The sequence below is a fragment of the Yoonia sp. TsM2_T14_4 genome (assembly GCF_049602355.1).
In the GTDB taxonomy this organism is placed as follows: domain Bacteria; phylum Pseudomonadota; class Alphaproteobacteria; order Rhodobacterales; family Rhodobacteraceae; genus Yoonia; species Yoonia vestfoldensis_A.
This window is the reverse complement of the sequence record NZ_CP187137.1, coordinates 2754329-2811377: the sequence shown is the minus strand read 5'-3', so window position 1 is coordinate 2811377 and position 57049 is coordinate 2754329. Positions and strand designations below refer to the sequence as shown.

At 59.1% G+C, this 57049-nt stretch carries 54 protein-coding genes and 1 pseudogene (2 of these 55 cut by a window edge); 24 read left to right on the top strand and 31 right to left on the bottom strand.

The genetic code is table 11. The features are described from left to right. Positions 1–353: the 5' portion of an adenosylhomocysteinase gene (gene ahcY / locus ACPF9B_RS13955; protein ID WP_424178154.1), read on the bottom strand. The gene continues 1036 nt to the left of window position 1, outside the view; only the first 353 of its 1389 coding nucleotides appear in the window; its start codon is at positions 351–353; its stop codon lies off the left edge, out of view. Positions 354–463: 110 nt separating this feature from the next. Here ahcY and ACPF9B_RS13950 point away from each other — a divergent pair, with 110 nt between their 5' ends. From ACPF9B_RS13950 to ACPF9B_RS13910, 9 genes are all read left to right on the top strand, one after another. Further along, a complete protein-coding gene (locus ACPF9B_RS13950; protein ID WP_040482950.1) occupies positions 464–1060 on the top strand; it encodes an HD family hydrolase in 597 nt (198 codons plus the stop codon). Between the two features lie 87 nt (positions 1061–1147). Then, positions 1148–2830, top strand: a complete 1683-nt coding sequence (locus ACPF9B_RS13945; RefSeq protein ID WP_424178151.1) for a putative bifunctional diguanylate cyclase/phosphodiesterase — start codon at positions 1148–1150, stop codon at positions 2828–2830. A 55-nt stretch (positions 2831–2885) separates the two neighbouring features. Continuing rightward, a complete protein-coding gene (locus ACPF9B_RS13940) occupies positions 2886–3497 on the top strand; it encodes a ribonuclease D (protein ID WP_007206249.1) in 612 nt (203 codons plus the stop codon). Beyond that, positions 3497–4465, top strand: a complete 969-nt coding sequence (locus ACPF9B_RS13935; RefSeq protein WP_424178148.1) for a KpsF/GutQ family sugar-phosphate isomerase — start codon at positions 3497–3499, stop codon at positions 4463–4465. Before ACPF9B_RS13940 ends, ACPF9B_RS13935 begins: the two co-directional genes overlap by 1 nt. A gap of 2 nt (positions 4466–4467) precedes the next feature. Continuing rightward, positions 4468–5067, top strand: a complete 600-nt coding sequence (locus ACPF9B_RS13930) for a hypothetical protein (RefSeq protein ID WP_007206251.1) — start codon at positions 4468–4470, stop codon at positions 5065–5067. 28 nt (positions 5068–5095) lie between these two features. Continuing rightward, positions 5096–5584: a lipopolysaccharide transport periplasmic protein LptA gene (gene lptA, locus ACPF9B_RS13925; protein ID WP_424178145.1), complete on the top strand. Its 489-nt coding sequence runs from the start codon at positions 5096–5098 to the stop codon at positions 5582–5584. Continuing rightward, positions 5581–6342, top strand: coding sequence for an LPS export ABC transporter ATP-binding protein (lptB, locus tag ACPF9B_RS13920; RefSeq protein WP_040482951.1), 762 nt, complete (start codon positions 5581–5583; stop codon positions 6340–6342). Before lptA ends, lptB begins: the two co-directional genes overlap by 4 nt. A 238-nt stretch (positions 6343–6580) precedes the next feature. Continuing rightward, the gene (gene hpf / locus ACPF9B_RS13915) at positions 6581–7156 is read left to right on the top strand and encodes a ribosome hibernation-promoting factor, HPF/YfiA family (protein WP_007206254.1); all 576 of its coding nucleotides are present in this window, start codon (positions 6581–6583) and stop codon (positions 7154–7156) included. 27 nt (positions 7157–7183) lie between these two features. After that, entirely contained in the window at positions 7184–7648 is a 465-nt protein-coding gene (locus ACPF9B_RS13910; protein WP_424178142.1) for a PTS sugar transporter subunit IIA, read from the top strand. On the opposite strand, the gene ACPF9B_RS13905 is transcribed toward ACPF9B_RS13910, so the two are convergent. The 7 genes from ACPF9B_RS13905 to cysQ form a co-directional block, all read right to left on the bottom strand. After that, a complete protein-coding gene (locus ACPF9B_RS13905) occupies positions 7645–9069 on the bottom strand; it encodes a nodulation protein NodH (RefSeq protein WP_424178140.1) in 1425 nt (474 codons plus the stop codon). The two genes, ACPF9B_RS13910 and ACPF9B_RS13905, sit on opposite strands and share 4 nt — an antisense overlap. After that, entirely contained in the window at positions 9066–10760 is a 1695-nt protein-coding gene (locus ACPF9B_RS13900; protein WP_424178138.1) for a beta-1,6-N-acetylglucosaminyltransferase, read from the bottom strand. Before ACPF9B_RS13900 ends, ACPF9B_RS13905 begins: the two co-directional genes overlap by 4 nt. Continuing rightward, on the bottom strand, positions 10757–11707 hold the full coding sequence (locus tag ACPF9B_RS13895; RefSeq protein ID WP_424178136.1) for a glycosyltransferase family 2 protein: 951 nt from the start codon (positions 11705–11707) through the stop codon (positions 10757–10759). Before ACPF9B_RS13895 ends, ACPF9B_RS13900 begins: the two co-directional genes overlap by 4 nt. Positions 11708–11791: 84 nt before the next feature. Further along, on the bottom strand, positions 11792–12826 hold the full coding sequence (locus ACPF9B_RS13890) for a glycosyltransferase family 2 protein (protein WP_424178134.1): 1035 nt from the start codon (positions 12824–12826) through the stop codon (positions 11792–11794). A 17-nt stretch (positions 12827–12843) separates the two neighbouring features. Further along, positions 12844–13737 (bottom strand): UTP--glucose-1-phosphate uridylyltransferase GalU, encoded by an 894-nt coding sequence (gene galU / locus ACPF9B_RS13885; RefSeq protein ID WP_424178132.1) that lies wholly within the window; start codon positions 13735–13737, stop codon positions 12844–12846. Positions 13738–13827: 90 nt separating this feature from the next. Continuing rightward, entirely contained in the window at positions 13828–14628 is an 801-nt protein-coding gene (locus tag ACPF9B_RS13880; RefSeq protein ID WP_424180438.1) for a 3-deoxy-manno-octulosonate cytidylyltransferase, read from the bottom strand. Then, a complete protein-coding gene (gene cysQ / locus ACPF9B_RS13875; RefSeq protein ID WP_424178130.1) occupies positions 14628–15425 on the bottom strand; it encodes a 3'(2'),5'-bisphosphate nucleotidase CysQ in 798 nt (265 codons plus the stop codon). The genes ACPF9B_RS13880 and cysQ overlap by 1 nt, the downstream gene beginning before the upstream one ends. A 157-nt stretch (positions 15426–15582) precedes the next feature. On the opposite strand from cysQ, the gene ACPF9B_RS13870 reads away from it, so the two are divergent. Beyond that, on the top strand, positions 15583–16356 hold the full coding sequence (locus ACPF9B_RS13870; protein ID WP_424178128.1) for an ABC transporter permease: 774 nt from the start codon (positions 15583–15585) through the stop codon (positions 16354–16356). Positions 16357–16403: 47 nt separating this feature from the next. On the opposite strand, the gene ACPF9B_RS13865 is transcribed toward ACPF9B_RS13870, so the two are convergent. Both ACPF9B_RS13865 and ACPF9B_RS13860 read right to left on the bottom strand, forming a co-directional pair. Continuing rightward, positions 16404–17450, bottom strand: a complete 1047-nt coding sequence (locus ACPF9B_RS13865) for a hypothetical protein (protein ID WP_424178126.1) — start codon at positions 17448–17450, stop codon at positions 16404–16406. Between the two features lie 31 nt (positions 17451–17481). Continuing rightward, the gene (locus ACPF9B_RS13860; RefSeq protein WP_424178124.1) at positions 17482–19077 is read right to left on the bottom strand and encodes a phosphate ABC transporter substrate-binding/OmpA family protein; all 1596 of its coding nucleotides are present in this window, start codon (positions 19075–19077) and stop codon (positions 17482–17484) included. A gap of 350 nt (positions 19078–19427) precedes the next feature. Here ACPF9B_RS13860 and dnaK point away from each other — a divergent pair, with 350 nt between their 5' ends. From dnaK to radC, 3 genes are all read left to right on the top strand, one after another. After that, positions 19428–21332, top strand: a complete 1905-nt coding sequence (dnaK, locus tag ACPF9B_RS13855; protein ID WP_007206267.1) for a molecular chaperone DnaK — start codon at positions 19428–19430, stop codon at positions 21330–21332. 72 nt (positions 21333–21404) lie between these two features. Continuing rightward, positions 21405–22556 (top strand): molecular chaperone DnaJ, encoded by a 1152-nt coding sequence (dnaJ, locus tag ACPF9B_RS13850; RefSeq protein ID WP_424178121.1) that lies wholly within the window; start codon positions 21405–21407, stop codon positions 22554–22556. Positions 22557–22590: 34 nt separating this feature from the next. Continuing rightward, positions 22591–23328, top strand: a complete 738-nt coding sequence (gene radC, locus ACPF9B_RS13845) for a RadC family protein (protein ID WP_424178119.1) — start codon at positions 22591–22593, stop codon at positions 23326–23328. 36 nt (positions 23329–23364) lie between these two features. Here the strand turns inward: radC and secA are convergent, their stop codons facing one another. Further along, on the bottom strand, positions 23365–26055 hold the full coding sequence (gene secA, locus ACPF9B_RS13840) for a preprotein translocase subunit SecA (protein WP_424178117.1): 2691 nt from the start codon (positions 26053–26055) through the stop codon (positions 23365–23367). Positions 26056–26250: 195 nt separating this feature from the next. Between secA and ACPF9B_RS13835 the strand changes: the two genes are divergently transcribed. The 3 genes from ACPF9B_RS13835 to mutT are packed head-to-tail and all read left to right on the top strand — an operon-like array spanning position 26251 to position 28709. Then, the gene (locus ACPF9B_RS13835) at positions 26251–27093 is read left to right on the top strand and encodes a peptidylprolyl isomerase (protein ID WP_424178115.1); all 843 of its coding nucleotides are present in this window, start codon (positions 26251–26253) and stop codon (positions 27091–27093) included. 6 nt (positions 27094–27099) lie between these two features. After that, a complete protein-coding gene (gene argJ / locus ACPF9B_RS13830; protein ID WP_424178113.1) occupies positions 27100–28314 on the top strand; it encodes a bifunctional glutamate N-acetyltransferase/amino-acid acetyltransferase ArgJ in 1215 nt (404 codons plus the stop codon). Further along, positions 28311–28709, top strand: coding sequence for an 8-oxo-dGTP diphosphatase MutT (gene mutT, locus ACPF9B_RS13825; protein WP_424178111.1), 399 nt, complete (start codon positions 28311–28313; stop codon positions 28707–28709). Before argJ ends, mutT begins: the two co-directional genes overlap by 4 nt. Before the next feature lie 76 nt (positions 28710–28785). On the opposite strand, the gene infB is transcribed toward mutT, so the two are convergent. From infB to pip, 9 genes are all read right to left on the bottom strand, one after another. Continuing rightward, positions 28786–31278 (bottom strand): translation initiation factor IF-2, encoded by a 2493-nt coding sequence (infB, locus tag ACPF9B_RS13820; RefSeq protein WP_040482956.1) that lies wholly within the window; start codon positions 31276–31278, stop codon positions 28786–28788. Next, positions 31275–31907, bottom strand: coding sequence for an RNA-binding protein (locus ACPF9B_RS13815; RefSeq protein ID WP_007206276.1), 633 nt, complete (start codon positions 31905–31907; stop codon positions 31275–31277). Before ACPF9B_RS13815 ends, infB begins: the two co-directional genes overlap by 4 nt. Positions 31908–31928: 21 nt before the next feature. After that, the gene (nusA, locus tag ACPF9B_RS13810; RefSeq protein ID WP_007206277.1) at positions 31929–33530 is read right to left on the bottom strand and encodes a transcription termination factor NusA; all 1602 of its coding nucleotides are present in this window, start codon (positions 33528–33530) and stop codon (positions 31929–31931) included. Continuing rightward, positions 33530–34105, bottom strand: coding sequence for a ribosome maturation factor RimP (gene rimP / locus ACPF9B_RS13805; protein ID WP_424178108.1), 576 nt, complete (start codon positions 34103–34105; stop codon positions 33530–33532). The genes nusA and rimP overlap by 1 nt, the downstream gene beginning before the upstream one ends. A gap of 179 nt (positions 34106–34284) precedes the next feature. Continuing rightward, the gene (locus tag ACPF9B_RS13800) at positions 34285–35826 is read right to left on the bottom strand and encodes an ABC transporter substrate-binding protein (RefSeq protein ID WP_040482957.1); all 1542 of its coding nucleotides are present in this window, start codon (positions 35824–35826) and stop codon (positions 34285–34287) included. Positions 35827–35875: 49 nt separating this feature from the next. Next, positions 35876–37537 (bottom strand): ABC transporter ATP-binding protein, encoded by a 1662-nt coding sequence (locus tag ACPF9B_RS13795; protein WP_424178106.1) that lies wholly within the window; start codon positions 37535–37537, stop codon positions 35876–35878. A 1-nt stretch (position 37538) separates the two neighbouring features. Then, positions 37539–38735, bottom strand: coding sequence for an ABC transporter permease (locus tag ACPF9B_RS13790; RefSeq protein WP_424178104.1), 1197 nt, complete (start codon positions 38733–38735; stop codon positions 37539–37541). Then, positions 38732–39724 (bottom strand): ABC transporter permease, encoded by a 993-nt coding sequence (locus ACPF9B_RS13785; RefSeq protein ID WP_213395922.1) that lies wholly within the window; start codon positions 39722–39724, stop codon positions 38732–38734. Before ACPF9B_RS13785 ends, ACPF9B_RS13790 begins: the two co-directional genes overlap by 4 nt. 58 nt (positions 39725–39782) lie before the next feature. Next, on the bottom strand, positions 39783–40778 hold the full coding sequence (gene pip, locus ACPF9B_RS13780) for a prolyl aminopeptidase (protein WP_424178101.1): 996 nt from the start codon (positions 40776–40778) through the stop codon (positions 39783–39785). 64 nt (positions 40779–40842) lie between these two features. On the opposite strand from pip, the gene ubiG reads away from it, so the two are divergent. After that, positions 40843–41583, top strand: a complete 741-nt coding sequence (gene ubiG / locus ACPF9B_RS13775; RefSeq protein ID WP_424178099.1) for a bifunctional 2-polyprenyl-6-hydroxyphenol methylase/3-demethylubiquinol 3-O-methyltransferase UbiG — start codon at positions 40843–40845, stop codon at positions 41581–41583. Positions 41584–41628: 45 nt separating this feature from the next. On the opposite strand, the gene ACPF9B_RS13770 is transcribed toward ubiG, so the two are convergent. Genes ACPF9B_RS13770 through ACPF9B_RS13755 form a run of 4 tightly spaced genes read right to left on the bottom strand, consistent with a single transcriptional unit; the run spans position 41629 to position 43914 of the window. Then, positions 41629–42072, bottom strand: coding sequence for a MarR family winged helix-turn-helix transcriptional regulator (locus ACPF9B_RS13770; protein ID WP_424178097.1), 444 nt, complete (start codon positions 42070–42072; stop codon positions 41629–41631). After that, on the bottom strand, positions 42072–42902 hold the full coding sequence (locus tag ACPF9B_RS13765) for a carbon-nitrogen hydrolase family protein (RefSeq protein ID WP_424178095.1): 831 nt from the start codon (positions 42900–42902) through the stop codon (positions 42072–42074). Before ACPF9B_RS13765 ends, ACPF9B_RS13770 begins: the two co-directional genes overlap by 1 nt. Further along, positions 42899–43156, bottom strand: coding sequence for a glutaredoxin 3 (gene grxC, locus ACPF9B_RS13760; RefSeq protein ID WP_424178093.1), 258 nt, complete (start codon positions 43154–43156; stop codon positions 42899–42901). Before grxC ends, ACPF9B_RS13765 begins: the two co-directional genes overlap by 4 nt. A 32-nt stretch (positions 43157–43188) precedes the next feature. Further along, positions 43189–43914 (bottom strand): double zinc ribbon domain-containing protein, encoded by a 726-nt coding sequence (locus ACPF9B_RS13755; protein ID WP_424178091.1) that lies wholly within the window; start codon positions 43912–43914, stop codon positions 43189–43191. A gap of 10 nt (positions 43915–43924) precedes the next feature. Between ACPF9B_RS13755 and ACPF9B_RS13750 the strand changes: the two genes are divergently transcribed. The 4 genes from ACPF9B_RS13750 (at position 43925) to ACPF9B_RS13735 (ending at position 46798) form a co-directional block, all read left to right on the top strand. Further along, positions 43925–44761 carry an SAM-dependent methyltransferase gene (locus tag ACPF9B_RS13750; RefSeq protein WP_424178089.1) on the top strand — a complete coding sequence of 279 codons (837 nt, stop codon included), beginning with the start codon at positions 43925–43927 and terminating at the stop codon, positions 44759–44761. Between the two features lie 52 nt (positions 44762–44813). Continuing rightward, positions 44814–45902: a ferrochelatase gene (hemH, locus tag ACPF9B_RS13745; RefSeq protein ID WP_007206290.1), complete on the top strand. Its 1089-nt coding sequence runs from the start codon at positions 44814–44816 to the stop codon at positions 45900–45902. A 15-nt stretch (positions 45903–45917) separates the two neighbouring features. Continuing rightward, positions 45918–46193, top strand: a complete 276-nt coding sequence (locus ACPF9B_RS13740) for a DUF6522 family protein (protein ID WP_007206291.1) — start codon at positions 45918–45920, stop codon at positions 46191–46193. Positions 46194–46261: 68 nt separating this feature from the next. Continuing rightward, positions 46262–46798, top strand: a complete 537-nt coding sequence (locus tag ACPF9B_RS13735) for a CAP domain-containing protein (RefSeq protein ID WP_424178087.1) — start codon at positions 46262–46264, stop codon at positions 46796–46798. Between the two features lie 19 nt (positions 46799–46817). Here the strand turns inward: ACPF9B_RS13735 and ACPF9B_RS13730 are convergent, their stop codons facing one another. The 7 genes and pseudogenes from ACPF9B_RS13730 to ACPF9B_RS13700 form a co-directional block, all read right to left on the bottom strand. Further along, positions 46818–47300: a L,D-transpeptidase family protein gene (locus ACPF9B_RS13730; RefSeq protein WP_007206293.1), complete on the bottom strand. Its 483-nt coding sequence runs from the start codon at positions 47298–47300 to the stop codon at positions 46818–46820. A gap of 110 nt (positions 47301–47410) precedes the next feature. Beyond that, complete coding sequence (locus ACPF9B_RS13725) at positions 47411–48613, bottom strand: class I SAM-dependent RNA methyltransferase (RefSeq protein ID WP_424178084.1); 1203 nt, start codon at positions 48611–48613, stop codon at positions 47411–47413. Then, positions 48614–50446: an ABC transporter ATP-binding protein gene (locus tag ACPF9B_RS13720; protein WP_424178082.1), complete on the bottom strand. Its 1833-nt coding sequence runs from the start codon at positions 50444–50446 to the stop codon at positions 48614–48616. It abuts the gene before it with no gap. After that, positions 50443–52279, bottom strand: a pseudogene (locus ACPF9B_RS13715) (ABC transporter ATP-binding protein). Before ACPF9B_RS13715 ends, ACPF9B_RS13720 begins: the two are co-directional and overlap by 4 nt. Before the next feature lie 56 nt (positions 52280–52335). Continuing rightward, entirely contained in the window at positions 52336–53478 is a 1143-nt protein-coding gene (locus tag ACPF9B_RS13710; protein WP_424178080.1) for a CCA tRNA nucleotidyltransferase, read from the bottom strand. Then, entirely contained in the window at positions 53475–54059 is a 585-nt protein-coding gene (locus tag ACPF9B_RS13705; RefSeq protein ID WP_424178078.1) for a CoA pyrophosphatase, read from the bottom strand. Before ACPF9B_RS13705 ends, ACPF9B_RS13710 begins: the two co-directional genes overlap by 4 nt. Next, positions 54052–55044 (bottom strand): Hsp33 family molecular chaperone HslO, encoded by a 993-nt coding sequence (locus tag ACPF9B_RS13700; protein WP_007206299.1) that lies wholly within the window; start codon positions 55042–55044, stop codon positions 54052–54054. The genes ACPF9B_RS13705 and ACPF9B_RS13700 overlap by 8 nt, the downstream gene beginning before the upstream one ends. 76 nt (positions 55045–55120) lie before the next feature. On the opposite strand from ACPF9B_RS13700, the gene ACPF9B_RS13695 reads away from it, so the two are divergent. The 3 genes from ACPF9B_RS13695 to ACPF9B_RS13685 form a co-directional block, all read left to right on the top strand. Further along, positions 55121–55555 carry an NUDIX hydrolase gene (locus ACPF9B_RS13695; RefSeq protein WP_007206300.1) on the top strand — a complete coding sequence of 145 codons (435 nt, stop codon included), beginning with the start codon at positions 55121–55123 and terminating at the stop codon, positions 55553–55555. Between the two features lie 259 nt (positions 55556–55814). Beyond that, positions 55815–57032, top strand: a complete 1218-nt coding sequence (locus ACPF9B_RS13690; protein ID WP_007206301.1) for an argininosuccinate synthase — start codon at positions 55815–55817, stop codon at positions 57030–57032. Further along, positions 57029–57049, top strand: the 5' portion of a protein-coding gene (locus ACPF9B_RS13685) for an SCP2 sterol-binding domain-containing protein (protein ID WP_424178075.1). 267 nt of this gene lie beyond the right edge of the window; 21 of the gene's 288 nt are visible here — the first part of the coding sequence; its start codon is at positions 57029–57031; its stop codon lies off the right edge, out of view. Before ACPF9B_RS13690 ends, ACPF9B_RS13685 begins: the two co-directional genes overlap by 4 nt.

The window sequence follows — 57049 nt, the reverse complement described above, 5'->3', positions numbered from 1 at the left end:
AACTGAAAGGATTTATCCAGATAATCCCAATGCTCTTCCAGCGTCTGGCCCTTGATCGCAAACACCGGCGTGCCACCGGCGGCAATCGCCGCAGCAGCGTGATCCTGCGTGGAAAATATGTTGCAAGACGCCCAGCGCACATCAGCACCCAGCGCGTTCAGCGTTTCGATCAGCACGGCGGTCTGGATTGTCATGTGCAGCGATCCGACGATCCGCGCACCTGCAAGCGGCTTGGCCGCGCCATATTCTTCGCGCAGCGCCATCAGCCCCGGCATTTCGGTTTCTGCGATGTCCAGTTCCTTGCGGCCATAGGCGGCCAGTGCGATATCCTTGACGATGTAATCCTGTGACATGCGGTTTCTCTTTCAGCAAAATTGGGTTGACGGTCCATAGCATCGCGACTGGGTTGCCACAATCCAAAGTCGCGTATTATGCAGAACGCTCAATTTTCAATTAAGGCGCAATGACGATGAAGCAACCAAGAGCTTGGCAAAGGATGCTGTCGGGTCGCAGGCTGGACCTGCTTGACCCAACGCCAATGGATATCGAGATTGGCGACATCGCGCATGGCCTTGCCTTTGTTGCGCGCTGGAACGGGCAGACCAAGGGTGATTTCGCCTATACGGTGGCTGAACATTCGCTGTTGGTGACGGATATATTCATCAACCAAAACCCAAAAGCGCCGGTGCGCTGGCATCTGGCGGCATTGCTGCATGACGCGCCCGAATATGTGATCGGCGACATGATCAGCCCGGTCAAAGCAGCAGTCGGGCCAGGTTACGGCGCGCTGGACGATCGGTTGACCGCCGCAATCCACCAAAGGTTCGGTTTGCCTGCGCAATTGCCAGTGCAGATCAAGCGACAGATCAAGAAGGCCGATAAACTGTCCGCCTGGCTGGAAGCCGTGCAAATTGCCGGTTTCTCGCGCCCCGAGGCGGACAGGTTCTTTGGCAAGCAAGACGCGGCATTGTTGGATCGTTTCGCGATCCGCCTGCGTCCGCCCATGGCTGTGCGCGACGAGTACACCCGCCGCTGCCATGATCTGATAAAGGCGATGTGACCAAAAGGGCAGGCAGGCGCGCAACGCTCCCTTAATCAATCTGGATCAAGGTAATTCGACCAACCCTGCGGGATTCGTCGGATGATCATGATCAAACACCTATCGGACCGTCTGAACGCACAGCTTTTGCGGATCAGCCCCGAACAGCTTTGGGTGCGCTACATCTTTGCCGTGACGATAACGCTTGCCCTGCTGGTGACAATGCACAGCGTCAACCAGCAGATCATTGCGCACAGCGCCCCGATCTATGCGGCGGCCGAACTGGAACAATTGCAAAGAAACCAGCGGACGGTCCTCGGGGCGGCCTTGCTTGTGCTGCTTGCAGAGGCGGTGATCATCTTTTATCCCGCATATCTGGCCGTGCAGACCCAGATCCGCGCGCTGCGCGACCAGTCAATGCGCCTGCTCAGCTCCAAGGTGGCATTACAACAGACAAACGTGCGGCTGCTGTACTTGGCCAATCACGACACGCTGACGGGATTGCCGAACCGCGCCAATCTGATCGCCATACTGACAGAACGCATGACCCGCGGCGAAGCGGAAGAGCAGACATTCCTGTTTGTTGGACTGGACGGATTCAAATCCATCAACGATTCCGCTGGCCACGAAAGCGGCGATGACCTGCTGATCGCGGTCGGCCAGGCGCTGCGCACCTGCGTTGACGGCGACCAGATCGTTGCCCGCATCGGTGGCGACGAATTCGCAATAATGACCGATGAAGCCGCCGGACCAATGTTGCGCCGCGTTATGGCGGCGCTCTCTGATCCGTTCGATGTGAAGGGGCGGCGGTTGAAGGTCCAGGCAAGCATCGGTTTTTTAGTTCTTGACCATCACCGGACAGACCCGATGGCTGTACTTGCCGATGCAACCATGGCGCTTCAGGTCGCCAAGAACGAAGGTGGAAATCGGGCACAAGAATTCACCCCTGCGCTGCGCGAGGCCGCAAGACATGCGCAGCAGCTCCAGATGGAAATACCTGACGCGATCCGCAACGGTGAACTCGAACCCTGGTTTCAGCCACAGATCAGGCTGACTGACGGCGCGTTGCACGGTGTCGAAGTACTTGCCAGATGGCGACATCCAACACGTGGCTTGATGACGCCGGATAGGTTTCTGCCGGCAGTTGAACGGGCTGGCATGACCGTCGAAATGGATCTTGCCATCTGGCAGGCCGCAATGGTGCAGGCGATGAAATGGCAGACGATGAATATCTGGGATCCAGTGCTATCGTTGAATGCCGCACCTGCAACCATCGCTGATCCCTACCTGATCGAACGCTTTCTTCTTGTTTTGCGCAATTCAGGACTGCGCCCCGAACAAGTGATCGTCGAGGTGCTGGAAACCACGCTGATCGACGGCACAAGCGGCATGGCAGCAATGAACATCGACAGCCTGTCGGAATGCGGCATTGCGCTTGAACTGGACGATTTCGGCACCGGCTATGCGTCGCTTTGCCGTCTGACGCAATTGCCGCTTTCGGGGATCAAGCTGGACAAATCACTTGTCGCCCCGCTGCCGGATCACGGGGCAGACAGCGTCGTGCGCGCCATTCTTGCGCTGTCGGCGGAACTCGGCCTGCATGTCGTGGCCGAAGGGATTGAGGAAATTCACCAGGCACAGCATCTGCAGGATCGGGGATGCACAATTGGCCAAGGCTATGGTTTCGCCCGCCCTATGCCTGCGCTGGACTTTGAAATGTGGCTGACCCTGCATGCAAGTCAGCCTGTCACGATCTCTGACGACCGGTTGGTTCTGATCAACGAAGCTTGAGCATTCCAGACTTCCTGCGTATCTGGGACAGCGAAACCAGCGGATTGGAACGAAGATGGCGAATTTTCTTTATCACAACGATCTGCCTGATGGGCTGAACCTTGGGCCGGTTGTCGCGATCGATTGCGAAACGATGGGACTGAACCCGCACCGTGACCGGCTGTGCCTGATCCAGATGTCGGGCGGTGACGGCGATTGCCACCTTGTGCAGGTCAGCAAGGGCCAGGCCGGCGCGCCGAACCTTTGCGCGATGCTGACCGACCCCGCCGTGCTGAAGCTGTTTCATTTCGGCCGGTTCGACATTGCCGCGCTGCTGAATGCCTTTGGCGTCGTGACCGCCCCCGTCTATTGCACCAAGATCGCGTCCAAGCTGGTGCGCACCTATACCGATCGGCACGGGCTGAAGGTTCTGTTGCAGGATATGCTGGGGATCGACATTTCTAAGCACCAACAGCAAAGCGATTGGGGCGCACCCAAGCTGACACCCGCGCAACTGGATTACGCCGCGTCCGATGTGTTGTATCTGCACCAGTTAAAGGCGGCTTTCGATGTTCTGCTGCAACGCGAGGATCGGACCGCGGTCGCAAAGGCCTGTTTCGATTTCCTGCCAACACGCGCGGCGCTGGACCTGCACGGCTGGCCCGAAACCGATATATTCACGCATTGATGACCGATCCTGTCCCCTTTCTGGCGACCGCCCGCCGCGTGATCCTGCAAGAGGCGGATGCGCTAACGGCCCTGTCCGCCACCCTTGATGCAAACTTTGCGGATGCCGTCACCCTTTTGCTGAACGCCAAAGGCAGGGTCATCGTGTCGGGCATGGGCAAATCCGGCCATATCGCGCGCAAGATCGCCGCAACCTTTGCCAGCACCGGCACGCCCGCGCATTTCGTCCACCCCGCCGAAGCGAGCCATGGCGATCTGGGCATGATGACGCGGGGCGATGTCGTGTTGGTGCTGTCAAATTCGGGTGAAACACCCGAGCTGGCCGATCTGGTCGCCTATACCCGCCGCTTTGGCATTCCAATGATCGGCGTAGCCAGCCGCGCCGAAAGCACACTGATCCAGCAGGCCGATGTTGGGATCACCCTGCCGCAACTGGGCGAGGCGTGTGGCCGCGGGATCGTGCCAACGATATCCACCACGATGACGCTGGCACTGGGCGATGCGCTGGCCATCGCGCTGATGGAACACCGCGCCTTCACCCCCGAAAACTTCCGCGACTTCCACCCCGGCGGCAAGCTGGGCGCGCAATTGTCCAAGGTCGCCGACCTGATGCACCGCGATGACGCAATCCCGCTGGTGCGCGTGGACACGCCAATGTCGGATGTCCTGCTGGTGATCACCCAGAAAGGATTCGGCGTCGCGGCCGTGCTGGGCGATGATGACAGGCTGGTCGGTATCGTCACCGACGGCGACCTGCGGCGTCACATGCAGGGCCTGCTGGATCACACCGCGGGCGAGGTGATGACCGCAAACCCCACCACCGTTTCGCCTCATGCCCTTGCCGAAGAGGCTGTCAACATCATGAACAGCCGCAAGATCACCTGCCTGTTTGCGCTGGATCCCGCCAACCCCGGCAAGGTCACAGGCATTTTGCATATCCATGACTGCCTGCGGGCTGGTATTGTCTGACCATGGTTGGCGGCGACAATCTGTATTCGCAATGGGTCGGCTGGGCCAAGATCCTGCTACCGCTTTGCGGGCTGGCTTTGCTGTCGATGCTGTTTTTGTTTGCACGCGGGCCGAACGACGGCACCAAGATCCCGCTGGCGCAGGTCATCGACCTCGCTCGTGACGAAAAATTGTCCGCACCCGAATTTTCCGGCCTCACAGATACCGGCGCGGTCGTGGTGATTTCTGCACGCAGTGCACGGCCGCTGCCGGACCGACCTGACACCGCCACGATCGATACTCTGAGGATGCAGATGGACAACCCCGGGGGCAGCACGCTGTATGTGACAGGTGTGACCGGTGAAATTGACGGGCGCGCGCGCATAGCGCGGTTTTCGGGTCTTGTGCGGCTGCAAACCTCGACCGGCTATACGATGGAAACCGGTGGCCTGACTGTAACGCTGGACACAGGGACAGCCATATCGGACGGATCACTGGAAATCCGCGCACCAATGGGAAATCTGACCGCAGGGCAGGTGACATTCCAGTTCGATACCAGCAATACTGGTCACCAGATGCTATTCACCGACGGGGTCCGGCTGATATACACCCCGCAGGGATAGGCTGCCCGCAGCAAAGGATATTTTTATCGTGTTTCGATTTCTCGCCTTTTGCTTGATGCTGCTGGCGTTGGCATTCAGCACTGCCAGCGCACAAACGCAGATCAATCTGGGCGCTTTGGTTGTGGACCCCAGCGCCGCGATCGAGGTGACATCAGACGCTTTGTCAGTTGATCAAGACACAGGTATTGCCGTGTTCGAAGGTGACGTCCTGGTCATCCAGGGCGACCTGCGCCTGTCGGCCCAAAGAGTTGAAGTCGTCTATGGGAACGACACCGCTGAAATCGCGCGCCTGATCGCATCTGGCGGCGCACTGCTGGCAAACACGCAGGACGCTGCCGAGGCTGACACTGCGGATTACGACATCACGACCGGCCTGCTGACGCTGACGGGTGATGTGTTGGTGACCCAAGGCGGCAACGTGATCTCTGCGCAAAGTATGATTGTGAACGTGACTGATGGCACCGCGACAATGCAGGGCCGCGTGCGCACCATGCTGCAACAGAGCGCGAACGAATGACTCCACCCCCCAACTTGACCGTTAAGACAGGCGATGTCGGCTTGCAGGTGATCAGCCTGCGCAAAAGCTATCGTAAACGCCCAGTGATCCGCGACGTATCTATCACGCTGGGCCGGGGCGAGGTTGTGGCGCTGCTGGGGCCAAACGGGTCGGGCAAAACTACCTGTTTTTACGCCATCGCAGGGCTAGTCGCACCCGAAGGCGGCAAGGTCATCATCGACGGGCGCGATGTAACGACCTTGCCGATGTACCGGCGCGCGCAGCTTGGCATCGGTTATCTACCACAGGAAATGTCTATTTTTCGCGGGATGTCGGTCGAAGACAATATCATGTCCATCCTCGAAATTGCGGTCAAGGACAGGCACCAGCGGCGTGAACGGCTTGAAACGCTGCTGTCGGAATTTTCGATCGAACATCTGCGTCGCGCATCCGCCATGGCGCTGTCGGGGGGTGAACGGCGGCGTGTGGAAATTGCGCGTTGCCTGGCGGCAGGCCCGAAATATGTGCTGCTTGACGAACCTTTTGCAGGGGTCGATCCGATCGCCGTAGCCGAGATCCGGCATCTTGTCGCTGATCTGAAAAACAGAGGGATCGGCGTGCTGATCACCGATCACAATGTGCAAGAAACACTGCAGATCGTGGACCGCGCCTATATCTTGCATGATGGCAAGGTGTTGATGAGCGGGACAACCCAAGACGTGGTGCAAGATGAAAACGTGCGCCGCGTCTATCTGGGCAACAACTTTCGGGTGAACTGATTCTTTTGGTCACCCGGCGACAGGATCATTGACAAGACGTTCGGTTTTGCCGCCAAATATAGGGGATGACAGGCCATTGTTCATGCCCCGCAGACATGCTGACACAGCGGTCAGCCTGCTGGAAACAATTGTTTTTGCGCAATAGCTTAACATCAATCACTGACATTGCGCGAAGCGGTCAATGCACCCGTGGCAACACCACGGGCCGGCACCTGACCCCCAGACCCTAGGAGAAAAGATGCGGTATCAAATCAGCGGAAAACAAATCGATATTGGTGAAGCCCTGCAAACGCATGTCCGCACGGAAATGGACGCCATCCTGAGCAAATATGCCGGACGGCCCACCGAAGCCTATGTCGTCTTTTCCAAGTCTGGCCATGAATATGTCTGCGAAGCGGTCGTGCATCTGTCAACCGGACTGACCGCGCAAGCAACCGGAAAGGCGAATGAAATCTACGCCGCCTTCGACAGTAACGCCGAGAAAATGGACAAGCAATTGCGCCGCTACAAGCGCCGCCTGAAGGACCACCATGCCGGCCGTTCAACGCCGGTTGAACTTTCCGATGCCGGGTCCTATATCCTCGCTCCAAGTGACGAGTCCGAAGAAGCCGGCAACGATACCGTCAACGCGATGATCATCGCCGAAATGGAAACCAAGATTCCGTCGCTGTCCGTGGGCGAGGCCGTGATGCAGATGGAAATCGCGAATGCGCCAGTCCTGGTTTTCAGGAACGAAAAACATAGCGGCGTGAATGTCGTTTATCGAAGAGACGATGGCAACATCGGATGGATCGACCCGCGCGCTGCCGGTTGATCCAAGGCAGAACAAGAAAGACGCATCATGCAACTGAGCAAGATATTGCTATCGAACGCCGTCAAATCGATTGCATCCTGCACCAGCAAGAAGCGGCTTTTTCACGATATCGGCGAGATGGCGGAAACCTGTTACGGGTTGAAACCATCCGCCGTGATCGATGCATTGATCGAACGTGAAAACCTTGGTCCTACGGGTGTCGGCCATGGCGTGGCCCTGCCGCATGCGCGGCTTGCAGGCGTGGACGATGTCAAAGGTATTTTTCTGCGCCTTGAAAAGCCTCTGAACTTTGACGCTGTAGATCGCCAGCCCGTCGATCTGGTCTTTGCGCTGATCGCGCCGGAAAATGCGGGCGTTGACCATCTCAAGGCGCTAGCGCTGGTGTCGCGCACCTTTCGCGACGCATCAATCTGCGCCAAGCTGCGCGCCAACAGTGATCCGGTGACTTTGTTCACCATCCTGACATCGGTCGGGTCCAGCCAGGCCGCCTAGCGCCAATTGGTAAACCCGAAAGTTTCGTAATCGCGCGCATAGGCGGTGCGGGCGGTTGCCTCGATGACCGGATCATAGACTGCCTCCAGCCAATGCACATGCCGGTGCGCCACCAGCCGTGGCAAAGGCGCGTCCGGCCTACCGACCTGCGCTGCCAGCAGCGGCAGGGCGCGTGGTATATCATCCTCGTGCAAGATCACATCTGGCAGCGCGACCTGCGCCATCCCCTGCAATAGGGTCAACTGGCTGGCCCAAGCCGCATCGACCCTGACGCTGGTCTGACCCGCGAGATTGCTGCACAGGAATTCCAGAAACGCCAGAAAACCGGCCCGGTGCGCCGCCGGATCATAATCACTCGGATGGTCAAGATCGGGGCCACCTTCGGGAATCGGCAGCTTGTGGACCTTGCGCAAGGTGGCGCGCAGATGTGGATAATGCCCGTCACCGGTGGTCAGGATATGATCGCAGAACGCTACATGGGCGCGTGCAACCGGATGGCGCAGCACGGTGAACCGCCGAAACAGGGCATGTTCATTCTGCCATTGGCGCAGTGATTTTTGCGAAAAATCCGTGATAGGCGGCGCATCGTCCAGCGCAACAAACCAGTCAGCAACCGTATCCTGCGGCCCTGATCGCAGCGGCATATGGATCAGACCGGTCCGCGCCGCCGCCATATAGGTCGGGATCGCAGGCCCCTTGCGCGGTTCAAAATTCGGCGTCCGGCTCAGGTCAAACGGGTCGATGGCGCGCAGCGCGCTTTCCATTTCGGCCAAGTTGCTGACCTTATCGGCAAAGGGCGCTGGGTTTTGTTTCTTGAGCTTGCGATCAAGGTTGGTCAAACGCGCGGGCAGGCCCAAAAATGCGGCAAGCCCGTTCAAAACTGCGATATCCTGCAAATCATCGTAACCGATAAAAAACGCGGTCTGCCCCGTAGTCTGAAGCCGGTGCAGCAGGATCGTCTGGAAATCCTGTATCGCGCGCAGATGGCCCGTGAATTCATCAGCGTCAAATCTGATCCGCTGGGTTTTTGCGTGGGTCGCATTGGTCAGTTTCCACTGGCCCGTCGCCTGCGCGATCTTGAGGCTGACATAGGTATCCAGCGGATTGCGCGTCAGAACAATCTTGGCGCAGCGCGGATCGGCAAGGCAAATGTCCAGCACGCGGGGGTCGTGGTTGTGAAAGAACCGAAAACCGCACAGCCCATCCGCTGCCTTGATCGCATCCAGCAACCCCTGCGGATCGGCTTCGCGCTGGTCCAGCGAGATGCCGAACAACGCCTCTTGCATCGGATATCCGATGAAACTGGGATTAAACGCCTCGCCCAGACAGGACAGGCCATCAACGGCGTTAAGGTTCGATTCAAGGAAATTCGACCCGGTTCGCATATCCGCCAGAATGATAAAATAATCGAAATGTGTCATTTCTTGCCCATCACATAGGCTTTGCGCGGCTGTGATTGCAGGGATTTCACCTTGCCAACAGGGGCGAAATCGCCGGCAAGATATGGATGCATCCCCTGGTTCTTGAGGTCCTGAAGAAACACGGCGAAACCATCCAGATTGACCATCACCGGCGCTTGCGCAAGCGCCGTGGCGCGGTGTCCCGCCATGTCGTCGGTGATGGCCTGCAGCACATCGACAGGCGATCCAAGGAATTCCGCCAGCGTCATGATACGCCGCCGCGACCGCGCATCGGGCGACTGCAGGGCGCTGATAAAGCGGCTTTCGACCTGTTGTAGGCGCGCGGCCTCTGACCGCACGGCGCTTGCGGGCTTGCCTGAACAGAACAGCGACACCGCCCAACCACCGGTGACGACCCAGACGCTGGCGTGGGCATCCCGCGCCAGCATCCATTTGATCGCTTGGTTATCGGCAGGTCCAAACTGAAAGCATTGATGCCGGTCGCGGCCATTCCAGACCAGGTTGGTCAGAAACATCTTTGGGTTATAATCGCGCAGATGGGCATTGTCAGACAGACCACCGCGATAGACCGCAGCGCCACCCGCGAAATGCGCCTTGTCGGTGGCGAACAGATGGCCATGTGCGACAACCCCCGTTTGCGCCGTCACCCAACTGGTCAGGTCGGGAATAATGGCATCAAAGCCCTGCAAGACCGTGTACGGCGCAGCAGTGAACCCGTTTTCACGCTCCATGAATGGAAAGCGGCTTTGCATGTAAAGCCCGCGCCGCCCGCTGGTGCGCCGGTCAACGGCCTGCGCGAAAATGCGGTCGATCGTCCCCGTGTGCGGTTCAAGATCAGCCTGCGACCCTGACGGAAACCTGTGAAACAGCGCGTCGGCCTGCGGCCAGATCTTGCGCGCGACAAAACAACCAGACCGCGCCAAAAGTTCGGCATGATCATCGTAAAATATATGCGGCTTGCCCTGAAAATCGAACTTGGCCAAGGTCAGCGACCGGCTTTCGAGGCGGCGCGTATGCAGGCGGGCAAGAGTTTGGTAATAGCATTCGTCCGGAATCCAGACCTGCCGAAAATAGGTATCAAATGCGGCGCGGCGCGGATCATTCAGGATCGCGGTCAGCGTCTGGCGCGTCAGGCACCACCATTGCGACCCCAGATGCGGCGTGATCCCAGGCGGAATCCGTCGCCGCACACGCAGCAGCCGCTGCAATCGCACATAGCCGTCGAACAGGCGGCGCTGACGTTTCCATGAAAACGGAAACCGCAGGGTGAACCTTTCACGGTCCAACCCACCCACTGTCCATTGTACATCACCGGTCGTGACGCTTTCGATAAAATCGGTGTCCGGCCTTGCAGCAAGATATGTTTTCAATTCGTTCACCGGACGCAGCGGCAGGCAGGCCCCCGAGGCCAGATAGACATGCTGGATCTGCGGATATCGGTCCAACAACTGCCGCGATGCGGCCTGCGATGCGGCGATCAGCCCCCACATCCCCCATTCGCCGCGGTACCGGCGGCTAAAGCTGACATCGGCCAGATCGGCGACAGCAGTGACAAAGGCATCATGGGTTTCCTGCGCCACGTGCCTGTCCACATGCACCACCACCGGACAGCCGGCATCCGCCCAATGCCGGATCATCTGTTCGGCGCGGTCAAAGGCGGTGTGCACCAGCATGACAATACCCAGCGTCATGCCCAGTTCCCCTTGGACATCAGCCCCAGACCTTCCAGCTGGCGCCAGTTGATGTAACGCTCGCTCCATTCGCACCAGAAATCGGGGTCGGCACCCTGACGCGATTCATAGGATTTGTATTCGCGCCCGCTGGCATAATGTTCGGCGCGCACGGCCTCTTCGACGGCGCGAGTGCTGAATGTGTCGATGAATTTCGCATGCAGCAGGACACCCGACGTCTTTTCACCGCCATGCTGGTCATAGACAAGGTTCAGCCCGCGCGGCAGCATCATATGGGTCGAGCTGACATAGGCATAGGGGCGCTGCCATTTTACAAAGGGGATCTTGTTCAGCGCAGGGGCCTGTCGCGGTTTGTCCGCGAAAAACATGCGTGCGCGCGGGCCACCCTGTATCCACAGGTTGCGCAGCATGGTGTTGCGGGACATGACGTAATTGCCGGCATCGAACCAACAGGCAATCTTGAACGGGTCGTCGCCGCGCCGGTAAGGTTCGGCGCTGACCGGACCCTTGGGGTACATATCCAGCAACAGCGCCCCGAATGACCGGACCTCTGACGCATCGAGCCAGTCGGCCAGCGCGCGGATCGGGCGGCTGTCGCAGAACGGATAGACGAAAAATTCGTCCACATCGACCGTCAGCGCCCAATGATCAGACGCATATTTCCCCTGCAGATAGGTGAGCCAGTCGATCCCGTGGCGCGACGCGCCATAGCCCGCCTTGGCCTGCCACAGTGAAACATCAGGCTGGTCGGCCAAAAAATCGCGGCCACCATCATCACTGTCATTATCAACCATCAGGAAATGGTCGATGCCCAGATCGCGGTAATATTGCACGAAATAGGGCAGCCGCTGGTCTTCGTTACGGAAGGTGCAGAACAGCAGCACGTCGTCGGGCCTGATCGTGCCGGTACGATCCTGCACGGCCGTCAGGTCGCGTGCCTTGAGCATGGCCCGCAGCCTCCAGTGCTGGCGGTACCAGCGCAGCCGGTATGATGTCAGAAACCCCAAGCGGATACGGCCTTTGTTTGCTGTTCAAATGGCGTCATCTTGGTCCCAGTCACCTTGCGACATCAGGCCCAGCGCCGCCAGCTGCGCCCATCCGGTATAGCGCTGCGATTGCAGGCACCACAGGTCGGGTCCCTGGGCAAGCTGCTGATGATAGTCAGCATAAAGGCTGCTATTCTCAAAATGCTGACGGCGGGTCAGTTCCTCTTGCGATTTGGACATGATGTCGGGCAGGAACTTGGTGTGCAGCAAGACGCCCGTGACCCGTCGGTCATCCGCGCGGTCGAACACATGGTTCAACCGGCGCGGCAGCATCTGATGGGTCGAACTGACATAGACATGCCGCCAATGCCACCGCACCAGTGGCACCTTGCTCAGCGTGGGGGCGCGTTCCGGCCTTGCCGTGAAAAACACGCGGTCACGCACGCCGCCCTGTATCCACAGGTTCTGATAAACGGGGTGAATTTTTTCGCGGTAGTTGGCGGCATCAAACCATGCCAGCGCGTCCAAAGGGTCCATCGTCGCATCATGCCGCACCTCGGCGATGGGGCCTTTGGGATACATGTCCAACATGATCGCACCAAAGGACATGATCCCGCGCGCATCCAGATGGCGGGTCAGATCGCCCAGATCGCGGCTGTCTGCGTAAGGAAAGGTTAGCAATTCATCGGCATCAACCGTCAGGCACCAATGCCGGTGGCCGTGTTGCCATTGCAGCCAGCCCAGCCAGTCCATCCCGAACCGCGCAAGCCGGTAACTGTGCTGCGTCGACCAGAGCGATACATCTTTTTGTGCCGCAAGATAGGCGGCAGTGCCATCATCGCTGCCGTTATCGACGATCAGGAAATGACTGATACCCAGCTTTCGGTAGTGTTGCAGAAAGTGCGGCAAACGCGCCATTTCATTGCGCAGGGTCACAAAACACAAGATCATATCCGGCTTGATCAGAACCGTTCGGTCTTGCACCGGCGTGATCTGGCGCCGCTTACGCCAGATACGAAACAGAAAGCGGCGCCGTTTCCAGCGCATCCGATAGGCCATCCACAGGTCGCCAGCCGGCATTCAGGAAAACCTGCGGCCTATTGCGCAGCGTTGCGGGTGAACGGTATCTCTGCCAAAAAGGCAGCCAGCTCATCCCGAAGGTCATCGCGCGCCAGCGCAAACGCGACCGTGGCCTGCAAAAAACCTGCCTTGGAACCGCAATCAAAGCGTTGCCCGTCAAACCGATAACCGAACACATCGCGACCCGCGCTGATTTCCTGCGCGATCGCATCTGTCAGCTGGATTTCTCCACCAGCGCCGCGATCCACCTGTTCGAGGCTTTGCATCACCTCGGGGGCCAGAATATAGCGCCCGATCACCGCAAGGTTGGACGGCGCATCCCCCGCCGCGGGCTTTTCCACCAGACCCTTGACCTGCACGATCTGGCCGGACTGACCGGCGATATCCAGCATACCGTAAGATGATGTTTTTGCCGCCGATACCTCCATCGTGGCGACCATCGACCCGCCTGTTTCCTGATAAGCCTCGACCATCTGTTGCAGGCAGGGCTTTTCGGCGGCGATCACGTCATCGGGCAAAATTACGGCGAAAGGTTCATTCCCGATCAGCTTGCTGGCGCAAGACACGGCATGGCCCAGCCCCAGCGGTTTGTGCTGGCGGATGTAAGCGATAGCGCCACTGTCCATGTAGGTGCTGCGCAAGATCCGCAAAAGCTCGGTCTTGCCACCATCACGCAAGGAGTTTTCAAGATCAGGGGCGTGATCGAAATAATCCTCTAGCGCGGATTTCCCGCGTGACGTGACAAAAATGAAATCCTCGATCCCCGCAGCGCGCGCTTCGTCAATGGCATATTGGATCAGGGGTCGATCCACCAAAGTCATGATTTCCTTGGGAACAGATTTAGTAGCAGGCAAGAAACGTGTACCTAGCCCCGCAACAGGGAAAATGGCCTTGGTGATCTTACGTTTCATCTGAATGCCTTTGCTGATCCAATAGCGGACCCTGTCGCCCGATATCAGGGCTATAATATGTCAGAAATGCAACAATAGCGTGCCTGACGGCTAGGGCTGGCCCATTTGCTGCAACATTGTTTCTATTTTCAGAACATCCTCAGGGTTATTAAGTTCCCAGAATTCGCGCCCTTTAGCCGCGACTTCAACACAAAGCATCGGCACCCCGCGTTCCAGAAAACGCAGTTGTTCCAGCCCTTCGAGCTGTTCCAGCGGCCCTTGTTGCCAGCGGGCATAGGCGCGCAGTGCCGCCGGGCGATAGGCATAGACGCCTACATGGTGAAACACCGGCGTCGGGTCAGCCGGCCCATAGCTGCGACCGGTAAACGGGATCACCTCTTTCGAGAAATAAAGCGCGTTATGATCGGCCCCAAACACAGCTGTCGTGCCGCCTACCCGCCCTTCGCGGCGGTCCTGCAACAGCGCGTTCAGCATTTGCCCTTCGGTGCGCAGAACGGGTGTGGCCACATCAGCCTGCGGATGCGCGCGCAGCCCGGCGACCAGATCGCTGATGAACCATGCGGGTGTCAGCGGCGCGTCGCCTTGCAGATTGACGATGATGTCATAATCACCGCCAAGGGAATCCACCGCCTCGGCACAGCGTTCGGTGCCATTGGCGCAGGTGGTGGAGGTCATCACGACCTTTGCCCCGAACCCGCGCGCGGCATCGGCGATCCGCCCGTCATCGGTGGCTATCACAACGTCATCCACGCCATCGACGGCCATAGCAGCATCCCATGACCGACGGATCAAGCTTTTTGCGACACCCGTGGCACCCGTCAACGAAACCAGCGGTTTGCCCGGATAACGGGTCGACGCATAGCGCGCGGGAATGACGATCAGGACAGGCATCATGCGGATTCCAAAACCACGCCAGGGGCAGCGGCGATAAAGAAGGGATTATCAAACCCTGGTTTCCCATAGGTTAACGGCTGATGGTCGTCAAAGCGCACCACCAGACCGCCCGCCCCTGCCAACACCGCATGGCCTGCGGCGGTGTCCCATTCCATCGTCCGGCCAAGGCGGGGGTACAGATCGGCCTCGCCAGTCGCAACAAGGCAGAATTTCAAAGACGAGCCCGCGCTGGTCATGTCGCGGACCCGATATTTCGCGATATAATCATCCGTCGCCTGGTCGCGGTGCGATTTCGACGCGACAACCATCAGCGCCGCATTATCCGGTTCAGACACCAATATGGCGCGCAGGTTCCCCACCGCGTCTTTTGCAAAGGGTGCTGTTTCCTCGACCGACTGGCCGGTGGCATCGGTATAGAACAACCGGTCGCGCGCCGGAGCATAGACGATGCCGCGCATGGGTATGCCATCCACGACATACGCAATGTTGACGGTGAAATCGCCGCGGCGCTGCACGAATTCCTTGGTGCCGTCCAACGGGTCCACGATAAAGAATGTGGTCGCCTGCACCATGTGGGATGCGGCCTGTTCCTCGGTTACCAAGGCGACATCGGGAAAGGCCGCGCGCAACGCGGCGCTGATCACCGCATCGGCGGCCAGATCGGCGGCGGTGACGGGGCTGTCATCGCTTTTGGCGCGCACGTCAAAATCGGCGGCGGCATAGACCTGCATGATCGCATCGCCCGCTTCGAGCGCCGCGCGGCGCATCACGCTGGTCAGGAGTTCATAATCCATGGCTTGGCCTTGTGTTGAAGTGGCATTATCACTGTCTTATGGTTTGCGCTTAAGCAATCAGCAAGCTTGTCATGGGACAAGCATTCGATGGTTTCGGTAAAGGTTTCGCATGTTTCGCGCCCCCACGATAAAAACGCGTACCCGCACTATTTTTTCTATGGCAGAGGTGACGTATCATTCGACCGTCCGCAACCTGCGGTCCGGTCACCGCAGCGCTGTCATTGGTCTGGCGCTAACCACGCTGCAAAGCCTTGTGATGGTAGGGGTCTTCTTGCTGATGTTCACGCTTCTGGGGGTGCGCACCGCACAGATCCGGGGCGATTTCTTGTTGTTCCTCATGTCCGGCATTTTTCTTTACATGACACATACCAAGACCGTGGCGGCCGTTGCAGGCGGGGGCAATCCGCTGGGTGCGATGATGCTGCACGCCCCGATGAACACTGTGATTTCGATTGTCGCAGCGGCGGTATCTACCCTGTATCAGCAGGTTTTTGCGATCACGGTCATTTTGTCATTCTATCATATCGTAATTACGCCGATCACGATCCATGATCCGGTCGGTGCGTTGGGCATGCTGCTACTGGCGTGGTTTTTCGGGATCGCGGTTGGCATGGTGTTTCTGGCGCTCAATCCGTGGATTCCCGATTTTGCGGGACTGGTGCGTGCGCTTTACATCCGGATGAACATGATCGCCTCTGGCAAGATGTTCGTGGTCAACACGCTGCCGGCAATGACGGTGGCGCTGTTCGACTGGAACCCGCTGTTTCATATCATCGACCAGTCGCGCGGCCATGTTTTCCTGCATTATACGCCGCGTGTCACATCAGTCAGCTATCCGATCTATGTGTCATTGGCGCTGATCATGATCGGGTTGATGGGTGAATTCTACACACGCAGGAACGTGTCGGTCAGCTGGTACGCCGCGCGCTAGAATGTGGACCGACATGCGCCGACACCGGCGTATGTCGTTTACCATGCTTACTGATCAGCCACGATCAACGATTGCAGGCAGCTTGACCGCACCCGTGTCAGATCGGCGGGGGCCCGCCCACGGACCAGATTGGTCAATGATGTCACGGCGCGATCCGACGCAAGATAAATGTCCGCAGGCACGGCAGCTTCGGCCGGGCTTCTGACAGCCAACAGCGTTTCATAACCGCCGATAATCGCGAAGGTTTCGATCCGGCATTGGTAATCGGCGACCGTATCGGGACAGATATCGCACAGCCGGTTGACGACACCGACACGCGGATCGACCTCACCCAGCCGTGTCAGGCTTGCCTCCAGCGTTACAAGGTCGGCAGTCACGGGCAATCTGTTGCCGCGCCCGCGGATCACCTCGATCAATTCATTCAAACCGACGGAAAAGTTGCCGCTCAGCCCCAGCACGCGTTCCAGCCGTTTCAGCGCCAAAAGCCCCGGCACCTTTGCTGGCCTTTCGTCGTCAAGAAAGCGGTTCATACTGATCGTGCGGTTTTCGCTGGCAAAGTAGTCGGTCAGCCATGTCATGAAACCGACCTGCGCCAGTTCCGGATTTTCCGCCGGAAGCGACTGGATCCGGTCGAAATAGCCGTTGTTCAAGGTCCGCCACAGGACCCATTCCGCCGTGGACTTTTCATCCACCGCCTGCAAATTGGCAGCGGAATCGATCGGGTCAAGGTTCGCTTCGTACCAGAACAACGCATCGCCCAAAGCTGCGTTGTCGGTGCCTTGCAGCGTCAACAGCCAGTTTACAGTCGCGCCATCATCGTCGGCAAACCGCAACAGCGCGGCCCTTTCTTCACGGGTCAGACCAAGCAGAAAATCGGAATATCCAGCGGGGATCGTGTCACGGTCCACCTGGCCAAGTATCAACTGGGCCGTTGTGTCACCGTTGCGGGCATCAACGGCAAGAGCAGGCAAACCATTCGTGTCGTCACCGGACAGCCACACATTCACAGCATCCGAAAAGGCGGTTTGTTGTGCGGCCACAGGATGCATCGTTGCAACCAAGATGGCGCCAGCTGCGATCAAGTTCTTTGTCATCCTCAAGCTCCTGAAATATGTCTGGCCGGGTTCAGCGGGATTCGGTGACAACATCGCGCAACCAGACTTCGACGCGGCGATTGATGCGGCGACCATTGGCTGTTTCATTGCAGCTAAGCGGAGAGATTTCCCCAAAGCCCAGCGCACGCACAGGCAAATCATCCGACGCAAGCGACGGGGCGACGGCGAACAGCGCCTGACGGACTTCTTCGGCACGCTGCTGGCTAAGCGCAAGGTTGGATGCGCCATCACCGATGGCATCTGTGTAACCGATCAACAACAATTCCTTGTTGCTGATGTCGCTGGTCGCAATCAGGTTCGCAAGACGCAGGATGTCATCCTGCGCGCGTGCATCAAGCCGCGACGATCCCAACGCAAAGCGGAAGGTGATCGACGACCGGTCAGCGGCGGTCAGCAACTGGGTCATGTCACGCAGCTGTCGCAGGGTGACCTCGACGTCGTCTGTGAGAATCGACGCAAGATACCGTAACCCCTGTTCGGTGTTGGACTGGAAAGAGATGCCCAGATCGACATAGCCCGCATCGCGGACCACGGCCTGTGCCGCAGGCGTTTCAAGAAACTGCATCAAACGGGTCAATTGCGCAGGGGCCGTTTCATCGCCGGCATAGGCATAAAGACGGCGGCTTAGCGGGTATTCTTCGGTCTTGATCGTGAAGGGGGTCGCCTGCACCTGAATACCGCAGACACCGCGCACCGCCAGTATCTTGGTATCGCCCGCATCGGCAAGGCTGGTCACGCCGATCCCCAACGGGTCGGATGCAACAGCCTCGGCCAGCGCCGCATCGGTTTCAGTGCGCAGGATGGTGTCAGCCATGCGCAGACCAGCGGGTTCCATCACCAGTTCGTTGAACACGACCGCCGTGCCGCTGTCATTGCTACGGCCATAGACGTTGATCTGGGCGGATGGCCCACCCACATCGGCCCAATTGGTGACTTCGCCGGCAAATATGCGGGCAAGGTCGGATTCAGAAATGGCGCGGACAGGGTTCGACAGCGACGTGATCGCCACCAGCGCATCCAGCGCGAAAATGGTCTGCTGCGCGTCTGATGTCGGGTCGCCCTTTCGGGCGTCAGCAAAGGCATTCACCTCGTTGTTGGAAACGGCACGGGTCGATACGGCCAAAGCGGCGGTGTCGGCGATCACATCAGCGATCGCCTGCGTCGATCCGACAGAGGCCAGCGTGATGGTCGCGGTTTCCCTGTCGGCTTCGTCCAGCAGGCTGATCACCGTGGTGTCGCCGGATTGGTCGGTCACAGTCGCAGCACCACCCACTTCGGCACTAAATGCGGTGATCACATCGCCAAAGACCCCGTCGATCAGCCCCGCCGCACCCGCAATCGTAAAGCTTTCGGCAGTCGTGTCGATGTCGGGGCAGGCGTCACCTACGCAGCTGACCAAAAATGCGTCCACTTCCAACGCGCCAAACACCGTCCCCAGGACGTAGACCGAACCATCATAAGACAACAACTCGCCGCGCAATGTCAGTTCACCGTCAAGGCTGCTCAGCGTGACATCCTGCGCAGCGAGCGTTGTCGCCAGCGAAAGACTGACCCCGGCACCAAGCGCAAGCGTCGCAGGCCAGCGTAGAACAGATTGCTTGATCATGTGGTCGTACTCCTTGATGAACCCTGGCAAAGATTGGAACGTAGAAAACGCCTCAATTGAGCCTGAATTCGGTCGTTTCTGCGGCGACAAACTGTTTGTTTCCAAACAATGCATGATGGCCAGTGGCACGAAGACCTGTGTCAGGCATTGCCTGCATGCCTTGCTGACGGCCCAAAACTGCGGTTTTTACGCTTTTGCCGCGTCCACGGCTGTTGCAGGCCCCATATGACACACCTATATACACGCCAACGTTGGATCAGCGCGTGACGCTGTAAGACGCCTGAAACTGGCGCGGGTGCCGAAATGGGTTCGCGCTGCTCAAACCGCCTAAACGTAAAGGGATTTGAAAAATGGCCAAAGTAATTGGTATCGACCTTGGGACGACCAACTCCTGTATCGCGATCATGGACGGGTCAAAGCCCCGTGTGATCGAAAACGCCGAAGGCGCGCGCACGACGCCGTCAATCGTTGCGTTTACTGACGACGAACGCCTTGTCGGTCAGCCTGCAAAACGCCAGGCCGTGACCAACCCCGAAAACACGATTTTCGCCGTCAAGCGCCTGATCGGGCGTCGCTTTGACGATGCGGACCTTGCCAAAGACAAAAAGAACATGCCGTTCACCGTTGTTGATGGTGGCAATGGCGACGCTTGGGTGCAGGCGCGTGGCGACAAATATTCGCCCAGCCAGATTTCCGCGTTCATTCTGGGCAAGATGAAAGAAACCGCCGAAAGCTATTTGGGCGAAGAAGTGACGCAAGCCGTCATCACCGTGCCTGCCTATTTCAACGACGCCCAGCGTCAGGCCACCAAGGACGCCGGTAAAATTGCCGGGCTGGAAGTGCTGCGCATCATCAACGAACCGACAGCCGCGGCGCTGGCTTACGGTCTGGACAAGAAAGAAAGCAAAACCATCGCGGTCTATGACCTTGGCGGCGGTACCTTCGACGTGACCATTCTGGAAATCGATGACGGCCTGTTCGAGGTGAAATCCACCAACGGTGATACGTTCCTTGGTGGTGAAGATTTCGACATGCGGATCGTCAACTACCTTGCCGACGAGTTCAAAAAAGAGAACGCCGTCGATCTGACCAAGGACAAGATGGCGCTGCAGCGTCTGAAAGAGGCTGCTGAAAAGGCCAAGATCGAATTGTCTTCGTCATCCAGCACCGAAATCAACCAGCCATTCATCTCGATGGGGTCGAACGGCCAGCCACTGCACATGGTCATGAAACTGACGCGCGCCAAGCTGGAAAGCCTTGTGGGTGATCTGATCAAGGCATCGCTGAAACCTTGTCAGGCCGCGATCAAGGATGCGGGCCTGTCCACATCCGACATCGACGAGGTCGTTCTGGTCGGCGGCATGACCCGCATGCCGAAGGTCAAGGAAGAAGTGTCCAAATTCTTTGGCAAAGAACCGCATCAGGGTGTCAACCCTGACGAAGTTGTCGCCATGGGTGCCGCCATTCAGGCCGGTGTTCTGCAAGGCGACGTCAAGGATGTGGTCCTGCTGGACGTCACACCATTGTCGCTGGGGATCGAAACGCTGGGTGGCGTATTCACCCGCCTGATCGACCGCAACACGACGATCCCGACGAAAAAATCGCAGGTCTTCTCGACCGCCGAAGACAACCAGAACGCCGTGACCTTGCGGGTGTTCCAGGGTGAGCGTGAAATGGCCGCTGACAACAAGATGTTGGGCCAGTTCAACCTTGAAAACATCCCGCCAGCCCCCCGCGGCATGCCCCAGATCGAGGTGACATTCGACATCGACGCCAACGGCATTGTCGAGGTTGGTGCCAAGGACAAAGGCACTGGCAAAGAACAGAAAATCACGATCCAGGCCTCTGGCGGTCTGTCGGATGACGACATCGAAGCAATGGTCAAAGACGCCGAGGCGAATGCCGAGGCCGACAAGGCTCGCCGCGAACTGGTCGAGGCAAAAAATCAGGCCGAAAGCCTGATCCATTCGACCGAAAAATCGATGGAAGAACATGCCGACAAGGTCGATCCAACCACGATCGAAGCGATCGAACTGGCGATTGCAGCACTCAAGGACGATCTGGAAGGCGACAATGCTGGCAAGATTAAATCCGGCGTTCAGAACGTGACCGAAGCCGCGATGAAACTGGGCGAAGCGATCTACAAGGCCAGCCAAGAAGAATCAGGTGACGCCGAGCCTGACCGCCCGGGTGCCGATGATGATATCCTCGACGCGGATTTCGAAGATCTGGATGACGACAAGCGCCGCAATTAATAAGGCGGCGCAGGAAATGGACCGGCCCCACACCGGGCCGGTCTTTTTCTGTTCCCAAAGGGGAAACTGATTATGTCAAAACGCGACTATTACGATGTGCTGGGTATCGCCAAGGGCGCGGATGCCGATGCAATCAAAAAGGCCTATCGACAAAAGGCCAAGGAATTGCACCCCGACCGCAACGCCGACAATCCCAAGGCCGAAGCGCAGTTCAAAGAAGCAAACGAAGCTTACGAAGTCCTCAAAGACGCCAACAAAAAAGCCGCCTATGACCGCTATGGCCATGCCGCGTTTGAAAACGGCATGGGGTCCAGCGCGGGCGGGCCGCGCGGCGGCGGGCAGGGTGACTTTGCCAGCGCATTTTCGGACGTCTTCGACGACCTGTTCGGTGATTTCATGGGCGGGCGTGGCGGTACTGGCGGCCGGCGCAGCGGCGCACAGCGGGGCAGCGACCTGCGGTATAACCTGCGCATCAACCTCGAAGATGCCTTTGCCGGTCTGCAAAAAACGATCACCGTCACGACAGCCGTGTCCTGCGGGTCATGTACCGGCACCGGTGCCGAAGGCGGGTCAGAACCGCAAGTCTGCCCCACCTGTAACGGCATGGGCAAGGTCAGGGCGCAACAGGGCTTTTTCACCGTCGAACGCACCTGTCCGACCTGCAGTGGCATGGGCCAGATCATCAAGGACAAGTGTAAGGTCTGCCACGGTGCCGGCCGCGTCGAAAAAGAAAAATCGCTGTCCGTCAACATTCCCGCAGGCGTCGAAACCGGCACCCGCATCCGCCTGAGCGGCGAAGGCGAGGCTGGCGTGCGCGGCGGCCCGGCCGGCGATCTTTACATCTTTATCGAGGTCAACAGCCACCCGCTGTTCGAACGCGAGGGGTTGAACCTGTATTGCCGCGTGCCGGTGTCGATTGCGACAGCAGCCCTTGGCGGCGAAATCGAGGTGCCAACGATCGACGGTGGCCGCAGCCGCGTGAAAGTTCCCGAAGGGTCGCAATCCGGCCGCCAAATGCGACTGCGCGGCAAGGGAATGCCCGCCCTGCGCGGTGGCCCGAGTGGCGACATGATGATCGAACTGACCGTCGAGACGCCTGTGAAGCTGACGGCGCGGCAGCGTGAAATCCTGCGTGAATTCGACAAGCTCAGCGAAGAGAACAACCCCCAGGGGTCCAGCTTCTTTGCCAGTGTCAAATCCTTCTGGGATTCAATGAAAAGTTAACCATGCGGTAACAAGCGATCCGGCAAGATGGAGTATGACCCATCTTGCCGAATCCCAGAGCCTTTTTCCTGAAACTGATATCTTGCCAGTGGGAAAGCTGCCGTCCTACATGCGCGACCACCGCAAACGGCTGCGCGACAGGTTCTTGGCGGGCGGTCCGGCGGCGGTGCCAGATTATGAATTGCTGGAACTCGTTCTATTCCGCGCCATCCCGCGGCAGGATGTCAAACCCCTAGCGCGGGCGCTCATCGACCATTTTGGCGATTTCAACAGGGTGCTGTCGGCCAGTGTGACACAGATCGGCCAAGTGCCCGGTGCTGGACCAGCCGTTGCGCTGGAACTGAAAATTGTCGAAGCGGCAGCGCACAGACTAGCGCGCGCCCGCGTGATGCAACGCCATGTCGTGTCAAGCTGGGACGCCCTGCTGACCTATTGCCACACGGTGATGGCGCATCGCGATACTGAACAATTCCGTATCTTGTTTCTGGACACGAAAAACGTCCTGATCGCGGATGAAGAGCAGGCCAAGGGCACGCTGGACCATGTACCTGTCTATCCGCGCGAGGTTGTGAAACGGGCGCTGGAACTGAACGCGGCATCGATGATCCTTGTCCACAACCACCCGTCGGGCGACCCTACACCGTCGCAGGCCGATATCACGATGACCCGCCAGATCAGTGATGCAGCAGGCACCATGGGCATCACGGTGCATGACCATCTGATCATCGGAAAGTCGTGCGAGATCAGCTTTCGCGCGCAGGGCCTCTTCTGACATTGGCGCCTGTGAATCCCGCGTTAATAATTCGCCTTAGGCAAGGCGCCCGTGGCAATGCTTGAATTTCTTACCCGATCCGCAGGGGCATAGATCGTTGCGGCCCAGATTGCCCCAGGTTGCGGGGTCGTTTTCATCGAATCCCGCACGCGCACCTTCTGCCGCTATTGCAGGCGCTACCATGGCTGCCGCAGCCGCCGCCTGTTGCTGGCGGAACTGGGCGATCATGCGCTCCTGTTCTTCTTTCGACATGGGCCGGATCTGCGACAGTTTCTTGGTCACATCCGTGCGCAGACTGTCCAGCAGTTTTTCGAATAGCTGGAATCCTTCGGTCTTGTATTCGTTGAGCGGGTCACGCTGGGCATAGCCACGCATCCCCACGACAGACCGCAGATGTTCCAGCGTGAGCAGATGTTCGCGCCATTTTTCATCGATGGTTTTCAGCAGGATCTGCTTTTCGACATTGCGCATCGTCTCGGCACCAAAGGCATCGGCCTTTTCGCCCATGTATTTGTCTGCCGCTTCTTCCAGCCGTTCACGCATGACATCGTCGTCCACACCTTCTTCGGCGGCCCAATCGACGACAGGCAGATCAAGCCCAAGGTGGGCCACGACATCGGCCTGTAATCCTTCGGCATCCCATTGATCGGCGTAGGATTTCGGCGGCATATGGATCGTGACCAGATCGTCGATCACCTGATCGCGCATATCCTTGACGACATCGGCCAGATCAGCAGATTCCATAATCTCGCGGCGCTGGTGAAACACGACCTTGCGCTGTTCGTTCATCACGTCGTCGAATTTCAGCAATTGTTTGCGGATGTCGAAATTGCGCGCCTCGACCTTGGCCTGCGCGCGTTCCAACGATTTGTTGACCCAAGGGTGAACGATAGCCTCGCCTTCTTTCATGCCCAGACCGGACAGCACCTTTTCAAGCCGTTCCGACCCAAAAATCCGCATCAGGTCGTCCTCGAGCGACAAAAAGAACGTGGACCGCCCCGGGTCGCCCTGACGGCCCGACCGGCCGCGCAGCTGGTTGTCGATCCGGCGGCTTTCGTGGCGTTCGGTGGCCAGCACGAACAATCCACCCGCAGCTTTGACCTTTTCTTTTTCGTCGGCGACTTCGGCCTCGATCCGGGCGCGCAATGCCTCTGGGTCAGCTTGCGGGTCGGTGGCCAAGGCTTGCAGGACGCGCATTTCCACGTTGCCGCCCAGCTGGATGTCGGTGCCGCGACCAGCCATGTTGGTTGCGATCGTCACAGCGTTCAACTTGCCGGCATCGGCGACGATCTGCGCCTCTTGTTCATGCTGGCGGGCGTTCAGCACATTGAAGGTGATCCCTTCAGCGCGCAACAGCCCGGCCAGAAACTCGGACTTTTCAATGGATGTGGTCCCAACAAGGATCGGCTGGCCCTTGGCATGGGCTTGCTTGATTTCCGCGACGACGCCGTCGAATTTTTCCTTGGCGGTGCGGTAAACCTGATCATGTTCATCGGCGCGCGCGACAGAGCGGTTGGTCGGTACCTCGACCACCCCAAGATTATAGATTTCGCGGAATTCGTCAGCTTCGGTCGCGGCGGTGCCGGTCATGCCACCCAGCTTGTCATACAGGCGGAAATAATTCTGAAACGTGACAGAGGCCAGCGTCACGTTTTCGGGCTTGATCCCCACGCCTTCCTTGGCCTCGATCGCCTGATGCAAACCATCGGACAGCCGACGGCCATTCATCATGCGGCCGGTGAATTCGTCGATCAGCACGACCTGATCGTCGCGCACGATATAATCTTTTTCGCGGGTGAACAGGACATGCGCGCGCAGGGCTTGGCTGACATGGTGGACCAGCGTGGCGCTTTCGGGGTCATAAAGCGTCTGACCGTCGGGAAGCAGGCCAAGAGCTGTCAGCCTTTCTTCAAGGAAATCGTTGCCTTCCTCAGTGAATGTCGCCTGACGGGCCTTTTCATCCAGGGTGTAATGTTCGGGCAGGATGTCGGGGATCACCTTGTTGATTGCGGCATACATTTCGCTGCGGTCCTGCGCCGGGCCGGAAATGATCAGCGGTGTGCGCGCCTCGTCGATCAGGATGCTGTCCACCTCGTCCACGATCGCGAAATTGTGGTAACGCTGGTACATCTGGTCCAGTTCGGATTTCATGTTGTCGCGCAGGTAATCGAACCCCAATTCGTTGTTCGTGGCATAGGTGACGTCACAGGCATAGGCAGCCTTTTTGTCAGCCTCGCCCTGTTCGGGTACGACGACGCCAGTTGTCATGCCCAAGGCGCCGTAGACCTTGCTCATCCATTCGGCGTCGCGACGGGCAAGGTAGTCGTTCACCGTCACGATATGCACACCCTTGCCGGTGAGCGCGTTCAGATAGGCAGGAAAGGTCGCGACAAGGGTCTTGCCTTCACCGGTCTTCATTTCCGCGATATTGCCCTGATGCAGAAAGATACCACCCAGCAATTGTGTGTCAAAAGCCCACAAACCAAGGGCACGGCGCGCGGCCTCGCGGCAATTGGCAAAGGCTTCGGGCAGCAGCGCGTCAAGGCTTTCGCCTTTCAGGGCGCGGTCGCGGAATTCATTGGTCTTGGCCTTCAGATCATCATCACTCAGCGCCTGAAACTGTGGTTCCAGCGCGTTGATCTGCGCCACCAAAGGCCGGGCGGATTTGACTTTGCGGTCATTGGCAGAACCAAACACTTTTTTGGCAATTGATCCGATACCCAGCATATTTACTCCACCGACGCTGTCGCGCCTGTCTAACATCTATTTGAGAGGAGGTTGCTTGTAGGCAGGTCACCAGCCACATACAAAGGGGCCAAATCTGGTCTACTTCCGGCCTCCTAAAGGCACTCATGGGATGTAAGGGGCCGGATATGGAGTGTCAACGCCGGGCGGCTGCGCGGCCTATCAAGGGATCGTTTAATGATGAAACATGTAACATTTTTGGGGGCTATGGCCGTTTCGCTGTCGATCACCACAGGTGCTGTCGCGCAGGACGTGACGGCTGACACAGTGGTCGCCAAAGTGGGCGATACAGAAATTACCGTGGGTGAACTGATCATCGCGCGGTCCATGCTGCCCGCCCAATATGCGCAATTCCCTGACGAGGTTCTGTTCACCGGACTGGTGGACCAGCTGGTGCAGCAACAGCTTTTGGCGGATGCGCTGGAAACCACGCCACCCAGTGTGATCTATACGATCCAGAACGAACAACGTTCCCTGATGGCTGCACAGGTGATCGACGACATCACCCAAACATCAATCACCCAAGAACTTTTGCAAGAGGCCTATCAGGACCGCTTTGCCGATGCGCCCGAAACTCCTGAATTCCGCGCAGCACACCTGCTGGTCGCAACCGAGGAGGAGGCGAACGCCGCCAAGGCGCAGCTTGACGCAGGCGAAGCCTTTGCAGATGTTGCAGCCGCAGTCTCGACCGACGTCACCAGCGCCAATGGTGGTGACCTGGGCTGGTTCGGCGCCGGCGCAATGGTCGAAGAATTTGAAACAGCCGTCATGGCGCTGGAAATTGACGAAATTTCCGACCCGTTTGAAACCCAATTCGGCTGGCATATCGTTACGCTGACAGATCAGCGCGCCCGTCCAGCCCCGACTTTTGAACAGGTCGTCCAGCAGTTGAGCGCCGAATTGCAAGAGGCTGCCGTCATCGCATATCTGGATGAGCTGTCCGCCGCTACGACAGTCGAACGCCCCGAAGAAGGGGCATTCGACCCGAGCGTGATCAATCAAGTCGAATTGCTGGATTGATCTGACATGAAAACGTCACCACTTGCGCCTGCGCAATTTCCCGACTTGCCCGTGATCGCGGGCGTGACTTTTGCCAGCGCTGCGGCGGGGGTCAAATATCAGAACCGCACCGATGTGATGCTTGCCATCGCAACCCCCGGATCATCGGTCGCCGGGGTGTTCACACGGTCTGCCACGCGGTCCGCGCCCGTGTTGGATTGTCAGGCAAAGCTGGGCGGCGATCCCGCCGGTGCAGCCGCGATCCTGGTCAATTCAGGCAATTCCAACGCCTTTACCGGCAAGAATGGTGTGGCCAGCGTCGTCGCCCTGACGCAGGCCGTGGCTGACCTGACCGATGTGCCGGTCGGACGGGTCTTTACCGCCTCGACTGGGGTTATCGGTGAACCGCTCCCGCATGACCGCATCATCGCCAAATTGGCAGAGCTGCACAACGGCCAGACAGAAGCCGCGATCAAGGACGCCGCTCGCGCGATCATGACCACCGACACGTTCCCCAAAGGGGCCAGTGCCAGCGTCACAGTCGGCGACAAGACCGTGCAGATCGCAGGCATCGCCAAGGGGTCGGGCATGATCGCGCCGGACATGGCGACGATGCTGGTCTATATCTTCACCGATGCGCTGATCGGGCAAGATGCGTTGCAGGCGCTGGTCTCGCTGCACAATGACCAGACGTTCAACTGCATCACCGTGGACAGCGACACATCGACATCCGACAGCCTGATCGCGGTGGCGACGGGGGCGTCCGGTGTGGATGTCACCGGCAATACCGAATTTGCGGCGGCCCTTCATGGCGTGATGCTGGACCTGGCGCATCAGGTCGTGCGCGACGGCGAAGGAGCGACCAAGTTCGTCACCGTCACCGTGACGGGTGCCGTCGATGATACCGATGCACGCAAGGTAGCAATGGCGATTGCCAACAGCCCCTTGGTCAAAACCGCAATCGCGGGCGAAGATGCCAACTGGGGTCGGATCGTCATGGCCGTCGGTAAATCCGGCGCGCAGGCAGACAGGGACAAACTGTCGATCCGGTTTGGAGATATCACCGTAGCTGAAAACGGATGGCGCGCACCCGATTATTCCGAAGATGCCGCCAGTGCCTATATGAAAAACGCCGAACTGGTGATTGGCGTCGATCTGGGGTTGGGGTCAGGGCAAAGCACGGTCTGGACCTGCGACCTGACGCATGGCTATATCGACATCAACGCCGATTACCGGTCGTGACGCTGGTTCTGGTCTCGGCCGTTGCGCTGATTGACGCGGATGGGCGGGTGCTGCTGGCGCAGCGCCCCGAAGGCAAATCGATGGCGGGCCTGTGGGAATTTCCGGGCGGCAAGGTCGAACAGGGCGAAACCCCCGAGGCCGCTCTGATCCGCGAATTGCACGAGGAATTGGGGATCGGCACATGGGCGTCCTGCCTTGCGCCACTGACCTTTGCCAGCCATGCCTATCCCGATTTTCATCTGCTGATGCCGCTGTTTGCGTGCCGCAAATGGGAAGGCACGCCACAATCGCGCGAGGGGCAGGCGCTAAAATGGGTGCGGCCAAATGATCTGCGCGATTATCCGATGCCAGCGGCAGATATACCGCTGATCCCGATCCTGCGTGATTGGTTGTAGGTTAGGGTGGATCATGATCCACCCTACGCAAAAGGGCGGCCCAATGGGCCGCCCTTTGTCATTGAACAGGACCTGATTACAGGTTCCGTTCGACCGATTCACGTTCGAAAATCTCGATCACGTCGCCTGGGCGGACATCGTCATAGGCTTCAAAAGCCATGCCACATTCTTGACCGGACTGGACCTCTGCCACTTCGTCCTTGAAGCGTTTGAGGGTCTTCAGCGTGCCTTCGTGGATTACGACATTGTCGCGCAGCAGGCGCACACCGGCAGAGCGGCGCGCCACACCTTCCGTGACCAGACAACCCGCAACCTTGCCCACGTTGGACACCTTGAACACGTCCTTGATCGTCGCATAACCAATGAACTTTTCGCGGATTTCGGCAGACAACAGGCCGGATGCGGCCTTTTTCACGTCATCCACAAGGTCATAGATCACCGAATAATACCGGATCTCCACGCCCTTCTGGTTGGCCGATGCCCGCGCCGTTGCATTGGCACGCACATTAAAGCCGAAAACAGGTGCGCCCGAAGCCTCGGCCAGACCAATATCGGATTCGGTGATAGCACCGACACCCGAATGCAGCACGCGCACGCGGACTTCGTCATTGCCGATCTTTTCCATCGCCTGCACGATTGCTTCGGCAGAACCCTGCACGTCGGCTTTGACCACGATGGGCAATTCGCTGACGTTCTGGTTGGCCTTGGCGTTCGCCATCAGCTGTTCCAGCGTTGTCGCAGCACCGGCAACGGCACGTTTTTCCTTGGACGCTTTTTCACGGTATTCCGCGATTTCACGCGCCTGCGCCTCTGTCGCGACAACGTTCAGCACATCACCAGCCTCTGGCGTCCCGTTCAGACCAAGCACCTCGACAGGAACAGCAGGGCCAGCTTCGGCCACGCGTTCGCCCTTGTCGTTGATCAGCGCACGGACCTTGCCGTATTGTTCACCGACAACAAAGATATCGCCCTGCCGCAAGGTACCATTCTGGATCAGAACGGTCGCCACAGGGCCACGGCCTACGTCAAGCTGCGCCTCGATCACGGCACCGACGGCGGGGCGATCAGGGTTAGCTTTTAGTTCAAGGATCTCTGCCTGCAGCGCGATGGCTTCGAGTAGGTTATCCAAACCCTTGCCTGTCAATGCCGACACTTCGACATCCTGCACATCGCCAGACATCTTTTCGACGACAACTTCGTGCATCAACAGGTCTGTGCGGACCTTGTCGGGGTTGGCAGATGGTTTATCGATCTTGTTGATCGCCACGATCATCGGCACTTTGGCCGCTTTCGCGTGGTTGATCGCCTCGATCGTCTGCGGCATCACGGCATCATCGGCGGCAACCACCAGCACGACGATATCCGTGACCTGCGCCCCGCGCGACCGCATCGAGGTAAAGGCGGCGTGGCCCGGCGTATCAAGGAAGGTCAACAGCGAGCCACCATCGGTTTTCACCTGATAGGCACCAATATGCTGGGTGATCCCGCCCGCCTCTCCGGCGACGACCTTGGCATGGCGGATCGCATCAAGAAGCGATGTCTTGCCGTGGTCGACGTGGCCCATGATCGTGACAATCGGTGGACGCGAAATCAGATCTTTCGGATCATCAAGCACCTGTTTGATCACGTCTTCAACGTCGGCATCCGACACGCGCACGACGGTGTGGCCGAATTCCTCGATGATCAGTTCGGCGGTATCGGCGTCAATCGACTGGTTCTGCGTCGCCATGATCCCGTTGTTCATCAGAGCCTTGACCACATCGGCAACACGTTCCGCCATCCGGTTGGCCAGTTCCGACACAGTGATCGCGGGCGGCAAGGCCACATCCCGGAACACTTTTTCGCGTTCGGCAGACCCACCCATCGCCTTGGCGCGGGCACGGTCCTGTTTGCGTTTCATCGCCGCCATCGACCGCTGGCGGCCACCTTCGCGGCCAGTCAGCGCATCGTTCAGCGTCAGCTTGCCAGCGCGGCGACCATCGTCTTCGCGGCCGGGCTTGGCTTTGGCGGCCTTTTCACGGGCGTCACGTTCGCGGTCAACCTTGCGGGGACCAGCAGCAGACGGGCGATCAACGGCGTTTTCACCAGGCAGGGCGCTGGCATCGGCACCCGCAGGGGCCGTGTCTGCCTTGACCTTGGCGGCGGCGCGTTCTGCCTTGCGCTTTTCTTCGTCAGCCTTGGCCTTGGCGCGTTCTTCGCGTTCGCGGTCCTCGGCCTCTTTGGCTTCCATTTCGGCGCGGCGCGCCTCGCGCTCGGCGGCACGTTCTTTTTCTTCGGCTTCGCGCTTGGCGGCTTCGTCGCTTTCACGCGCACGGGCCATCGCCAGCGCTTTCATCCGGCGTTCAAGTTCGACATCCGAAATGCCAGCAGGCCGCTTGGACGGGTCGCCGCCCATCTGCACGCCAGTCGATCCAGCGGGCTTGGCCGCACCGGGTTTGGGCACCACAACGCGTTTGCGTTTGGTTTCCACCACGACGTTCTTGGTCCGCCCATGGCTGAAACTTTGCTTCACGTTGCTTGGACGTGACCCACCAAGGCCGAGTGGCTTTTTTCCGTCGTTATCGCTCATCTAGCTTCTTTATCCTTCCCGGAGGCCCCATCGCCACCGTTCCCTTCGCGTAAACCGCGTAGCTTTGTGGCTTCCTCTACAACACGATCGCTGAGTCCACCAGTCGCAAGCGCGCCATGTATCACACTTTGACGTCCGAAAGCCAAACCCAATTCAGCTGACGTCAGGCAACCAAAGTATCTGGCGCCTTCTGGCGTCCAGAGTTTGGTCTTTCCGCGCTCTGATCCGTCAGAGGCTTGCACCAGCACGCGGACACGTTCGCCCCCGGCCAGCCAGCCCTTGACCTTTTCAAAACCGCAGACAGCACGGCCCGCCTTACGCGTCAAGGCGATCAGGTCAACAGTGCGGCGCGCGATCTGACGTTCCACCTCGTCCAGCAAACCGTCAGGCACTGTCACCGCCTGTTTGGCAGACCGCGAAAACTGACCCTTGCGGGCCTGCTCAAGAATGGCGCGATCGGCAGTGACATAGATGCCACGTCCGGGCAGTTTGCCCAGAATATCCGGCACGACCTGATTGTCAGGCCCGATGACGAACCGGATCAGCCCAGCCTTTGGCTGGACCTCTCCGGTGACGATGCATTTGCGTTCGACATCGTCGTTTTCATCTTTATGCCCGCCACGCGTCATAGTGTTACTCCGAAGGCCCGATCAGGCCTCCTCTTCCTCGGTTTCGTCGGTGTCTTTGTTCAATTCATCGGGATCGACCCAGCCCAGCATGACGCGTGCGGTCATGACCATGGTCTGCGCTTCTTCCAGCGACACATCAAAGGGTTCCAGCACGCCATCATCCTTGACCCGTTCACCGTTGACAGTGGTCCAGCCACCGGCCAGTTCCCAATCCGCGCAAGTGGCGAAATCTTCCAGCGTCTTGACGCCGTCCTTGCCCAAAGCTTCGAGCATTTGCGGTGTCAAACCTTCGAAATCAATCAGGCTTTGTTCGACGCCAGTTGCAATCGCGGCATCCATCGCCTTTTTCGCCTGCGCCTCTAGGTAGTCGCGGGCACGGGCCTGCAATTCGCCTGCGGTGCCTTCATCGACACCTTCGATCACCAGCAGTTCATCCTGTTCGACATAGGCGACCTCTTCGAGGTTGGTAAAGCCTTCGGCGACCAGCAGCTGGGCAAAGAATTCGTCCAGATCCAGCGTATCCATGAACAGCTTGGTGCGGGTTTCGAATTCGGCCTGACGGCGCTTGGATTCTTCTTCTTCGGTCAGGATGTCGATATCGAGACCTGTCAGCATGCTGGCCAGACGCACGTTCTGACCACGACGACCAATCGCCAAGGACAGCTGTTCATCAGGCACGACGACTTCGATCTTGCCGGCTTCTTCGTCCAGAACGACCTTGGTCACCTCGGCAGGCTGCAGCGCGTTCACAAGGAAGGTCGGCATGTCCTCATTCCACGGAATGATGTCGATCTTTTCGCCCTGCAATTCGTTCACGACCGCCTGCACACGGCTGCCACGCATACCCACACAAGCACCGACCGGGTCGATCGAGCTGTCATAGCTGATCACCGCGATTTTTGCGCGCGACCCGGGGTCACGGGCGACAGCCTTGATCTCGATCACGCCTTCATAGATTTCCGGCACTTCCATCTTGAACAATTCGGCCATGAATTCAGGCGCTGTGCGCGACAGGAAAATCTGCGGCCCGCGCTGTTCACGGCGGACTTCTTTGATGTAGCAGCGGATCCGGTCGTTGGGGCGGTACGCCTCGCGGCCGATCTTTTCGTTGCGGCGCAGCACGGCCTCGCCCGAACCCACGTCAACGATAACGTTGCCGTATTCTTCGCGCTTGACCAGCGCGTTGATGATCGTGCCGGCGCGGTCCTTGAATTCTTCGTATTGCTTGTCACGCTCGGCTTCGCGGACCTTTTGCAGGATCACCTGCTTGGCCGATTGCGCGGCGATCCGGCCCAGTTCAACGGGGGGGACTTCTTCGCTATATTCCTGACCGATCTGGGGGTCGGTCATGTAATCCTTTGCCTGCGCAACGGTGAACTCGGCCTGATAGTTTTCAACGGCGTCATCGGCGACCACGGTGCGCACACGGGTGAATGTCGCGCGACCTGTCTTGCGGTCGATATTCACGCGGATGTCCATTTCCGCGCCGTAACGCGACTTGGCCGCACGGGCGAGCGATTCTTCCATCGCCTCGACCACCAGACCGGGTTCGATGTTCTTTTCGCGGGCCACGGCCTCTGCGGTTTGCAGAAGCTCGAGCTGGTTTGCGGACGTATAGGCCATCAGGTATTCTCCTCGCCATCGATGATGGTTTCAATTTCGTCAAATTGGGTTTCGTCGATCTGGCCCGCATCCTTGCGGCCACGCAGCACGTCGCGGATCAGGTCATCAGTCAGCACAAGCTTGGCATCAGACAGCCATGCGAATTTCAGGCCAATGGTGCCTTCGTCGATATCAATCAGGACTTCGTCACCGTCGATGCCTGCCAGTTCACCCTTGAACCGGCGACGCCCGTCGATCAGTTCTTCGGTCTCGATCTTGGCCTCAAAGCCTTTCCACTGGTCGAAATCTTTCAACCGGGTCAGCGGGCGGTCGATGCCGGGGCTGGACACTTCGAGCGTGTAAACGTCAACAATCGGGTCCTCGACATCCAGCACGGCGCTGATGGCGGTGGAAATCTGCGCGCATTGGTCCACCTCGATGGTGCCATCGGGGCGCTGCACCATGATTTGCAGGGTGCTTTCCTTGCCGGTCATTAGCCGGACGCGCACGACCTCAAACCCCATGTCCTCGATGACGGGGGTGATAATCTCTGCAATCCGGCGGTCAATGGCCGCCTTGGCGATCAAGTCATTCATGGGTTAGTCCCAAGCATAAAAAAACGGGCGCGCGGCCCGTTGATGTTTCCCGGTGGAACCTTGGGGGTGGAAGCCAAGACGCCGCTATTGAAAGTTGTATAGGCCCTGTCGCGCAGGACTGCAAGCGCAATGCAAACGCCCCGCCGATACGGGCGGGGCGTCCATAAAGTGCAGGCGTTTTATGCCAGCGACCAGCGTTCCAGCATGCGGTTGTTATCCATCTGCGCGGTGTTGCCCACCACATCTGGGGTCACAACACGGCTGCTGATCGCCTGAACGAAATTGGCGAACATCGGGATGATCACGCCGCCATCGTCACGCAGGATCTGCTGCATTTCGTAATATTGCTCGCGCCGCTTGTCGGAGTCGAGTTCGGCGCGCGCGGAATATAGCAATTCCTGGAACCGCCCATTGTCCCACTGGCTGTCATTCCATGGCACGCCAGCCTCATACGCGGACGAGAACATCCAGTCTTCGGTTGACCGGCCCGACCAATAAGATGCCGAGAACGGTTTCACCAACCAGACGTTCGACCAATAGCCGTCCGCAGGTTCCTGGATCACGTTGATGTTGATGCCCGCAGATGCAGCGGATGATTGATACAGCTGGGCTGCATCAACAGCGCCTTCAAACGCGGCATTGGATGCCGACAGGTCGATGTTCAGGCTGTCCAGCCCGGCCTGTTTCAGGTGGAACTTTGCACGGTCGGGATCATAGGCCAGCTGTTCCATTTCGGCATGGTAATACTGGTTTGCAGGGCCGATCGGGCTGTCATTGCCAACCTTACCGTGACCAAGCAGGATCTTGTCGACCATTTCCTGACGGTCAACACCGTATTTCAGGGCGCGGCGCACGTTCACATCGTTGAACGGTGCAGACTGGGTCAGCATCGGGAACGTGTAATGCTGGTTGCCCGTGACTTCTTGAATGCTGACATTCGGGTTCGCGCGCAGCAACGGTTCCAGCCGGAAATCGATCCGGTTCACCGCGTCGATCTGGCCGGTCAACAGCGCATTCATCCGCGCGGTGTTGTCGTTGATCGCGATCAGTTCGACCTCGTCAAAGAAACCGGCGCTGTCACCCTTGTAATGATCAGCGACGCGACGCCCGACAAAGCGGACACCGGGGTCAAAGGCCACGACTTCGTACAGGCCTGTGCCGATGCCTTTTGCGATGGATTCTTCGATCTGGCCTGCAGGGTACATCAGCAGGTGATAATCCGACAGCAAATAGGGGAAGTCAGCATTGCCTGCTTCCAGCGTGAACTGAACCTGGTGGTCAGTGATCTTGCGCATCTCGGTGATCGCGGCGACCAGCGGCTGGGCTGCAGATTTGGACCCTTCGGCCACATGCAGTTGCAGCGATTCGATCACGTCGTCAGCGCCGAACGCCTTGCCATTATGGAAGGTCACGCCCTGGCGCAGGTTGAAGGTCCAGACCTTGGCGTCAGGGCTGGCTTCCCAGCTTGTCGCCAGCTCGCCCTGCAGCGATCCGTCAGCCGCGACTTCGGTCAATGCGTCGTAGACGCCGCCAAGGGCTGCCGCGATCATGAACAAGTCCGAATGTGTCCGTCCATCCCAGCTGTCCGACGTGTTCGCGCCACCGATGCCAGCAGTGAACTTGCCGCCCCGGCTTTGCGCACGAAGCGGCATGCCCGAAAGCCCAAGTACGCCAGCGGCGACACCCGTTTTCAGCAATCCACGTCTGCTAATTCCACTCATGTTTTTTTCTCCCTGTTGCACAATGTCGGCCCTTTGGACCATGATTCGATCAAAGTTTATTAACGGCTGCATCGCCGATATTATCAACTCCCCGTTCTGCCAGCAGATTACTCAGCCAGTCAGGGTCCATTTCTGGCACCGACGACAGCAATAGATCGGTGTAGGCATGGTGCGGCGGGCGGAACATCTCGGCCTTGGGGCCTTGTTCCACGACATGCCCGTCTTTCATCACGACGACTTCGTCCGCGATGGCCCGCACCGTCGCCAGATCATGCGTGATGAACATGTAAGACAGGGACAATTCATCCTGTAACCTGGCCAAAAGACGCAATATTCCTTCAGCGACAAGTTGATCCAGCGCTGATGTCACCTCGTCACAGATGATGAAACGCGGTTCGGCGGCCAGCGCACGCGCGATCCCGATGCGCTGTTTCTGCCCGCCCGACAATTCGGACGGCAGGCGATTATAATATTCCGCAGGGTCCAGTTCGATCTGGTTCAGCAAGGCATCGACGCGCTGGCGTTTCGCCTTGCCAGTCAGGCCAAGGTAGAATTGCACCGGCCGCGCGATGATCTGGCCCACGCTCATCCGCGGGTTCAGCGCGGTATCGGCCATCTGATAGATCATCTGGATCTGGCGCAGCTGGTCCTTGCTACGCTTGCGGTAATCGGGGGGCAGGGGCGCACCATCAAACAGGATTTGCCCGGCTATGGGTGGCAGCAACCCGGTGATACAACGCGCCGTAGTGGATTTGCCCGATCCGCTTTCGCCAACCACAGCCACGGTGCGGCCTGCGTGGATGTCAAAACTGACATCATGCAAGACCTTTTCCTTGCCGTAAGCAGCATCGACATTCTGCACAGTGACCAAGGGCACGGTGCTTTTTTGCACGGCGGGTTTGGCTGGGCGTTCAAAGCTGCGCACAGCCCACAGCGATTTGGTGTAATCCTGTACCGGTGCAGTCAGCATGGTGCGGGTATCGGCGGTCTCGACCTCTTCACCGCGCAGCAGCACCTTGATCCGGTCTGCCATCTGCGCCACGACCGCCAGATCATGGGTGATATAGATCGCGGCGGTGTTATATTGCGCGACGATGTCACGAATGGCCGACAGCACCTCGATCTGGGTGGTGACATCCAGCGCAGTGGTCGGTTCGTCAAAGATGATCAGATCGGGACGGCAGGACATCGCCATCGCGGTCATTGCGCGCTGCAACTGGCCGCCCGATACCTGATGCGGATAACGGAACCCGATTTCTTCGGGGTTCGGCAGGCGCAGCTTGCGGTACAGCGCGATCCCATCCTCGGCGCTGTCCTTGCGTCCGGCGATGCCATGCTGCACCGGCGCTTCGACATGCTGGTCGATCAGGCGGTGGGCGGGGTTGAAACTGGCCGCTGCCGATTGCGCGACATAGGCGATCCGCTTGCCCAGCAGGTCACGCTTGACCGCAGCCGAGGCTGTCAGCAGGTCAATCCCGTCGAATTCCACACTGCCACCGCTGATCCGCACGCCGTCACGGGTATAGCCCATCGCGGCCAGCCCCAGCGTGGATTTGCCCGCACCGGATTCGCCGATCAGCCCCAGCACCTGCCCGCGTTGCAGGGTCAGGTTCACACCCTTGATGATGGGCAGCCATGTTTCATCGCTGCGGCCGTCGATGCGGATATCGCGGATCTTGACCAGTGGCGTTGTGTCGGGGGCTTGCGTCATGTCAGTCCTTCAACCCCGAAGACCGGTGCAGCATCCAATCCACCACGAAATTGACCGCAACGGCCAGCAAGGCAATCGCACCAGCGGCCAGCAGGGGCGGCGTTGCCACCATCGGCGCGAATTGTGCAAAATTCACGAAACCGCCCAGATCGCGCACCATCGTCCCCCAATCCGCCAAAGGCGGTTGGATACCCACGCCAAGAAACGACAGTGACGCGATGGTCAGGAACACAAAACAGAACCGCAGCCCGAATTCCGCCAGCAAAGGAGCTGTCGCATTGGGCAGGATTTCCTTGAACATCAGATAGCCCATGCCTTCGCCACGCAGCTTGGCCGCCTCGATGTAATCCATCACGACAATGCTTTGCCCCACAGCGCGGGACAACCGGTAGACGCGGGTGCTGTCGATCACCGCGATGATCAGGATCATGAAATAGGTCTGCGGGATACCCAGCCGCGGCGCCCAGACGCTGGCGATGGTCATCAGCAGCAGCGCAAAGATCAGCGACGGGATCGCCATCAGCACATCAACGATCCGCGACAACAGCTGGTCCAACCAGCCACCCAGCGTCGCCGCCAGAAACCCCATGCTGCCCCCCAGCACAAAGGCGATGACCGTTGTGGCAAAAGCAATACCCACCGTGTTCTGCGCACCATAGATCAGCCGGCTAAGGATATCGCGGCCGATCTGGTCGGTGCCCAGCGGGAAATCGGGGTTGCCGCCCAGCGCGATATCGCCCCCCGGCATGATATTGGCAGGCACGCCACGGATGATTTCGGCCTGACCGTATGGCGCAAGAAAGGACGCGAAGACCGCGACGAACACATAGATCAGGATCATCATGACCCCGAAGGACGCGGTCAGCGGCATGGACCGGAACAGCCGTTTGGTCCCTTTGGTCCCGACATTGCGCCCCAACAGCCGGAACAGCCAAGCACCGATGGTGAAGATGATGAACCCTTCGACCGCGATGCGCAGGAAAAAGAACTTGTTGGCGACCGCCGGATCAGGGCTGCGGCCCTGCAGATAGGCCCAGACCAGCCAGACCAGCGCGGCGACCGCAAAGATATAGCCATAAGCCACACCAAAGGTCATATCGCGGAAATAGGGCGCGCGCCCTGTCGCTACCTGACCCGCGAACCGGAACCCCCAGGCGATCACGGCAAAACCCAGCAATGCAGCGGCGAACCAGATCATTTCGGATGCCTCAGCCGTGGGTTGGACAGGATCGACATGATATCCGCCGTCAGGTTCAACAGGATATAGGCCGCCGCAAAGATCAGACAGCAGGCCTGCACAACCGGAATGTCGCGGAATTTCACGCTGTCCACGAACAACTGCCCGATGCCGGGATAGACGAACACCACCTCGACCACGACGACGCCGGTGATCAGATAGGCCAGGTTGATCGCCACGACATTGATGATCGGCGCCAGCGCATTGGGCAGCGCATGGCGCACGATCACGCGCAGCGGCGACATACCCTTGAGCCGCGCCATTTCGATATAGGGAGATGACAACAGGTTGATGATCGCGGCGCGTGTCATCCGCATCATATGCGCCGTGACAACCAGCGTCAGAGTGAGCGCAGGCAGCAACGTCTTTTCCAGCCTGTCGCTGAACGCCATATCCGCAAAGATATTGGACACCGATGGCAGGATCGGGTTCAGCACGGCCAGAAACAGGATCAGCACATAGGCCAGAAAAAACTCGGGGCTGGAAATCGACGACAGGGTGAAAATATTGGTCGCGCGGTCAAAGACCGAATTGCGGTACAAGGCGGCCAGCACCCCCAGCACCAGCGCGAAAGGCACGGCAATCGCGGCGCTGACGGCGGCCAGGAACATCGTATTGGCGAAACGTGGCGCGATCTGTTGTGCGACGCTGCCTGCGCCGGAATCGGACCCGGTGAAATTGGCAAAGCTCGCCTGCGCAAAGCTCGACCCGAAATCGCCCTGCAACGCCCCACCAAGCCAGCTGAAATACCGCGTGACCATCGGTTGATCGAGGCCCAGATCACGGCGGATCGCAGCAACCGATTCCGGTGTCGCACCTTGGCCCAGAATGGATTGCGCGAAATCACCGGGTAACAGGTTGACCGCGACGAAGATCACAACCGATACAACCAGCAGCGTCAAAAAGCCAAGTGCCAGCCGCTGCAAAATGATCGTCAGGACATTGCCCAAACCAGTTGTTCCCCGTTTACTAGGGAGGACTTTAACGGCTGTGCGGCGTCTGTAAAGATCAAAGCCCCAGGTTGACCCTCTGGGTTGCAAGCGCATCCATGCTGCGCACAAGTTCGGCGCTGATCCCGGGTTCGGACAGCGCATGCCCCGCACGCCCGATCATGACCAGCCGCGCATTTTGCCAGCCCTGCGCCAATTGATAGGCCGAAACGGGCGGACAGATCATGTCGTACCGCCCCTGCACGATGATGCCGGGAATACTTGCGATCTTAGCCATTTGGGCGGGATGCAGGATTTGCTGATCGGCCGACAAAAAACCCGCATTGTGGAAATAATGATTTTCCAACCGCGCAAAGGCGCGGGCGTAATCGGCGGGGCTTTCGCCGGTCAACCCGTCGCTGTCCATCGCGGCCAACGCATTTTCCCATGACGCCCAAGCACGGGCATAGCGGGTTTCGAGCGGCAGATCGCCGGAAAACAGCCGCCGGTGGTATGCAGCGATTAAATCGCCTTGTTCGTCCGCAGGGATCATGCCCGCAAAACGCGCCCAGAGATCAGGCCAGAATTTCCCCGCGCCACCGCCATAGAACCAATCCAGTTCCGGCTGGGTCATCAGAAAGACGCCCCGCAGGGTCAGTGCGGCAACACGCTGGGGGTGCGCCTGCGCATAGATCAGCGCCAGCGTGGCCCCCCATGACCCGCCAAAGACGATCCAGCGGTCGATGCCCAAAGTCTGCCGTATCTGTTCGATATCCGCCACCAGATGCCATGTCGTATTCGCCACGACGCTGGCATGGGGGCGCGACTTGCCACAGCCACGCTGGTCGAACAGCACGATACGGAAAATCGCTGGATCGAAATAGCGCCGCATCGCGGGGCTGCATCCGCCACCGGGGCCGCCATGCAGGACAACAACGGGAATCCCGTCAGGGTTGCCGCATTGTTCGACATAAAGCCGATGACCATCGCCAACATCAAGCACCCGCTGATCAAAGGGATCAACGGGGGGATAAAGGTGGGCACCTTGGCGCTTTTGTCCTACGACTTTGTCCATAGGCATCCTATATCGCGGAATGAAACAAGAAACCATGACCGCCGTAAGCACCGGAGCCAAGAAAATGTCCCCAACCAACACAGTCGACCCGTCCGAAATCGCCAAGTTCGAGGCGATGGCCGCCGAATGGTGGGACTTGAACGGCAAGTTCAAGCCGCTGCACATGATGAACCCCGTCCGGCTCGATTACATCACGCGCCAGATTGCCGCAGAGTTCGGACGCGATTTGCAGGGGCCTGCGCCTTTTGCGGGGCTACGGTTGCTGGATATCGGCTGTGGCGGCGGGTTGCTATGTGAACCGATGGCGCGGCTGGGGGCTGTGGTCGTGGGGGCTGATGCCGCTGCGCGCAACATTCCGGTCGCACAGGTCCATGCCGCGCAATCGGGGCTGGAGATCGACTATCGCCATACCACCGCAGAGGCACTGGCAGAAGCTGGTGAACAATTCGACGTCGTGTTGAACATGGAAGTCGTGGAGCATGTGGCCGATCCGCTTGGCTATCTGACGGCCTGTCAGCAATTGCTGAAACCGGGCGGTTTGCACATCTGCTCAACCATCAACCGCAACCCCAAGTCATTCGCCATGGCGATTGTCGGAGCAGAATGGGTGATGCGCTGGTTGCCAAAAGGCACGCATGAATGGGCGAAGTTCATCACGCCGGATGAATTGTTCGCGCTGCTGGAAAAGGCCGAGTTGGTGCCGGTGGATCGCAAGGGATTCGTGTTCAACCCGCTACGGTTCAGTTGGGCGATCAGTGATCGTGACCTGTCGGTGAATTACGTCACCGCTGCGACCAAGGGCTGAGGTGGGTTCCAAAGAACTTTGATGCCTCCGGCGGGGATAGTTGGGCTAGTCGATCTGGCCAAGTTTGAGCCGCATTTCACGCAGCACCGGCAGGGCGATGCGGACCTTTTCCTCGCCCACTTTAGCCACCGCTTCGGCAATGACGGGGGCGATGGCGGCGATGGCGGCGTCGCGGGCGGACAGGCCTGCTGGGCTGATCGACACCATCTTGCGGCGCGCATCGTCCCAGTCGGGGCGGATATGCACCCAGCCTGCCCATTCCAGTTTGTGCAGCGTGTTCGTCATCGCACCCCGCGTCAGATGGAACGTCTTGGCCAGCTGCGCGGGCGAGCGTTCGGCCCCCGCGTGCGCCAGATGGTTCAGCACGGAGAAATGCGATAATTCCATGCCCTTGGGCAGCACCTTAGCCACAGAGGCGCGCGCCAGCTGATCCACGGCGAGGATTTCGCTGAACAAGGAAACGGCAAGGCTGGTGGCACTATCGGGCATCAGGGACTTTCGAAAGGGCGGTCATGGGTCAGCGCCGGAATGCGCTGCCGTGATTGTGCCACTTGCACAAGGTCAAGATCAAGAATGGCTATGCCAGTTTCTGGACCCATATCCACCAGAACCTCGCCCCAGGGCGAAATCGCCATGCTGTGCCCATAGGTCTGGCGCGGCTTGCCGTGGCGGATCGGATGGCTACCTGTCTGCGCGGCGGCCAGCACATAGCAGCCGGTTTCGATGGCCCGTGCGCGCAGCAGAGGTTCCCAATGCGCAGCCCCCGTGACGGGTGAAAAGGCGGCAGGCACCAACAAGATGTCGGCCCCCGCCTGTGCAAGCGCGCGGTGCAGATAGGCAAAACGGATGTCATAGCAGATCGTCAGGCCGATCCGCGCGAAGGGCGTTTGCGCCACTACCGCCCGATCACCGGGCCGGAACCCCGCCGATTCGCGAAATGTTTCCGTGGCCGAGACATCCACATCGAACATGTGGATCTTGTCATAGCGCGCCACAATCCCCCCGTCCGGCCCGATCAGGAAGGATCGGTTGGCAAACCTTGTGTCGTCACCTTGCGTCTTGAGCGCCAGTGACCCGATCGACAGCCAGATACCCAATTCACGCGCAGTGCTGCGCAATCCGGCCAGCGTGATGTCGTCAGCTTCGGGTTGCAGGACGGCGCGCTGGTGCGCCCGGTCCTGCGAGACGCAATTCGTGACCTCGGGCGTCAGCACGAACCCCGCACCCTGCGCCGCCGCCTGTGCGATGAGGTCACGCGTCGCACCCAGATTGGCGACCGGATCATCGCCAGAACACAGCTGGACCAGTCCTGCCTTCATGCCGACAGCAAGCCATCAAGCTTGCCTTGCCGGTCCAGCGCCATCAGGTCATCGCAGCCGCCGACATGTTTACCGCCGATGAAGATTTGCGGCACCGTGCTGCCGCCTTTGGCGCGCTGGATCATCTCGGCGCGTTTTTCGGGCTGGGCGGTGATGTTCACCTCGGTGAAACTGACGCCCTTACCGGTCAGCACCCGTTTGGCCATGTGGCAAAAGCCGCAGGTGGGTTTGGTGTAGATTTCGATGGTCTGCATGACAGCTCTCCTTTGGCTGTGTCATGTGTGACTTAGGCATCCTTGACGACGCGTGCCAGTGTTATCGTCGAAACCCGGGCTGCGCGACCGTCCAAAAGCGCCTGCGTACAAGCAGCCAGCGTCGCGCCAGAGGTCATCACATCATCGACCAGCAGCACGGGTTTGCCCGTGATCTGCGCCTGTTGCCGCAGGTTCGGGGTGATCTGGCCCGTCAGCGCCGCGAAACGCGCGTCGCGGCTGTGTCCTATGAGGGGGGCTGTCTTGCGCGGGCGCAACAGCGCATCAACGCAGACGGGCCGTTGCAGGTCGCGCGCAATGACCTGCGCCAGCAATGCGGCCTGATTATACCGCCGCCGCAGCAAGCGCATCCAATGGAGCGGGACCGGCACCACAACCGTATCGGGCTGGACCAGCGCGCGTGCCAGCCGCGCCATCCACAGGCCCGCAGGTTCCACCAGATCGGTGCGGTCGCCATGTTTCAGCCCCAGCACCAGTTTGCGCCCAATACCGTTATAAACCAGCGCCGCGCGTCCCCGGTCCCAAGGCCGCGCGATGGCCATGCAATCGTCGCATTGCAGGCGATGACCGTCGCTGTCGCCCGGCAAAGGCGCGCCGCAAGTATCGCAGATCGTGCCGTCGATGAACTGGGTTTCACGCCAGCAGGTCCCGCAAAGTCCGTTCTCGGCCTGTGTCTGGGTTTCGCATGCGACGCATTGCGCCGGATAGATCGCCCTGATCACGCTTTGCATCCGCATCATTGCACCCTACATGGGCGACATGACCATGCCGCCCCCACTTGTTGACCGTAGCGCCTTGCAGCGTCACCGCGCCCGCGCGCAGCCAGACCATCTGTTCTTGCACGAAATCATCGCGGATGAACTGCAGGAAAGACTGATCGAGGTTAACAGAGCGTTTACATCGATGGCGATTGTCACCGGTTTCCCTGATTTCTGGGGCGCGCGCTATCCTGGGGCTGTGATCGTGCCGGACGATGACACATTGGCACTGACGCCCGGTGCGCATGATCTGGTGCTGCATGTGATGGGGCTGCATTGGGCGAATGATCCGGTCGGGCAATTGGTGCAATGCCGCCATGCCTTGCAACCGGACGGGTTGCTGCTGGCGACCTGTCTTGGCGGGCAGACGCTGCACGAATTGCGCACGGCACTGGCCGAGGCGGAAACAGCGGTAGCAGGCGGGCTGTCGCCGCGCGTGGCCCCGATGGGCGAAATCCGCGATCTGGGCGCATTGCTGCAACGCGCGGGGCTGGCGTTGCCGGTGGCGGATGGCACCAAGACGACCGTCAGCTATGCCAATATGTTCCACCTGATGCATGATTTGCGCAAGATGGGGGAAACCAATGCCTTGACCGGCCGTCTGCGGTCAATGACACGGCGCAAGGTGCTGACGCAGGCGTCCAGCATCTATGCCCAGCATTACCGCAATGCCGATAACCGCGTGGATGCCACGTTCGAGATCATCATGCTGACCGGCTGGGCACCTGCCGACACCCAACCACAGCCTTTACGCCCCGGCAGCGCAAAAACCAGCTTGGCCGATGCCTTGGGGGCAAAAGAAATGCCGCTTGACAGGTCCAATGATTGATTTGCTGCGTAAACCATTTAACTGCCGTTCAAATGACGATAATCAAAGGCTCATGACCATGTTCGATGCACATTCATCCGCCGCGACGGAACGCCCTGCGACCTGTCCTGTTCACGCCAACAAGGATCACCCCGCGATCAAACCCGCGCGGGTCGGGATTCTTGTCGCCAATCTTGGCACGCCCGATGCGACGGATTACTGGTCGATGCGGCGGTATCTGAACGAATTTTTGTCGGACAAGCGCGTGGTGGATTATTCTGCCTGGCTTTGGCAGCCACTGTTGCAGCTGATCATTCTGACCAAACGGCCGTTTTCGTCGGGCGCTGCCTATAAATCCATCTGGAACGAAGAGGCCAACGAAAGCCCGCTTTTGACGATCACCAAAGCCCAGACCGCAGCGATCAAGAAACAGATGGTCGAACGTTACGGTGACGATGTGCGCGTCGATTTCTGCATGCGCTATGGCAACCCGTCCACCAAATCCAAAGTCCGCGAAATGGTAGACGCCGGCTGCACCAAGATCCTGTTCTTTCCGCTGTACCCACATTACGCGGGCGCCACATCGGCCACTGCGAACGATCAGTTCTTTCGCGCTCTGATGGATGAAAAATGGCAGCCCATCGCGCGGGTGGTCGAACCCTATTTCGAGGAAACGGCCTATATAGAGGCTTTGGCCCAATCCATCGAAAAGGCCTATGCCGAGATCGAGATCAGGCCGGAAATGCTGATCTGTTCCTATCACGGTGTGCCGGAACGGTATCTGCGCGAAGGCGACCCCTATCATTGCCAGTGCCAGAAAACGACGCGCCTGCTCAAGGAACGGCTGGGTTGGGACAACACCCAAATCAAGACGACGTTCCAGTCGCGGTTCGGCCCCGAAGAATGGCTGAAACCCTATACCGTGAAAGAGGTCGCACGCCTGGCCGAAGAAGATGGCATCAGGCATATCGCGGTCTGCGCCCCCGCCTTTTCCGCCGATTGCATCGAAACGCTGGAAGAGATCAACGAAGAGATCAAGGAAAGCTTTGAAGAAGCAGGCGGCGAGCATTTCACCTATATCCCCTGCCTGAATGATGATGCAGCACATATCGACGCGCTATGTGGCATCATCGACAAGAACCTCAAGGGCTGGCTGGACTGACCGAAAGGACCCAAGGTGAAGATACGCAAGACGGAACATGGTTTGACCGTCGATGCGGCTGACCTTGGCCCCTTGTTGGGTATTGCCGCAGCAGACGTACCCGCCAAGATGCGGGCAGGCGAAATCACCAGCCAATCCGAAACCGGCGTGGACGCAGATGAAGGCAGGATCAGGCTGACTTTTTGGTATGGCGGGCAAAGACTACGTCTGGTCTGCGACACCGAAGGCAATGTACTGACAACCAGTCGCGTCCCGGCGCGCCGAAATCCGCCGCGCGACATCGGCGGGTAACGAACCTTTGTTTGTAGTCGGGTTCCAATCCAGCTAAACCACGGCGACGCGCAACAAAGAGTATCCAGATGCACAGACGCATGATGATTTTCGGCCTTGTCGGAACAGCTGTTTCCGCTTGTGCGACGACAAACCGGCCTTTGGGCCGTGACGGGTTTCCCTTGCCGACGGCTTACATCATCGCACCGGGCGAGGAAGCGACAGTCAAGTTCCGCATGCTCGACAGCGTCAATGCGCTGCGGCAGGCCGGGCGACTTGCGCCAGTCGCGCTTGATGCGCAACTGAATGCTGCCGCAGCGACACATGCGCGCGACATGTCGATCCAGAACCGGCCATGGCTGTTCGGGGCCGACGGGTCCAGCCCCGTGTTACGCGCCCGCCGTGCCGGATTCGAGGGCCGGTTTCTGGGCGAAACAATGTCAGAATCCTATGAATCAGAAATTGCGACTCTCACCGCATGGATGAACGACGAGCGCACACGCGCCGTCATCATGGACCCAGATGCACGATTGATGGGCTTTTCGTGGTTTCAGGAATCAGCAGGCAAATTGTGGTGGGTGCTGAATATGGGTGCTGTCCCCGGTTTCACAGGCGGGTTATCCTGACAGGGTCAGACCCGGCCCGTCACGCATAGATGAATATTTTAGTGCCTAGCTGGACCATGGAATAAACCTCGTCCATTTCGGTATTGCTGACAGCGATACAGCCCCAGGTCCAATCCGGCATCCCGATCCAAGGTGCTGGTGTGCCGTGAATGAAAATATCGCCCCCCGGATGGACACCCATCGCACGGGCGCGCGCGACATCAACGGCGTTCGGATAAGAGATCCCAATCGACAGGTGAAACCGGCTGTTGGGGTTTTGGCGATTGATCACATAGGCCCCTTCAGGCGTACGCCCGTCGCCTTCTTGTTGCTTGTGGTCGCGCGGGTTAAACCCGAGCGCCACATCGTATTGGCGCAGCAGCTTGTCATTATGCAACAACTGCATCTTTCGCTGTTCCTTGAACACCTGAATGCGCGTGACGTCGGGTCCGAAATAAGCCGGGGCATCTTGTTCTGTCGTAGTGGAACACGCTGCAACGCCAGCGGCGGCGCCAATCATCATTGAACGTCTTGAAATCATGTCACTGCCCAAATACGCGGTCTATGGTGCCGCTTGCGTGTTCTTTTATGACAAAATTTTTCTGCAACCTAGCCATATTGATATCGCTAGGGTCATTTTCGTGTGAACGGTGACACGATTTCCACATGCGGCGACCAGCGAAACTGGTCGACGACCTGCACCCAGGGCATCGCAAAGCCAGCATCGACCAGCACCTTGGCGTCGCGGGCAAAAGTCACCGGATTACACGACACCATGACAATGGTCTTGATGTCAGACCGCGCCAATGCGTCGATCTGCGCTTCGGCGCCTGCGCGCGGCGGGTCAATGACCGCAGCGTCATATTTCGCTATCTCATCTGGTTCTAGCGGACGGCGGAACAGGTCGCGCGCTTCGGTCGTCACCTTGCGCAAGGTGCGACCCGCGCGCCAGCCACGGTCAAGCGCAGCTAACATGGCCGTTTCTGATTCCACTGCATGCACCTCGGCCCGCGCGGCAAGCGGCAAAGTGAAGGTACCACAGCCCGCGAACAGATCGACGATACGAGATGCGCCTTGCGTGATGGCGTCGACGGCGGCCAGCAACGCGGCCTCGCCCTGCTTGGTCGCCTGCAAAAATGCGCCGGGTGGTGGCGTCACCTTGGTGCCGCCAAAATTCTGATCGGGCGGGTTGATCGTGACGACGGGTTCGTCGTTCCACACCAGCCGAGACAACCCATGCGCATTGGCCAGGGCGGCAAGCACCACGCGCAGATCGGGGGTCAGGTCCTTGTCGGTGCCAACCAGCACGTCGGCACCCAGTGCCGTCTCGGTCACGGTCAGATCAACCTCGCCCTTGCGCGACGCGGCCAGAATCGTCAGTTCTTGCAGCGCGGGCATGGTCGCAAGCAGCGCAGGCGTCACCAGCTGACAATCTGGCACGTCGATCAGCGTATGCGACGCCCTGCCGTGAAAGCCGACCAGCGCGCCCTTTTTCGTGCGCCGCCCCGCGAATTTTGCCCTGCGCCGCGACTGGGTGGGCGATGTAGCGATCGCGTGGAACACCGGGTGCAGGCCATGGGCCGCAAGCGCGCGCGCAACAATGTCTTGTTTCCAACCTGCGACGAAATCATCGCTGGCATGTTGCATGGCACAGCCACCGCAGCTTTTGAAATGGCGGCACGGCGCCGCGACACGGTCCGCTGACGGCGTGACAATCCGCATGGTCCCGTCTTGGGCAACGTCGATTTCCTCGCCCGGCAGCACGCGCGGGATAAGCGACCGGCCGTCAGAGGCGCGGCCAAGCCCCAGATGGGTCAGGCTTTCGATTGTCAGCATTTATTCCGCAGCATCCTGCACATTGATGAACCCACCCGACTGCCGGTTCCAATAGCGGGCATAAAGCCCAGCCTTAGCCAGCAATGCGTCATGGGTGCCTTGTTCCACAATGCGCCCGCCGTCAAGTACGACAATCCGGTCCATCGCCGCCAATGTGGACAACCGGTGCGCGATGGCGATGACGGTCTTGCCATCCATGATGATGTCGAGCGAATCCTGAATTGCCGCCTCGACCTCGGAATCAAGCGCGCTGGTCGCTTCGTCCAGCACAAGGATCGGTGCGTCTTTCAGGATCGCGCGGGCGATGGCGATGCGCTGGCGCTGGCCGCCCGACAGTTTCACGCCGCGTTCGCCTAGATGGGAATCATACCCCTTGCGCCCTTTGAAATCGCGCAAGGACTGGATAAAGCCATGCGCCTCGGCCTTGGTCGCCGCCGCTTCGACCTCGGCCTGCGTGGCATCGGGCTTGCCATAGCGGATATTGTCGCGGGCAGAGCGGTTGAACATCGCCGTTTCCTGCGTGACCATCGCGATCTGGCGGCGCAGGCTTTCCTGCGTCACGTCGCGGATGTCATGGCCGTCAATCAGGACTTGCCCCTGTTCGGTGTCGTAAAGCCGCAACAGCAAGGCAACCAGCGTGGATTTCCCTGCCCCCGAAGCACCAACGATCCCCAGTTTTTCACCCGAGGCAATCGACAGGCTGACATGGTCAAGGCCCCCCGGCCCACCCCCATAGCTGAAGGTGACATCGCGCAACTCAATCGCGCCACCCTTGGGCTGCAATTGAGCAGCGTCCTGCGCATCGGTCAACTGATGCGCAGGCGACAGGGTTTGCATCGCATCCTCGATCTCGCCCACATTGGCGTAGATACCCATCAACGTGAAACTGACCCAGCCGGTCATCTGCGCCAGGCGCAGCGAAATGGCACCGGCAGCGGCAATATCACCCGCAGTCGCGGCACCGACCGACCAGAAATAAAGCGTCGTGCCCACCAACAGCACGGGCAACAGCCCGCCCAGCCCCATCAGCCAGAACCGGAAAGATGTGGACAACCAGCCGAAATGCACGGCGGACCCCCAATAGGTTTCCATCGCATCGGTGGCGGCGCGATCCTCGAATGCATCATGCGCGAACAGTTTGACCGTCTTGATATTGGTGATCGTATCGACAACCTGACCTGTGACCATCGCCCGTTTGGCGGCGCGCGCCTGCGACCGCGTACGGATACGCGGCATGTAGAAGGTGATCAGCCAGATATACCCCAGCACCCACAGCGCCAGCACACCCGCCGTGCGGTAATCAATCGTCAGCAGCAGCACGACCGACCCCACCAGCGAAGCCAGCGCATAGGCAACCGTCTGGATCATATCGACCACGAAATCTGTCGTCGCCCGCGCGCCCTGCATCTGTTTCTGCGCGATCCGTCCCGCAAAATCATTGTCAAAGAACGTGACCGACTGGCCCAAGGAATGACGGTGCAAACGCGACAGCACGAGGTTGTTCAGCGCAGGCCCCAGCACAACGCCTTGGAACATCCCCGACAGGCCAAGGATCACAGGCCGCAGGATCACGAAAAACGCTCCGACACCGGCCAGTAACCACAGGTTCGTGCTGAAATATGATTGCATGTCACTGCCGATGGCGGCGTCGATCACCCAACCCAGCATTAGCGCGGTTGCGACCTCTAGCAGGCCTGCAAGTGCGGATACGACAGCCCCCAGCCCGATAACCGGCATCGCCCCGCCCAGACACCAGCGCAAAAACGCCATCAGCGTCTGCGGTGGCGGCCCTACGGCGCGCTCAAAAGGGTTGATCCAGCGTTCAGGTTTCACGATGCATCTTGCCCCAGAAACCCGCCAGATTGCCGTGCCCAGAACCGCGCATATTGCCCGCCCTGCGCCAGCAACGCGTCATGCGTGCCATCCTCGATGATGCGGCCTTGGTCCATGACGATGATCCTGTCCATCTGCGCGATTGTCGAAAGCCGGTGCGCGATTGCGATTACCGTCTTGCCAGCCATCATCCCGTAAAGTGTTTGCTGAATGGCGGCCTCTACTTCACTATCTAGCGCGCTGGTCGCTTCGTCCAACAACAAGATCGGTGCATCTTTCAACATCACGCGTGCAAGAGCGATCCGCTGACGCTGTCCACCCGACAGCTTGACACCCCTTTCGCCAACACGCGCGGCGTAAGCTTGGTTTCCTTCGCTGTCCTCCAGCCCAAGGATGAAATCATGCGCCTCGGCCTGTTTTGCGGCGGCGATCATCTGGTCCTCGGTGGCTTCGGGGTGGCCGTATAGGATGTTTTCGCGCACCGACCTATGCAGCAAGGATGAATCCTGCTGGACCATCCCGATGGCACGGCGCAGGCTGTCTTGCGTAACGGTCGCGATGTCCTGTCCATCGATGGCGATGCAGCCTTGTTCGATATCGTAGAACCGCAACAGCAGCTTGACCAAAGTCGATTTGCCCGCGCCAGACTGGCCCACAAGCCCGACCTTTTCACCGGGGGCAATTTGCAGATTGATCCGGTCCAGCCCGCCTTTTTCACGCCCGTAATGATGCGACAGATCACTGATCGTGACCGCGCCCGCCGTAACGCGCAGGTCATCGCGTGAGCGGTCCAGCAGCGTGACTGGCTGCGCAATCGTCTGCATCCCTTCGGCGACCACGCCAAGTTCGCGGAAAAAGTTGCTGATCGCCCACATGATCCAGCCCGACATCGCGTTCAGCCGCAGGGTCAGCGATGTGGCCACCGCAACCACACCCAGCGTGGCCGTACCACCCCCCCCACAACCAGATCGCCCAGCCAACGACCCCCACGATCAACACGCCGTTCAGCAACATCAGAACCACATCCATCAGCGTATAAAGCCGCATTTCATGCTGGAACGTGCGGCGCGCGTTTTCGATCGCATCTTTGGCATAGGCAATTTCACTGTCGTGATGCGCGAACATCTTGACCGAATGGATATTGGTATAGCTGTCGACGACGCGCCCCGTCACCACGCTGCGCGCGTTTGACGATGCCTCTGACGCGGGGCCAATCCGGCGCACGACCCAAGCCAGCAGAAACAGATATGGCAGCAGCCAGACCATCAGGGGCAGGATCAACCGCATATCGGCATCACCCAACAGGATGATCGCCCCGATGATATAGGCGATGGCAAAAGTGATCGCATCGAACAACTGAAACACGACCTCGCCCGCAGCGGGCGGGGTCTGCATGATCCGGTTGGCGATGCGGCCTGCAAAATCATCCTCGAACCAACCGACGGACTGGCGCAGCACATGGCGATGCGCGCGCCAGCGCACCAAGGTGCCAAAATTCGGCAAGATCGTGTTGTTCAGCAACATCACCTGCAACACATGTACCGCAGGCCGCAGCGTCAGGATGAACAGCGCGACAAGAATCAGTTCAGTACCGCTATCCGCCCAAACCTCGGACGGGGTGCCACCTTGCAGGATGTCGATCAGCCGCCCCAGATAGGAAATCAGCCAGATTTCCACCGCCGCCACAACGACCGACAACGCCCCTGTCACCCAGAAAACCGCGCGAAACGGTTCTGCATAAGCGCGCAGAAACGGAAATAGCCGCTTGGGCGGCGTGTCGGTCTCCTGATACGGGGTATAGGGATCGACCAGTTCTTCGAAAAACCGGAACATGATGTCTGCCTTGGGATGTAGATGCCCCTGATACAGGTCTTTGCGCGAAAGGAAAACTATCCGCGCAACCGCAGGAGTAATTCTGTTTTTGTCAGCGTGAAACCTGACGCGATCCAGGCTGCCTCGGCCTTTTTCATCGCCTGCCCCAAGGCTGGCCCGTGCAGGTCCGGCATCAGGTCAACGGCTTGCAGGGGAAAGGTCTGGCTGGCTGCGAATTGCGCGTTTTTGTCTATATTAGTGTCTAGTTCCTGCCCCAGAACGGCCGCCGTGATCGCTGCCGTGTTGATCGCGGCCTCAGCCCCGTGGCGATAAGCAAGCTCCGATACGGGAAGATCGGAACGCATATGCTCCAGCGTCAGCGCATCCCGTTTGGACAAACGCAGCGCCCCTACCGGATCACCGCCCAGCGCACCCAGACGACGGATTGGCGAGGGTAAAAGGCCCACCGCAGCCTCGATATGGACCAGAACGGCAAGCGGGGCGGCGTCCGCCCCTGGCAGGATTTGACCCAGCACACCCGCCGCCGCCATCGACGCCACAGCAGGGGCGGGATCAGGAGCCGCCAGCAGCTTGAGCATTTCTGCCGTGACGCGTTCACGCGACAAGCTGGCAAGACCGTCGGTATTGGCGGCACAGGCGGCCAGCGCATCGGGATCGATTCCATCTGCCCCGTACCATGCATGAAACCGGAAAAACCGCAGGATACGCAGATAATCTTCCCTGATCCGCTGTTCCGCATCTTCGATGAACCGGACACGGTGGGCAAACAGATCAGGCAATCCGCCCAAGGGATCGACGACCATACCATCGGGTCCCGCATAAAGCGCGTTCATCGTGAAATCGCGGCGGCGCGCATCCTCGAGCATGGTATCGGCAAAGGCGACGACAGCGCGCCTGCCATCCGTTGCCACATCGCGACGAAAGGTCGTCACCTCGAAAGGGGTGTTTTTGGCAATAATAGTGACTGTTCCATGGTCGATTCCGGTAGGGATCACCTTCAGCCCTGCCGCCTTGGCAAGCTGTGTGACACCATCAGGCCGTGCATCCGTCGTCAGGTCCAGATCGGCGACAGGCGCGCCCAGCAGCGCGTTACGCACGCAACCGCCGACGAACCACGCCTGATAGCCCGCATCCGTCAAAAGGCGGCACACCAGTTGAGCGGCAGGATCGGCCAACCATGCGCCCGTGACGCGTGTCATGACACGCGGTCCGCAAAGGCACGCAAGATACGCGCAGTTGCACCCCAAATGTAATAGGGTCCGTATGGCACGGCGTAATATAACCGCTTGCACCCCTGCCAATGTCGGCCTTCGGTGCGGTACTGCGCTGGGTTGGCCAGATGGGCAAAAGGCACCTCGAACACCTCGCTAACCTCGTTCGCCTCTGGCGTGGCGTCAAAAGGGCCATGGACCACCGCCAGAACAGGCGTGATCAGATAGCCCGTCACCGTCTGGTGCGGTGGCAAAACACCCAGCACATCAACCTGATCGGACAGCAGGCCAATTTCCTCATGCGCTTCGCGCAGGGCGGCGGCGGTCAGGGTCAGATCGCCTGCATCCTGCTTGCCCCCGGCAAAGGCGATCTGACCGGGGTGGTGTTTCAACCGCGCAGACCGCTTGGTCAGGATCACGGTTTCCGTTTCGGCCCGCACGGCAAACAACACTGCCGCGGGCGTCAATTGCACCTGCGGCAGCGCGATATCGAGATTGAGGTCGAAATCACTGGATGCGCGCCCCTCGCGGGCCAGCGCATCCGTCAGGCGATGATACAGATCAGGCACTGGTATCCTTGGCTTCAAAGCCAAGGGTTTCCGGCGCAAACACGTAATGCGCCCCACAGAACTGGCAGTCGGCGGTCACATTGCCTTCGTCCGTCGTCATTGTTCTGATATCTTTGGCCGAATAGATCGACAGACTTTGGCGCACGCGGGCTTCCGAACAGGTACAGCCAAAGGTGATGGGCTGCGCGTCATAGACACGCGGGCCTTCTTCATGGAACAGGCGCACCAACAGGTCGGTCGGCGTGACAATTGGCCCGATCAGTTCGAGATCATCAACAGTATCCAGCAAGATATTCGCGCGGGTCCAGTTTTCGCCTTCATCATCGGACAAAAGATCGACTGCGTCCAGCAATCCCTGTTCGCCTGACCCGCCTTCGCCGCTGGCAAAGGGTGATGCCTTGGGCATGTGCTGCAACATGACGCCACCGGCGCGCCAATGTGCGGCTTCACCGGGGGTCTGGCTGCGGCCATAGGTCAGCGCGAAACGGGTCGGGATCTGTTCGGATTGTGCGAAATAGGTCTGTGCACAGGCCGACAACGACCCCCCAGCCAAGGGCGTGATCCCCTGATATGGCGTCGTGCCTTCGCCCTGATCGACCAGAATCGCGAAATAGCCATTGCCGACATGGCTGAACGGTTCAGCATCATGGTTCAACCGATCCGCATCATAAGACGCGTAAGCGCGGATACGCGCAGGCTGGCCGTCATCAGTCGGGCCATAGTAATCAGTCGCGATCAACCGCGCCGCCCCCGACCCGCGCACCTGCAAAGACAGTTTCCAGCGTAATTTCATCGTTTGGCCGATCAACGCGGTCAACAGCGCCATTTCGGCCACCAAAGCCTCGATTACGGGAGGATAGTCGTGCTGTTTCAAAACCTGTTCCAGCACGCCATCAAGGCGGGCGACCCGACCACGGATGTCGGATGCGTCAAGTTGGAACGGCAGGACGGTATCGTCCCAAGCGATTTTGGCGCTGAGGCTCATGGGCTTTCCTTACATGTCAGGAATTGGCATACCGCGCCTATATAGGCGGGGCAACCCGGCGTCCAAGAGGCAAGCTATGATCAAACGGTATGGCACGGTCCCAAAAGCAGGTCAGCGCTACACGACGCGCGCGGGGGTTTACGCAATCCTGCCACGCGGCGGCAAATTGTTACTGACCTACCAAGGCGACCCACATTTCGAGGTCCAATTGCCAGGCGGCGGCATCGACCCCGGCGAAAGCCCGTTGCGCGCGCTCCACCGCGAGGTGTTCGAAGAAACCGGATACCGCATCGCCGCCCCCCGCAAGCTGGGCACATTCCGGCGGTTTACCTTCATGCCGGAATACGATCTTTGGGCCGAAAAGCTGTGCCATATCTATCTGGCCCAGCCTGTCCGCCCGCATGGCCCGCCGCGCGAGCCGGGACATATGGCGATCTGGATGTCCCCTGCAGAAGCGCTGGCAGAGCTGTACAACGACGGCGATGCCGCATTTGTGGCGCAACACGCCTAGGCACGCTGCCCAGAACTTTGTGGGGCGGGACAGCTTGGAGCCTCCGGCGGGGATATTTTCTTCTCGAACGATGAGGAAAGAATGCTGCAAACCGCTAAACTTTCTTCAAATCTGACACGCTCCATTTCGTTCGAGCCCAAATATCCCCGCCGGAGGCCCTTCTGCGTCGCAGACGCAGGAGGATCGGGCACATCCTTGCCCCTTCCCGCAAAACCCGCTATCGCGCAAAACAAGAGATTTTGACGCAAAGGCATCCCGCATGACCGCCCCTAAAAAAGTTGTTCTGGCCTATTCCGGTGGCCTTGATACATCCATCATCCTCAAATGGCTGCAGACCGAGTACGGCTGCGAGGTCGTGACCTTCACCGCCGATCTGGGTCAGGGCGAAGAGCTGGAACCCGCCCGCGCCAAGGCGGAAATGATGGGTGCCAAATCCATCTATATCGAAGATTTGCGCGAAGAGTTCGTGCGCGACTTCGTGTTCCCGATGTTCCGCGCAAATGCGCTTTATGAGGGACTTTACCTGCTCGGCACATCTATTGCCCGGCCGCTGATCTCCAAACGGCTGGTCGAAATTGCTGCCATTGAAGGTGCCGATGCCGTGGCCCATGGTGCGACCGGCAAGGGCAATGATCAGGTACGGTTCGAATTGGCCGCCTATGCGCTGAACCCCGATATCAAGGTGATCGCGCCATGGCGCGAATGGGATCTGACCAGCCGCACGAAACTGCTGGAATTTGCCGAAGCCAACCAGATCCCCGTAGCCAAAGACAAACGCGGCGATGCACCGTTCAGCGTGGATGCAAACCTGCTGCACACATCCTCTGAAGGCAAGGTGCTGGAAAACCCCGGTGAGGAGGCGCCCGATTACGTCTATCAGCGCACCGTTGCCCCCGAAGATGCGCCAAATACCCCCGAAATGGTGGAAATCACCTTTGAACGTGGCGATGCCGTGGCGATCAACGGCGAGGCGATGTCGCCCGCCACGATTCTGACCAAGCTGAACGAACTGGGCGGAAAACATGGTGTCGGCCGCCTTGATCTGGTGGAGAACCGCTTTGTCGGAATGAAATCGCGCGGGATCTATGAGACACCCGGAGGCACAATTTTGCTCGAGGCACATCGCGGCATCGAACAGATCACGCTGGATTCAGGTGCTGGCCATTTGAAAGACAGTATCATGCCGCGCTATGCCGAACTGATCTATAACGGATTCTGGTTCAGCCCCGAGCGCGAGATGCTGCAGGCCCTGATCGACAAAAGCCAAGAACATGTAACCGGTACCGTGCGCGTGAAACTGTACAAAGGCTCTGCCAGCACCGTTGCGCGCTGGTCCGACCGGTCGCTTTATTCCGAGGCGCATGTGACGTTTGAAGATGACGCCGGTGCCTATGACCAGAAAGACGCGCAAGGGTTCATCCAGTTGAACGCCCTGCGGCTGAAACTGCTGGCATCGCGCGCACGCCGCCTGAAATGACGCTGGCGGATATCACG

What these genes read in the sequence shown, in the direction of transcription:
- ACPF9B_RS13940 (WP_007206249.1), top strand. Translation starts at nt 2,886, where the DNA reads ATGGCGAATTTTCTTTATCACAACGATCTGCCTGATGGGCTGAACCTT.
- dnaJ (WP_424178121.1), top strand. Translation starts at nt 21,405, where the DNA reads ATGTCAAAACGCGACTATTACGATGTGCTGGGTATCGCCAAGGGCGCG.
- ACPF9B_RS13750 (WP_424178089.1), top strand. Translation starts at nt 43,925, where the DNA reads ATGGGCGACATGACCATGCCGCCCCCACTTGTTGACCGTAGCGCCTTG.
- ACPF9B_RS13755 (WP_424178091.1), bottom strand. Translation starts at nt 43,914, where the DNA reads ATGATGCGGATGCAAAGCGTGATCAGGGCGATCTATCCGGCGCAATGC.
- ACPF9B_RS13880 (WP_424180438.1), bottom strand. Translation starts at nt 14,628, where the DNA reads ATGCCTGTCCTGATCGTCATTCCCGCGCGCTATGCGTCGACCCGTTAT.
- secA (WP_424178117.1), bottom strand. Translation starts at nt 26,055, where the DNA reads ATGCTGGGTATCGGATCAATTGCCAAAAAAGTGTTTGGTTCTGCCAAT.
- nusA (WP_007206277.1), bottom strand. Translation starts at nt 33,530, where the DNA reads ATGGCCTATACGTCCGCAAACCAGCTCGAGCTTCTGCAAACCGCAGAG.
- infB (WP_040482956.1), bottom strand. Translation starts at nt 31,278, where the DNA reads ATGAGCGATAACGACGGAAAAAAGCCACTCGGCCTTGGTGGGTCACGT.
- ACPF9B_RS13870 (WP_424178128.1), top strand. Translation starts at nt 15,583, where the DNA reads ATGGCAGAGGTGACGTATCATTCGACCGTCCGCAACCTGCGGTCCGGT.
- ACPF9B_RS13700 (WP_007206299.1), bottom strand. Translation starts at nt 55,044, where the DNA reads ATGAGCCTCAGCGCCAAAATCGCTTGGGACGATACCGTCCTGCCGTTC.
- argJ (WP_424178113.1), top strand. Translation starts at nt 27,100, where the DNA reads ATGAAAACGTCACCACTTGCGCCTGCGCAATTTCCCGACTTGCCCGTG.
- galU (WP_424178132.1), bottom strand. Translation starts at nt 13,737, where the DNA reads ATGAAACGTAAGATCACCAAGGCCATTTTCCCTGTTGCGGGGCTAGGT.
- ACPF9B_RS13690 (WP_007206301.1), top strand. Translation starts at nt 55,815, where the DNA reads ATGACCGCCCCTAAAAAAGTTGTTCTGGCCTATTCCGGTGGCCTTGAT.
- ACPF9B_RS13770 (WP_424178097.1), bottom strand. Translation starts at nt 42,072, where the DNA reads ATGCCCGATAGTGCCACCAGCCTTGCCGTTTCCTTGTTCAGCGAAATC.
- hpf (WP_007206254.1), top strand. Translation starts at nt 6,581, where the DNA reads ATGCGGTATCAAATCAGCGGAAAACAAATCGATATTGGTGAAGCCCTG.
- ACPF9B_RS13710 (WP_424178080.1), bottom strand. Translation starts at nt 53,478, where the DNA reads ATGACACGCGTCACGGGCGCATGGTTGGCCGATCCTGCCGCTCAACTG.
- ACPF9B_RS13935 (WP_424178148.1), top strand. Translation starts at nt 3,497, where the DNA reads ATGACCGATCCTGTCCCCTTTCTGGCGACCGCCCGCCGCGTGATCCTG.
- ACPF9B_RS13790 (WP_424178104.1), bottom strand. Translation starts at nt 38,735, where the DNA reads ATGATCTGGTTCGCCGCTGCATTGCTGGGTTTTGCCGTGATCGCCTGG.
- ACPF9B_RS13730 (WP_007206293.1), bottom strand. Translation starts at nt 47,300, where the DNA reads ATGATGATTGGCGCCGCCGCTGGCGTTGCAGCGTGTTCCACTACGACA.
- ACPF9B_RS13835 (WP_424178115.1), top strand. Translation starts at nt 26,251, where the DNA reads ATGATGAAACATGTAACATTTTTGGGGGCTATGGCCGTTTCGCTGTCG.
- pip (WP_424178101.1), bottom strand. Translation starts at nt 40,778, where the DNA reads ATGGACAAAGTCGTAGGACAAAAGCGCCAAGGTGCCCACCTTTATCCC.
- ACPF9B_RS13930 (WP_007206251.1), top strand. Translation starts at nt 4,468, where the DNA reads ATGGTTGGCGGCGACAATCTGTATTCGCAATGGGTCGGCTGGGCCAAG.
- ACPF9B_RS13890 (WP_424178134.1), bottom strand. Translation starts at nt 12,826, where the DNA reads ATGCCGGCTGGCGACCTGTGGATGGCCTATCGGATGCGCTGGAAACGG.
- dnaK (WP_007206267.1), top strand. Translation starts at nt 19,428, where the DNA reads ATGGCCAAAGTAATTGGTATCGACCTTGGGACGACCAACTCCTGTATC.
- ACPF9B_RS13950 (WP_040482950.1), top strand. Translation starts at nt 464, where the DNA reads ATGACGATGAAGCAACCAAGAGCTTGGCAAAGGATGCTGTCGGGTCGC.
- ACPF9B_RS13800 (WP_040482957.1), bottom strand. Translation starts at nt 35,826, where the DNA reads ATGAGTGGAATTAGCAGACGTGGATTGCTGAAAACGGGTGTCGCCGCT.
- ACPF9B_RS13735 (WP_424178087.1), top strand. Translation starts at nt 46,262, where the DNA reads ATGCACAGACGCATGATGATTTTCGGCCTTGTCGGAACAGCTGTTTCC.
- cysQ (WP_424178130.1), bottom strand. Translation starts at nt 15,425, where the DNA reads ATGGATTATGAACTCCTGACCAGCGTGATGCGCCGCGCGGCGCTCGAA.
- ACPF9B_RS13725 (WP_424178084.1), bottom strand. Translation starts at nt 48,613, where the DNA reads ATGCTGACAATCGAAAGCCTGACCCATCTGGGGCTTGGCCGCGCCTCT.
- ACPF9B_RS13905 (WP_424178140.1), bottom strand. Translation starts at nt 9,069, where the DNA reads ATGACACATTTCGATTATTTTATCATTCTGGCGGATATGCGAACCGGG.
- lptB (WP_040482951.1), top strand. Translation starts at nt 5,581, where the DNA reads ATGACTCCACCCCCCAACTTGACCGTTAAGACAGGCGATGTCGGCTTG.
- ubiG (WP_424178099.1), top strand. Translation starts at nt 40,843, where the DNA reads ATGTCCCCAACCAACACAGTCGACCCGTCCGAAATCGCCAAGTTCGAG.
- ACPF9B_RS13910 (WP_424178142.1), top strand. Translation starts at nt 7,184, where the DNA reads ATGCAACTGAGCAAGATATTGCTATCGAACGCCGTCAAATCGATTGCA.
- ACPF9B_RS13695 (WP_007206300.1), top strand. Translation starts at nt 55,121, where the DNA reads ATGATCAAACGGTATGGCACGGTCCCAAAAGCAGGTCAGCGCTACACG.
- ACPF9B_RS13895 (WP_424178136.1), bottom strand. Translation starts at nt 11,707, where the DNA reads ATGCTCAAGGCACGCGACCTGACGGCCGTGCAGGATCGTACCGGCACG.
- ACPF9B_RS13795 (WP_424178106.1), bottom strand. Translation starts at nt 37,537, where the DNA reads ATGACGCAAGCCCCCGACACAACGCCACTGGTCAAGATCCGCGATATC.
- ACPF9B_RS13900 (WP_424178138.1), bottom strand. Translation starts at nt 10,760, where the DNA reads ATGACGCTGGGTATTGTCATGCTGGTGCACACCGCCTTTGACCGCGCC.
- grxC (WP_424178093.1), bottom strand. Translation starts at nt 43,156, where the DNA reads ATGCAGACCATCGAAATCTACACCAAACCCACCTGCGGCTTTTGCCAC.
- ACPF9B_RS13865 (WP_424178126.1), bottom strand. Translation starts at nt 17,450, where the DNA reads ATGACAAAGAACTTGATCGCAGCTGGCGCCATCTTGGTTGCAACGATG.
- radC (WP_424178119.1), top strand. Translation starts at nt 22,591, where the DNA reads ATGACCCATCTTGCCGAATCCCAGAGCCTTTTTCCTGAAACTGATATC.
- ACPF9B_RS13860 (WP_424178124.1), bottom strand. Translation starts at nt 19,077, where the DNA reads ATGATCAAGCAATCTGTTCTACGCTGGCCTGCGACGCTTGCGCTTGGT.
- ACPF9B_RS13945 (WP_424178151.1), top strand. Translation starts at nt 1,148, where the DNA reads ATGATCAAACACCTATCGGACCGTCTGAACGCACAGCTTTTGCGGATC.
- rimP (WP_424178108.1), bottom strand. Translation starts at nt 34,105, where the DNA reads ATGAATGACTTGATCGCCAAGGCGGCCATTGACCGCCGGATTGCAGAG.
- ACPF9B_RS13815 (WP_007206276.1), bottom strand. Translation starts at nt 31,907, where the DNA reads ATGACGCGTGGCGGGCATAAAGATGAAAACGACGATGTCGAACGCAAA.
- hemH (WP_007206290.1), top strand. Translation starts at nt 44,814, where the DNA reads ATGACCATGTTCGATGCACATTCATCCGCCGCGACGGAACGCCCTGCG.
- ACPF9B_RS13765 (WP_424178095.1), bottom strand. Translation starts at nt 42,902, where the DNA reads ATGAAGGCAGGACTGGTCCAGCTGTGTTCTGGCGATGATCCGGTCGCC.